Source organism: Pseudomonas sp. TH31 (genome assembly GCF_016650815.1).
Classification (GTDB): Bacteria; Pseudomonadota; Gammaproteobacteria; order Pseudomonadales; family Pseudomonadaceae; genus Aquipseudomonas.
This window is the reverse complement of record NZ_JAEKEZ010000003.1, coordinates 1-44,290: the sequence shown is the minus strand read 5'-3', so window position 1 is coordinate 44,290 and position 44,290 is coordinate 1. Positions and strand designations below refer to the sequence as shown.

The 44,290-nt window shown below is 56.3% G+C and carries 37 protein-coding genes and 7 pseudogenes; 24 read left to right on the top strand and 20 right to left on the bottom strand.

Translation table 11 applies throughout. The annotated features are described in order from the left end of the window. Window positions 1-507: 507 nt before the first annotated feature. A complete protein-coding gene (locus JFV26_RS01690; RefSeq protein ID WP_201189171.1) occupies window positions 508-1,422 on the bottom strand; it encodes a LysR family transcriptional regulator in 915 nt (304 codons plus the stop codon). Between the two features lie 130 nt (window positions 1,423-1,552). Between JFV26_RS01690 and aroE the strand changes: the two are divergent. The 4 genes and pseudogenes from aroE to JFV26_RS01670 all read left to right on the top strand — a co-directional run bounded on the left by aroE (window position 1,553) and on the right by JFV26_RS01670 (window position 4,518). Next, window positions 1,553-2,373 (top strand): annotated as a pseudogene (gene aroE, locus JFV26_RS01685) (shikimate dehydrogenase). A 53-nt stretch (window positions 2,374-2,426) separates the two neighbouring features. Then, a complete protein-coding gene (aroQ, locus tag JFV26_RS01680) occupies window positions 2,427-2,876 on the top strand; it encodes a type II 3-dehydroquinate dehydratase (protein WP_274610314.1) in 450 nt (149 codons plus the stop codon). Window positions 2,877-2,909: 33 nt separating this feature from the next. After that, window positions 2,910-3,698: an SDR family oxidoreductase gene (locus tag JFV26_RS01675; protein WP_201189169.1), complete on the top strand. Its 789-nt coding sequence runs from the start codon at window positions 2,910-2,912 to the stop codon at window positions 3,696-3,698. 34 nt (window positions 3,699-3,732) lie between these two features. Then, complete coding sequence (locus JFV26_RS01670) at window positions 3,733-4,518, top strand: 2-keto-4-pentenoate hydratase (RefSeq protein ID WP_201189167.1); 786 nt, start codon at window positions 3,733-3,735, stop codon at window positions 4,516-4,518. Window positions 4,519-4,785: 267 nt separating this feature from the next. Here the strand turns inward: JFV26_RS01670 and JFV26_RS01665 are convergent. The 11 genes and pseudogenes from JFV26_RS01665 to JFV26_RS01615 form a co-directional block, all read right to left on the bottom strand. Beyond that, window positions 4,786-6,784 (bottom strand): annotated as a pseudogene (locus tag JFV26_RS01665) (membrane-bound PQQ-dependent dehydrogenase, glucose/quinate/shikimate family); the annotation flags it as partial. Window positions 6,785-7,625: 841 nt separating this feature from the next. Next, a complete protein-coding gene (locus tag JFV26_RS01660; RefSeq protein WP_201189165.1) occupies window positions 7,626-9,254 on the bottom strand; it encodes a methyl-accepting chemotaxis protein in 1,629 nt (542 codons plus the stop codon). 87 nt (window positions 9,255-9,341) lie between these two features. Further along, window positions 9,342-10,850 carry a sugar phosphate isomerase/epimerase and 4-hydroxyphenylpyruvate domain-containing protein gene (locus JFV26_RS01655; RefSeq protein WP_201189163.1) on the bottom strand — a complete coding sequence of 503 codons (1,509 nt, stop codon included), beginning with the start codon at window positions 10,848-10,850 and terminating at the stop codon, window positions 9,342-9,344. Window positions 10,851-10,929: 79 nt separating this feature from the next. Further along, on the bottom strand, window positions 10,930-11,646 hold the full coding sequence (locus tag JFV26_RS01650) for a GntR family transcriptional regulator (RefSeq protein WP_242487721.1): 717 nt from the start codon (window positions 11,644-11,646) through the stop codon (window positions 10,930-10,932). Between the two features lie 122 nt (window positions 11,647-11,768). After that, a complete protein-coding gene (locus JFV26_RS01645; protein ID WP_201189161.1) occupies window positions 11,769-12,797 on the bottom strand; it encodes a catechol 2,3-dioxygenase in 1,029 nt (342 codons plus the stop codon). Between the two features lie 31 nt (window positions 12,798-12,828). Then, window positions 12,829-13,842 (bottom strand): 4-hydroxy-2-oxovalerate aldolase, encoded by a 1,014-nt coding sequence (gene dmpG / locus JFV26_RS01640; RefSeq protein ID WP_201189159.1) that lies wholly within the window; start codon window positions 13,840-13,842, stop codon window positions 12,829-12,831. A gap of 3 nt (window positions 13,843-13,845) precedes the next feature. Then, entirely contained in the window at window positions 13,846-14,787 is a 942-nt protein-coding gene (locus JFV26_RS01635) for an acetaldehyde dehydrogenase (acetylating) (RefSeq protein ID WP_201189157.1), read from the bottom strand. A 45-nt stretch (window positions 14,788-14,832) separates the two neighbouring features. Next, complete coding sequence (locus tag JFV26_RS01630) at window positions 14,833-15,036, bottom strand: 2-hydroxymuconate tautomerase family protein (protein ID WP_201189155.1); 204 nt, start codon at window positions 15,034-15,036, stop codon at window positions 14,833-14,835. A 3-nt stretch (window positions 15,037-15,039) separates the two neighbouring features. Continuing rightward, the gene (locus tag JFV26_RS01625) at window positions 15,040-15,807 is read right to left on the bottom strand and encodes a 2-keto-4-pentenoate hydratase (RefSeq protein ID WP_201189153.1); all 768 of its coding nucleotides are present in this window, start codon (window positions 15,805-15,807) and stop codon (window positions 15,040-15,042) included. Next, window positions 15,804-16,607, bottom strand: coding sequence for a 2-keto-4-pentenoate hydratase (locus tag JFV26_RS01620; protein ID WP_201189144.1), 804 nt, complete (start codon window positions 16,605-16,607; stop codon window positions 15,804-15,806). The genes JFV26_RS01625 and JFV26_RS01620 overlap by 4 nt, the downstream gene beginning before the upstream one ends. Next, window positions 16,576-17,070, bottom strand: coding sequence for a carboxymuconolactone decarboxylase family protein (locus JFV26_RS01615; protein ID WP_201189136.1), 495 nt, complete (start codon window positions 17,068-17,070; stop codon window positions 16,576-16,578). The genes JFV26_RS01620 and JFV26_RS01615 overlap by 32 nt, the downstream gene beginning before the upstream one ends. A 362-nt stretch (window positions 17,071-17,432) precedes the next feature. Here JFV26_RS01615 and JFV26_RS01610 point away from each other — a divergent pair, with 362 nt between their 5' ends. The 5 genes and pseudogenes from JFV26_RS01610 to JFV26_RS01590 all read left to right on the top strand — a co-directional run. After that, window positions 17,433-18,485 (top strand): Gfo/Idh/MocA family protein, encoded by a 1,053-nt coding sequence (locus JFV26_RS01610; RefSeq protein WP_201189134.1) that lies wholly within the window; start codon window positions 17,433-17,435, stop codon window positions 18,483-18,485. A gap of 13 nt (window positions 18,486-18,498) precedes the next feature. Continuing rightward, window positions 18,499-18,942: a type II 3-dehydroquinate dehydratase gene (gene aroQ / locus JFV26_RS01605; RefSeq protein WP_201189132.1), complete on the top strand. Its 444-nt coding sequence runs from the start codon at window positions 18,499-18,501 to the stop codon at window positions 18,940-18,942. 82 nt (window positions 18,943-19,024) lie between these two features. Next, on the top strand, window positions 19,025-20,422 hold the full coding sequence (locus JFV26_RS01600) for an MFS transporter (RefSeq protein WP_201189130.1): 1,398 nt from the start codon (window positions 19,025-19,027) through the stop codon (window positions 20,420-20,422). A 159-nt stretch (window positions 20,423-20,581) separates the two neighbouring features. After that, a complete protein-coding gene (locus tag JFV26_RS01595) occupies window positions 20,582-21,889 on the top strand; it encodes an OprD family porin (protein WP_201189128.1) in 1,308 nt (435 codons plus the stop codon). Window positions 21,890-22,014: 125 nt separating this feature from the next. Beyond that, window positions 22,015-22,250 (top strand): annotated as a pseudogene (locus tag JFV26_RS01590) (putative PEP-binding protein); the annotation flags it as partial. 42 nt (window positions 22,251-22,292) lie between these two features. Here JFV26_RS01590 and otnC read toward each other — a convergent pair. Continuing rightward, the gene (gene otnC / locus JFV26_RS01585; protein ID WP_201189126.1) at window positions 22,293-22,931 is read right to left on the bottom strand and encodes a 3-oxo-tetronate 4-phosphate decarboxylase; all 639 of its coding nucleotides are present in this window, start codon (window positions 22,929-22,931) and stop codon (window positions 22,293-22,295) included. Next, a pseudogene (otnK, locus tag JFV26_RS01580) lies at window positions 22,928-24,234 on the bottom strand (3-oxo-tetronate kinase). Before otnK ends, otnC begins: the two are co-directional and overlap by 4 nt. Before the next feature lie 298 nt (window positions 24,235-24,532). Between otnK and JFV26_RS01575 the strand changes: the two are divergent. From JFV26_RS01575 to JFV26_RS34365, 6 genes are read left to right on the top strand one after another with little or no spacing between them, the layout of a single operon-like run. Then, window positions 24,533-25,780, top strand: coding sequence for an MFS transporter (locus tag JFV26_RS01575; RefSeq protein WP_242487720.1), 1,248 nt, complete (start codon window positions 24,533-24,535; stop codon window positions 25,778-25,780). A gap of 48 nt (window positions 25,781-25,828) precedes the next feature. Further along, a complete protein-coding gene (locus JFV26_RS01570; RefSeq protein WP_201189122.1) occupies window positions 25,829-26,593 on the top strand; it encodes an HpcH/HpaI aldolase family protein in 765 nt (254 codons plus the stop codon). 42 nt (window positions 26,594-26,635) lie between these two features. After that, window positions 26,636-27,583 (top strand): SMP-30/gluconolactonase/LRE family protein, encoded by a 948-nt coding sequence (locus JFV26_RS01565; protein ID WP_201189120.1) that lies wholly within the window; start codon window positions 26,636-26,638, stop codon window positions 27,581-27,583. A gap of 27 nt (window positions 27,584-27,610) precedes the next feature. Next, on the top strand, window positions 27,611-28,300 hold the full coding sequence (locus JFV26_RS01560) for an aspartate/glutamate racemase family protein (protein ID WP_201189118.1): 690 nt from the start codon (window positions 27,611-27,613) through the stop codon (window positions 28,298-28,300). Beyond that, window positions 28,297-29,049 carry an SDR family NAD(P)-dependent oxidoreductase gene (locus JFV26_RS01555; RefSeq protein WP_201189117.1) on the top strand — a complete coding sequence of 251 codons (753 nt, stop codon included), beginning with the start codon at window positions 28,297-28,299 and terminating at the stop codon, window positions 29,047-29,049. Before JFV26_RS01560 ends, JFV26_RS01555 begins: the two co-directional genes overlap by 4 nt. A 51-nt stretch (window positions 29,050-29,100) precedes the next feature. Further along, the gene (locus JFV26_RS34365) at window positions 29,101-29,952 is read left to right on the top strand and encodes an IclR family transcriptional regulator domain-containing protein (protein WP_201189115.1); all 852 of its coding nucleotides are present in this window, start codon (window positions 29,101-29,103) and stop codon (window positions 29,950-29,952) included. A 164-nt stretch (window positions 29,953-30,116) separates the two neighbouring features. On the opposite strand, the gene JFV26_RS01545 is transcribed toward JFV26_RS34365, so the two are convergent. Next, window positions 30,117-31,451: an MFS transporter gene (locus tag JFV26_RS01545; RefSeq protein WP_201189177.1), complete on the bottom strand. Its 1,335-nt coding sequence runs from the start codon at window positions 31,449-31,451 to the stop codon at window positions 30,117-30,119. A gap of 512 nt (window positions 31,452-31,963) precedes the next feature. On the opposite strand from JFV26_RS01545, the gene JFV26_RS01540 reads away from it, so the two are divergent. From JFV26_RS01540 to JFV26_RS01530, 3 genes are all read left to right on the top strand, one after another. Further along, entirely contained in the window at window positions 31,964-32,689 is a 726-nt protein-coding gene (locus tag JFV26_RS01540; RefSeq protein ID WP_342215415.1) for a GntR family transcriptional regulator, read from the top strand. A 156-nt stretch (window positions 32,690-32,845) separates the two neighbouring features. After that, window positions 32,846-33,730, top strand: coding sequence for a shikimate dehydrogenase (locus JFV26_RS01535; protein ID WP_201189113.1), 885 nt, complete (start codon window positions 32,846-32,848; stop codon window positions 33,728-33,730). A 78-nt stretch (window positions 33,731-33,808) separates the two neighbouring features. Next, window positions 33,809-35,200 carry an MFS transporter gene (locus tag JFV26_RS01530; RefSeq protein ID WP_201189111.1) on the top strand — a complete coding sequence of 464 codons (1,392 nt, stop codon included), beginning with the start codon at window positions 33,809-33,811 and terminating at the stop codon, window positions 35,198-35,200. 181 nt (window positions 35,201-35,381) lie between these two features. Here JFV26_RS01530 and JFV26_RS01525 read toward each other — a convergent pair. The 5 genes and pseudogenes from JFV26_RS01525 to JFV26_RS01510 all read right to left on the bottom strand — a co-directional run bounded on the left by JFV26_RS01525 (window position 35,382) and on the right by JFV26_RS01510 (window position 39,118). Continuing rightward, window positions 35,382-36,376: pseudogene (locus JFV26_RS01525) on the bottom strand (integrase arm-type DNA-binding domain-containing protein). A 411-nt stretch (window positions 36,377-36,787) separates the two neighbouring features. Beyond that, window positions 36,788-37,172, bottom strand: a pseudogene (locus tag JFV26_RS33235) (tyrosine-type recombinase/integrase); the annotation flags it as partial. Window positions 37,173-37,920: 748 nt separating this feature from the next. Further along, window positions 37,921-38,073, bottom strand: a complete 153-nt coding sequence (locus JFV26_RS01520; protein WP_207203824.1) for a hypothetical protein — start codon at window positions 38,071-38,073, stop codon at window positions 37,921-37,923. Between the two features lie 69 nt (window positions 38,074-38,142). After that, window positions 38,143-38,867 (bottom strand): annotated as a pseudogene (locus JFV26_RS01515) (tyrosine-type recombinase/integrase); the annotation flags it as partial. Between the two features lie 101 nt (window positions 38,868-38,968). Continuing rightward, window positions 38,969-39,118 (bottom strand): hypothetical protein, encoded by a 150-nt coding sequence (locus tag JFV26_RS01510; protein WP_201189109.1) that lies wholly within the window; start codon window positions 39,116-39,118, stop codon window positions 38,969-38,971. A gap of 2 nt (window positions 39,119-39,120) precedes the next feature. Here JFV26_RS01510 and JFV26_RS01505 point away from each other — a divergent pair, with 2 nt between their 5' ends. From JFV26_RS01505 to JFV26_RS01490, 6 genes are all read left to right on the top strand, one after another. Beyond that, on the top strand, window positions 39,121-39,390 hold the full coding sequence (locus JFV26_RS01505; protein ID WP_201189107.1) for a hypothetical protein: 270 nt from the start codon (window positions 39,121-39,123) through the stop codon (window positions 39,388-39,390). A 250-nt stretch (window positions 39,391-39,640) separates the two neighbouring features. Continuing rightward, window positions 39,641-39,784: a hypothetical protein gene (locus JFV26_RS01500; protein WP_201189105.1), complete on the top strand. Its 144-nt coding sequence runs from the start codon at window positions 39,641-39,643 to the stop codon at window positions 39,782-39,784. 286 nt (window positions 39,785-40,070) lie between these two features. Beyond that, window positions 40,071-40,742 (top strand): hypothetical protein, encoded by a 672-nt coding sequence (locus tag JFV26_RS33230; RefSeq protein ID WP_242487718.1) that lies wholly within the window; start codon window positions 40,071-40,073, stop codon window positions 40,740-40,742. Window positions 40,743-40,749: 7 nt separating this feature from the next. Beyond that, window positions 40,750-41,436: a glycosyltransferase gene (locus JFV26_RS33225; protein WP_242487717.1), complete on the top strand. Its 687-nt coding sequence runs from the start codon at window positions 40,750-40,752 to the stop codon at window positions 41,434-41,436. 10 nt (window positions 41,437-41,446) lie between these two features. Further along, a complete protein-coding gene (locus JFV26_RS33220) occupies window positions 41,447-42,724 on the top strand; it encodes a glycosyltransferase family 2 protein (RefSeq protein ID WP_242487716.1) in 1,278 nt (425 codons plus the stop codon). Continuing rightward, a complete protein-coding gene (locus JFV26_RS01490) occupies window positions 42,724-44,163 on the top strand; it encodes a radical SAM protein (protein WP_201189102.1) in 1,440 nt (479 codons plus the stop codon). Before JFV26_RS33220 ends, JFV26_RS01490 begins: the two co-directional genes overlap by 1 nt. The last annotated feature ends 127 nt before the right edge of the window (window positions 44,164-44,290 follow it).

Here is a 44,290-nt window from a genome sequence, read left to right as displayed (position 1 = left end):
GTTGTGAGATTTTTTCTCGCGACCCCTTTTTATTTTTGATCGTTTTTACCCCTACAAAACGACTGGCTCTGGTTGGAATCTTCAGCGGATACCAAGGTCGGAATTGCCCCGTGAGTTTTGCTCCGCTTTGGAACCAGGCTGTGTGAAAACGAGCATGGTTGCCAAAGAGGTCGAGGCGCAATTGCGCGACAGCCCGGACCAACAAATCTCTCTCTCCGATCCTGATGCGCGCTCAACTACGAGCGGCCGAGGCACTGGAACGGTCTGAGTATCTGGCACACCTCGCGTGCGGTAGGTGCTTTGCTTTGTCGCGTTGCCCTTGATTCCAAAATGCTTCGCTTGGGAGAAGGAATGATGCCTCTCCCGGTCATTGCTAGCATTCACAGTTCCTTGCACGCACTGTCCGCTCGGCGAGGATCGACTTTAGACATGGAGCTACGTCGCGGCCGGGCCAAGGATCAGCTGTCAGTATCAACGCGAACTGGCACGCGGAGGCCGTTGCGCCGCTCAAATCGACTGATAGAGCTGCGCGCAGATACCCCTCAGCCAGCGATTCGCGGGATCGTTGTTATAGCGGGCGTGCCAGTACTGGTTGACGCTGACGGCCGGAAGAGTGATCGGGCATTCCAGCACGCGCAGGCCGGCGGTTTGTGCAAGCGTCTCTCCAATGTGCCTGGGTAAGGTCGCAATCAGGTCCGTCGTCGAGAGGATCCCGCCCAGTCCCAGAAAGCCGGACAGCGTAAGCGCCACCTTTCGTTGACGCCTCTGGTGCCTTAGCGATTCGTCGACCTGCGCGCCTGTCCCCGAGGAAATGGCCACGTGATTTTCTCCAAGGTAATGCTTGAGCGTGAAGCGCTGGCCTATACGCGGATGGTTCGGATTGGCCAGGCACAGCCAATCCTGCGAGTACAGTGTCTGGCGGTAGAAACCGGCCTCCAGGGTCGGCAGCAGCCCGATCGCCAGGTCGCATTCTCCGGACTGCAGTGCCTGCACCATGCTTGGATTGATCGGCACTGCTTCGAGGCGCACCAGTGGCGCAAGCGACCGAACATGAGAAAACAATCGGGGCAGAATGGTGATGTGACTGGCATCCGTCATGCTGATACGAAATTCACGTTGGGAGAGGGCTGGATCAAAGCGTGGCTCGGCTGCGGAAATATGGCGCAGGCGATCCAGAATCTCGCGAACCAGCGGAATCAGATCATCGATGCGCGGGGTCGGTTGCATGCCCTCCGGCGTGCGGACGAACAGGGGATCGTCCAATTGCTTGCGTAACCGCGCCAGCAAGATACTGATCGTGGATTGTGTCTGCCCCAGTTGCTCGGCGGTGCGCGTCACGCTGCGCGTAGCGTACAGCGACTCGAGTACTTGCAAGAGGTTGGGGTTGAGCAGTCTGGTCTCGTCCACGTCTGCAGCAGCCATATTTGGCGTCCTTCTTATTATTTATAAAAAACAATACTGTCTATCGTAAACGTTGGATTTACAGCATGACGGCTCAATCCTACGATTCGTTGTGATGGATGCCAACTGGCATTCTTGACGGAGAACTTTTATGAGCGAGCGCTATGCCGTTATCGGCAATCCGATCTCACACAGCAAGTCCCCGCAAATCCAGGGCATGTTCGCCAAAGCGACGGGCCTGCAGATCGATTACACGACCATCGAAGGCGCGCTGGGGCAGTTTGTTCCGACCATCGATACGTTCCGCGCCAACGGCGGTCGTGGCCTGAACATCACCGCCCCGTTCAAACTCGACGCTTTTGCCTACGCCACTGAACTGTCCGAACGCGCGCGCCTGGCCGGTGCGGTCAATGCGATGAAGTTTGAAGGCGACCGTGTCATCGCCGAGAACTTCGACGGTGTTGGCCTGGTGCGTGACCTGGTGCACAACCTCAATCGCCCGTTGGCCGGCAAGCGTGTGCTGTTGCTGGGGGCGGGGGCGCTGCCCGTGGTGCGGTGTTGCCGTTTCTCGAGCAAAAGCCGGCGCAGTTGGTGATCTGCAATCGCACGGTATCCAAGGCGCAGGATTTGGTCGCCAAGGTCAGCGACCGCGGCAATGTTCTCGCGGTGGGTTACCAGGACCTCGCCGGGCAGCAGTTCGATGTGGTGGTTAATGCCACCTCCGCCAGCCTGCACAACGAGCTGCCACCGGTACCCGCGAGCGTCTTTGCCGAGGGTTGCCTGGCCTATGAATTGCTGTATGGCAAAGGTCTTACGCTCTTTCTGCGGTTTGCCCGCGATGCTGGTGTCAAGCAGCTGGCTGATGGCGTCGGCATGTTCGCCGAGCAGGCGGCCGAAGCCTTCACCTGGTGGAAAGGTGTAAGGCCCGACACCGCTGCCGTGATTCGCCAGCTGACGGTGCCGCTGAAGTAGTTTTCAGCCATTGCGTTACAAGGTCAAAAATCCAATTACAAGAGCAGACCGCCTTGAACATTCTCATGCTCCACGGTATTAACCACAACATGTTCGGCAAGCGCGACCCAGTCCACTACGGGACCATCACCCTCGCTGAAATCAACGCCAGCATTCAATCCCTGGCGCAACAACTCGACGTCCACGTCGACAGCTTCCAGACCAACTGCGAAGGGACGATGTGTGAGCGCATCCATCAAGCCCTGACCGACAAGGTCGACGCCGTGTTGATCAATGCCGGCGCCTGGACGCACTACAGTTATGGTATTCGCGACGCATTGGCCATTCTCACTATGCCGGTGATCGAACTGCACATGGCCAACATTCATGCGCGCGAAGCGTTTCGGCATCACTCGGTGTTCGCCGAAGTGGTGCGAGGACAGATCTGCGGTTTCGGGGTCAACAGTTATCTACTCGCCCTGCGTGCCGCCATCGCCGCGGTCCAGGACCTCAAGGCAGCCTAGGCTGCCACTCTCATTTCAATCGGGATTTATATAATGACTCAGGAATTTGCCGGAAAAGTCGTGGTGATCTCTGGTGGTAGCCGAGGCATCGGCTTTGGCATCGCCGCGGCATTCGCCGCCCGTGGAGCCCAGACGGTGTTGGCCGCCTCCAGCCAGGCGAACCTTGAAGCCGCCGCCGATACTATCGAGAAGAGTGGCGGGCTGCGTCCGGATTTCTATGCCGCCGACCTGCGTACGGGGGCTGGCTGCAGGACTGTGTTCGACGGCGTCAGTGCGCGCTTCGGGCGTTGTGACATCCTCGTGAACTCCGCCGGCGCCACCCGTGCCGGCGCCTTTCTGGAGCTTTCAGACGACGTCTGGCAAGACGGCTTCGCGCTGAAGTTTTTCGGCTGCGTGAACCTCTGCCGCTTGTTCTGGCCGCTGTTGACGACCACAGGCGGGCACGTCGTCAACATTATCGGCGGCGCGGCGCGTACCCCGGATCCAGGCTTTTTGATTGGTGGTTCGGTCAACGCCGCCATGCACAACTTTACCAAGGGCCTCTCGGGACAGGGCAAGCGCGATGGCGTCAACGTCAACGCTATCCTGCCGGGGCTGACCGGGACCGGTCGCGTCGAGCAGATCTTCAAGCAGCGTGCGGCGGGTAGCGGCAAGACCATCGACGAGGAGCGCGCGGCGCAGGTCGAGCGCGAAGGTCTCAATCGTCTGGGTACGCCCGAGGACGTCGCGGCACTGGCGGTGTTCCTGTGTTCCGAGAGTGCGCGGCATATCCAGGGTACGGCTATCGCTGTTGATGGCGGCGGTACCCCAGGGGTGTACTAAGGCCAGCGCCCGAGAGCGTTAACGAGGGAACAACATGCACGCGAAGTTCGAACAATTGGCCCAGTCACTGGCCACTGCATGGAATCAAGGAACAGCGATCACGCTGCCCGACAGCAACGTCGCGCCGGGTTCGCGAGCCGAGGCCTTTGCGATCCAGGATCGCATGGCCGAGATCCTCGGTGAGCCCTGCGTGGGTTGGAAAGTGGGCGCCGCAGTGCCGGCGGTACAGGTCATGGAGGGGCACGATGGGCCGATCCCAGGCCGGCTGTTGGCCAATCGGCACCACCGCACTCCGGCGCAACTGCCTTGGGGGCCGTTCGAAGGTTACAAGATCGAATGCGAGTTTGCCTTTCGTTTCTCCGCCAGGGTTGCCGCGCGCGAGCAGCCTTACAGCGAGGCAGAACTCAAGCCGCTACTGGTGCTGCATCCGGGGCTGGAGGTGGCGGGCCATCGATATGTCATGAACGGGCCTGGTCGCAAGGCTACCACCTACGATCTGATCGCCGACAACGGTGCCTGTGGCGCTTATATAGAGGCACCTGGGATCGAGCAATGGCAGGCACTGCATTTGGCGAATGTACCGATCGATGCGCGCATCGATGGTGGGGCCCCTATCCAGGTATTTCGCGGCGAGTATTATCGCGATCCGCTGGATATTCTGGTGGAAACCGTCAATGACCTCTCGCGGCGAGGTATCGACCTGCAGCCGGGAGACCTGATCACCACGGGCTCGTTGACCTTGCCGATGGTAATGAACAAGGGCCAGATCTTTGTCGCGCGATTTGGCGACCTGGCTACCGTGCAGTTGAGCTTCGTTTAACCTCCAACGCGTTGTCATCGCCAGCCAGTTGTGCACTGGCAGGAGCACAGCTGGCTGGCGATGACGCCTGCACACCCTCCGAGCTAGGGTCTAAATACTTGTAGGGGCGGCTTTTTGGTGCCCGTGGTTGTCGAGGTATTGATTAGCAAGTCCAGCAGTCCGGTCGCTTTCCAGCCGGCCACGGCGCATTGATGCTGCCAAGCGTGCAGGCAACCAAAAACCGCTGCCACTCTCACACGGCGGCAGCGGCTTTAAGGTGTTACTGGTTTACTTGCTATCAGGCAGCGCGTAAGCGATCACATAATCGCCGCGATCGGCCGACTGACGCGCACCACCCGCGGTGATGACAATGTACTGCTTGCCTGTTTTCGGCGACACAAACGTCATCGGGCCACCCTGGCTGCCCACGGGCAGCCGGGCTTTCCAGGCCTCTTCTCCGTTGGCGGAGTTGAAGGCGCGCAGGTAGTAGTCCTGTGTACCGGCGATGAACACCAGGCCGCCCTGGGTGGAGAGCGTACCACCCAGCGTCGGCATGCCGATCGGCAAAGGCAAATGCATCTTGATACCCATTGGGCCAGTGTCCTGAACGGTGCCAACCGGCACTTGCCACGCGACTTTCTGGGTTTTCATGTCGATCGCGGTCAGTGTGCCAAAGGGTGGTGCCTGGCAAGGGATACCGGCGACAGACAGGAAGCGGTTCTTGTTCACTGCATACGGGGTGCCTTTGAGCGGTACCGCTCCCATGCCGGTGTTCAGTGCTTCACCACCGGAAGAGGCCTTGGCATCTTTCTTCGCTGGAATCATCTGAATCCACAGGCCCAGACGCATGTCGTTGACGAAGATAAAACCGTGTACCGGGTCAGTCGAGATACTGCCCCAGTTCATCCCTCCCAGCGAACCGGGAAGCTCAGCGAGATATCGGTGCCTGGTGCGGTGTACAGCCCGTCGTAACGCATTTTCTTGAACGAGATACGGCAGAGCAGTTGATCGAACGGCGTCGCCCCCACATGTCCGACTCGGTCAGCGTCTGCGCACCGATCTCTGGCATGCCCACCGATTTCGGCTGAGTCAGCGAGTAAGGTTCGTTCGGGATATTCGACGCTTTGACCGGAACCTCTTCCACGTTGGTCAGCGGTTTACCGGTGGCGCGGTCAAGCACGAAGATCTGACCGGCTTTGGTGCCGATCACAACGGCGGGCACCTTGCTGCCGTCAGCTTTGGTGAAGTCGATCAGGCTTGGCTGCATGGGCAGGTCGAAGTCCCACAGGTCGTTGTGGACGGTTTGGTAGACCCACTTTTCTTCGCCAGTGGTTGCGTTCAGTGCAAGAACGGAAGCGCCGTACTTGTGGTTCAGTGCGGTACGTTCCACACCGTAGATGTCGGTGGACGAACTGCCCATTGGCAAGAACACGGTGTTCATCGCCGGGTCGTAGGACATCGGTGCCCAGCTGTTGGGCGTGCTGCGCACGTACGTGCTGCCGGCAGCCGGAGCCTGCTTGTCTTCGGGGTTTCCCGGGTCGAATGCCCAGCGCATCTCGCCGGTGACGACGTCGAAACCACGGATCACGCCACCTGGCATGTCGGTCTGGACGTTGTCGGCGACCCGGCCGCCTACGACCACGGTGGTCCCGGCCATCAGCGGTGCCGATGACAGCTGGTAATAGGAGTCAGGGACATTGCCCAGACCGGCTTTCAGATCAACCTGGCCATTGTTACCGAAGCCCTGGCAGAACTCCCCTGTGTCCGCGTCCACTGCGATCAGGCGCGCATCGATGGTGTTGGTCAGCAGACGGCGCTGGCAATTGGCGCCGGCCGGTACCGACACGGGCTTGACAGGTGTGCTGCCGTCGGCAAGCTGGGCGACCGCGGCGGTAGCGTCGAAGTAGGCGACACCGCGGCAACGTTGCCAAACACCTGTCTTGGCGTTTATCTCATTTTTCCACAGCTGTTTACCGGTGTCGGCATCCAGGGCGATGAGGTTGTTGTGCGGGGTGCAGATGAACACCTTGTCGCCAACCTGCAACGGAGTCATCTGATCTTCGGCGCCATTGCCGTCGCTGATCGCGATGTCCCCGGTGTGGTAGGTCCATGCCGGCACCAGCTTCGAGACGTTGCTACGGTTGATTTGGTCCAGCGCGGCGAAGCGGCCGCCACCTTCGTCGTTACCGTAGTGTTCCCAGTTTTTCTGGGCCTTGGCAGGGTCGACCTTTGTCAGGCCTGGGCCGTCACCGGTCGGCGAGACAGAGTCATGGGGTACGAACATACCGGCTCCACCTGCAACCATGGCGATTGCCAGCACACCGCTCAGAGCGTAGCCACTGCGACCGCTGGCCAGGCTATTGGCCTTGCGCAGGGGCGGGTAGACCAACGCGACCAACAGGCTCAGCACGCCCAAGGCGAACAAGCGAGAGATCAGTGGCCAGAAGTTCAGCCCGACATCGGCCAGCGCCCAAATCACGGTAAGCACCATCACCGCCGCGAACAGCCAAGCACCCTGTAGACGCTGCTTGAAGAGCAGTACGGCAGATACGATCAAACCAAAACCGGCGAGTAGGAAGTACCAGCTGCCACCAAGCGTGGCGAGGTAACCACCACCTGCCGCGAAGAGTAATCCAAATACCAGCACGCCAAAGGCGACGACCCAGATGGGCCAACGACTGACGGATGCCGAAGGTCGAGACTTAGTCATGTTGCATGATCCTACTGACGCATGAACGTTTGTGGGGAGGGTTAAGGGTAGTGAAGGCAACAGCCTTGGGAGCTGTTTCCGGGACAACAGTCGCAGGGGGGACTTTTCAAGGTCTGTGCATCGTCGCTGACAATACGGCCCAAGACGATGTACTCAGTGGAAGTCTGAAAATAGCTGTTAACTAATTAGTTAATTGCGCAACGATATCAAAAAAAACGGGCCCTGCGACAAATTGTCATTTTCCGAAAAGGAGAAACACTGTCGCGGAGATGGTAACAATCGAGAGGAAAGGCTCTAAACACTCGGGTGCGAGCTGGCGAAGCTTGCTTTCACCTTTACGGAGGTGAAAGCGAGCCTAGTCCACTCAGCGTGCCGCTGTGCGCAGGGCTGGCTTGGCTCTGCTGGTAAAGTGATCTGGCTAAAGTTTGAACCGCCCTACAATCTCATTCATCTCGACAGCTAGCCGCGATAACTCCTGGCTGGAATGCTCGGTTTTCACTGCACCTTCGCCTGAGCGGGCGGCCAGATGTCGAATGTTCAACAGATTGCGATCTACCTCGCGCGACACCTGTGCCTGTTCCTCGGTCGCGCTGGCGATGACAAGGTTTCGGTCATTGATCTCTGCGATTGCTGAAAATATGTTCTCGAGCATGCGTTCGCTTGTCTGAGTGCTTTCAAGGGTGCGCTGCGCTCGCTCGCTGTTTTTCGCAATGGACTGAACAGCCGTACTGCTACTCGTCTGAATGCTGCCCACCATTTCCTCGATTTCCAGTGTCGATTGTTGGGTTCTGTAGGCCAGCGTGCGTACTTCGTCGGCCACTACTGCAAATCCGCGTCCTGATTCACCCGCACGCGCCGCTTCGATTGCAGCGTTGAGAGCAAGCAGATTGGTTTGTTCAGAGACGGACCGAATGACGTCCAGCACCTTGCCGATGTCCCTGGTCTGGCTCGCGAGGCGCTGGATAACTTCGCCCGTGATTTGCACGTCAGTGTTCATCGAATCGATCTCGGTCCGTACTCGCCGAACCTGTTCACGGCTGTCATTGGCTAGACGATTTGATGCCGTTGCAGCCTCGGAAGTGGACACCGCATTACGTGATACCTCTTCAACCGCTGATGTCATCTCCGTGACCGCAGTGACGGCCATCTCAAGCTCTGCATGTTGTTGCTGCAAATCGCGCGAACTCTCCCGAGTGATGCCGTTGAGGTTGTGCGCAGCGTCAGAGACGAGCACTGCTGTTTTACTGAGTTGGGAAAGGGTATCGCGCTGGCTTTTTTGCATGTTTGCCAACGAGGCAAACAGTTGACCAATCTCGTTGCGACTGACCGCTGTTATCGGCTGGCTGAGGTCCCCGCGAGCCATTTCATTGAAACGCTCACCGGCTTGGCGTAAAGGCAGCAATACCCGATTGGAAATGAACACCCAACAGGCTATCGCGAGCAAAAGCGTCAGAATTAACAGAGCCCCGGTGGCCAGTTCCGCCTGATGGATGCGTTGGCGGGAATCAGCCATGGTCTGCGCGATATGAGATGTGATGAGCGCGGTAAGCGCATCACGAACTTGTCCATAACGTTGACCTAGCGTCTTGGCGCCGTCGTTCATCCTTGAGTATTCGACCAAGTCTCCTAGTCGGGTGCTGTTTATTTGTTGCTGCACGACCTTTGCGTATTCAGAGAAGACTTGTTCCAGCTCGCGCCCGGCGGCAATCAATTGCGGATCGGTCAGTGTGGGTATGATTTCGCTGATCAGCTTTTGGGCGTTGTTCAGACGCTCCTTGGCGGCGGCGACGCCTTGATCAGCCGATTCGGTACGCCCCGCAAGTCGATCAAGCAATGAGCTGTGGCTGGTAGCGCTGGCACGCGTCACCCAAATCGCAGCATTGTTGAGCTTGTCCAGCTGAATGGCCGTCAGCAGGTTAAGGTCGCGAATTTGTTCATCGCTTGTTCGAGCGCCGTAAAATCCATTGAGACTGGCAAGCAGCAAAGCAAATACAAAAGCGATCAGTACGCCGATCATGCCAGTCCGGACTTTCAAATGAGTCAACATTGTCCCGTGCTCCTGCACAGTTGTTTTAATTGTTCGGGGCGTCGCTTAAATAGACCTGCGGATGCAGATGTCAGGACTGCGGTGCATTTATTTAGACAGGCGGGCCTTCAGCGCCGCATTCACCACGTAAGCGTTGGCCATGTCCCATGACTGGGATGGATACCCTGGTCGACGCTCAACCACGTGCAGGCAAAATCCATCTGTACCGACAGGAACGAAGGCTTGTAAGAGCTCGCTATCACCTTGCCGGTCATAGGCCGCATTCAGTTTGCGCAAGCTGTTGGTTTTATCCTCGCTCAAGGCGAAGCGGGCGCGCAGGTCGTCGTAGTAATGAGCCGACAGAACCAGTGGTGGCTGACTGTCGCCGCCAATGGCCATTAGCGCTTTCTGTAGGTCCGGGACGGCAATGGTCAGGCGGGTAAAGCGGCGGTCCTTGCTGGCGTTTGCTACCAGCGTGGTATCGTGAATGGAGGTTTCCAGCTCGATGGCGCAGACATCGCTGAAGAGGGTCCGGCCACGTATCACACCCTCGGGATCGTGCTTGAGGATCGGTGTTTGGCGCTGCATGGCGAAGCGTCTGCGGTATTCGGTGCTGAAGGTTTCCAATTCACCGGCCGGAACCGCCTGCGCTACTGCCTCCGTGCTCCATGGTCCAATCAAATCCAGGACATGTTGCAACTCGTTCGCCTCAGGGAATTCGCTGATTAACGAGTAAGGAGACAATTCACGCGAAGGCTCCGGTGCTTTGAGAGTTGGCGAGGAGGGTTCACCGCGAGCCAGGCGCCGCTCTTGCACACGTTCCTCTAGCCATAGGAGAGAGGCCTTGGCGCCACGTGCAGTCGACTCTGCTGGAGCGCCGCGGTATTCGTCGCTGAATATTTCCAGCGATAAAGGACCTTGGTAGCCGGTTTGTAAAACGGTATCGGTAAAGCCGACCATGTCTAATTGACCGAGGCCGGGCAGGGTTCGCAATGGACGGGTATAGAGGGGAGGCGAACCGACTTCGAACGGGGCATCGGACAGCTGAAAGTAGAAGATCCGCTCACCGGGGATTTCACTGATGGCGCTGTAGTCATCGCGCAGTGCAAGCGTATGGTAGCTGTCCAGAATCAGTCCGAGATTGTGCTGATCGGCGCGTTGCACCGCCTCCCAGGCATGGCTCCAGCGATTGCAGTGAGTGCCCCATGACAACGATTCGAAGCCGATTCGCAGTTGCCGCCGAGCTGCACGTTGTGCAAGTTCAGCCAACTGGTCAGCGATCAATTGGCGATCACCCAGTGCATCGGCTTGCGCGTTTGAGCAGACCCCCATCAAGTCGATGCCGAGTTCTTGCATGACGTCGAATTTGTATTCCGCTCGATCGAGGTTGCGTGCCAGCTGCGCGGCCGATACGCCTTCGAAATCACGCAGGGGCTGATAGATGTCCAGCCTCAGGTTCAATTGCGACGCATGTTCGCGTATTTCGGCAAGGCTGAGGTCGCATTGAATCAGGTCGTTTTCGAATAACTCAATGGCGTCGAAACCGGCATGGGCTGCGGCTTTCATTTTTTCTGGCAGGCTACCGGACAGAACCATTGTTGCGATTGAATGGCGCATAGAGTCTCCGTACGACGGCCATGACGGCGTCGTATTATTTATTGTGTTTGAATCTACCGCTGGGTCGTTCTGGAGCGAATCAACCAGGTGTCTGGAGATTTTGAGCGACCAGACTCCGGCAGATGTTCTGCGTGGTGCGCTGGATATGCTGGGCCAAAAGGGCGCATGCCAGGTCGGCGTTACGTTCCTTGGTGGCAGCAACGATGGCCGCATGTTCGCCGTTCACATCCCGGTCAAAAGGGTTCTTGGCAAGGAACATGCGACGGTAACGATCGTTCAGGTCGTGCAGCGTGTTGCAATGATTGAGCAGTAGCGGCATGTCGCAGCCTTCAAGCAACTTCAGATGAAAGTCACGATGAGCATTTTCCCAGGCTTCCTGGCGACCGGCGACGGCCTGGTCGCTGCGCTTGATTTCGCGAAGGGCGGCTTCGGCCTGGCATACACCGTCGAGCCAGGCTTGATCGCCCTTACTAATCGCTTCGCGTAACGCCAGGCTTTCGGAGTGCACCCGCAGCTTCGCAATCTCCTGGAGGTTTGCTTCCGAAACCGGGATAACCCGATAGCCGCGGTTGTCCTCGATGAGGACAAGGCCTTCAGCACCCAGCCGGGAAAGGGCCTCGCGCAGTGGGCTGCGACTGATGGTCAAACCCAGCTTTTCGCGCAGTGCATCCAGGCGCAGCTTGCTACCCGGGGCCAACTCACCGGTCATGATCGCCATACGCAGACGCTTGACCAGGGAGGTGGCATGGGTAGTTGCGCTGTCTTCCTGCGCGTGCAGGTTCTCTTCCATCAACATCTCGTTCACTGCAAAGGCCTCTGACCCAATCACTCGAGAGACGGCAAACATTGCCGTCTCGATACGCCCTATCATCCGCGATGTCTGGCGGCCTGTCAGCTATTCGCCGACAGGCTCAGACATCACTCGCTCAACGCAGCCATCGCAGCAGCCTTGGCAGCGGGGGTTGCCTCTGGCACCTGCACATCGGGTGTCGCGTACTTGTGGAAACTCTCCGGTACGCCAAGGCCCCACGCGGTGGAGCGGCCTTTGACTTCGGTGCCCCACTTCACAGGTTCCCAATCGGGAGTGAAGATGTGAATGCCGCCGGAGAAGACTTCAATGCGGTTGCCGCCCGGTTCGTACACGTACAGAAAGAAACCTTGGGTACGCGAATGCTTGGCCGGGCCGAACTCGATGTGGACGTCGTTCTCCATGAAGATATCTGCAGCGCGCAATACGTCTTCACGATTTTCAACGGCATAGGCCAAGTGATGGAGTCGACCGCTGGCAGTCGGGCTTGGCTCCTTGGTGATGGCCAAGTCATGGGCCTTGTTCATCAGGCTCATCCAGGCACCGACTTCTTCGCCTTGGCCGCCCGGGATCAAATGCTCGCGCAATTTGAAGCCCATGGTCTGGTCGGCGAATTCGCGCGTCTTGACCACATCCTGAGTCAGAATGTTGATGTGATCGATGCGTGCAGCCGCCACGCCGCGGCCGCTGAATTTTTGCGGCTGGTTGGGCAGGTACGGCTTCTTGTCCGCGGTCGGCACATACTTTTCGGCCTCGTAATAGACCTCCATACGGTGCCCGCTCGGTGCGATAAAGCTGTAGGCAGCGCCATGACCGACGTCGCCATCAATCCATTTTCCTTCAACACCGTAGGCTTTCAGTGCCGCGACACGACGCTCCAGTGCCTGCGGGCTCATGACGCGCCAGCCAATGTGCGCGGCGCCTGCTTGTCGAGCCTGGGTCAGTTTCAGCGAGGTGAGATCGTGGTCGCCCCACGCTCGCAGGTAAGCCGAGTCGCCCTGGGTAGTGACCAGATCCAGGCCGTAAACTTCAGTGAAGAAGCGCACGCTGGCGGCCAGGTCAGGCGTATTGAGCTCGACATGACCGAGGTTCGAGACGTCATAAAGAGGTTCAGGATGAAACTTGCTGGTTTTGTTCATGGATTCAACTCACCTTTTTTATTGTTCAAGTTCAACGACGAAGCAGGTCCAGAGCCACGTCGACGATCATGTCTTCCTGCCCCCCAACCATGCGGCGCTTGCCCAGTTCAACGAGGATATCGACAGTCTTGAGGCCGTATTTGGCGGCTGCGACTTCAGCGTGTCGCAGGAAGCTTGAATAGACCCCGGCATATCCCAGCGCCAGGCTTTCGCGATCAACCCGTACCGGGCGATCCTGCAAGGGACGGACGATGTCATCGGCGGCGTCCATCAGGGTGTAGAGGTCCGTACCGTGGTTCCATCCGAGGCGCTCGGCTGCAGCGATAAAGACTTCCAGTGGGGCGTTGCCCGCACCGGCACCCATACCGGCAAGGCTGGCATCAATGCGGTCACAACCTTCTTCCACCGCAGTGATCGAGTTGGCGACACCCAGCGACAGGTTGTGGTGCGCGTGCATGCCGGTTTCAGTTTCAGCCTTAAGCACAGCCTTGAACGCGCGGAAGCGCTCGCGAATGTCCTGCATGTTCATCGCGCCGCCAGAGTCGGCCATGTACACGCAGGTGGCGCCATAGCTCTCCATCAGCTTCGCCTGTTTAGCCAGTTCTTCCGGTGCGAGCATATGGCTCATCATCAGGAAGCCGACGGTATCCATGCCCAGTTCGCGAGCGTACTCGATATGCTGGCGGGACACGTCTGCTTCCGTGCAGTGAGTGGCGACTCGAACGACGCGGGCGCCAGCGTTGTAGGCCGCCTTGAGGTCGTGAACCGTACCGATACCGGGCAACAGCAGCGTGGTGATTTTGGCGTGGCTTATGACGTCCGCAACGGCTTCGATGTATTCCAGATCCGAGTGCGCTGAAAAACCATAGTTGAAGCTCGAACCTTGCAAACCGTCGCCGTGTGCGACTTCGATGGCGTCGACTTTTGCCTTGTCCAGTGCGCGAGCAATGTCCTGAACATTCTTGATCGAATACTGGTGGCGGATGGCATGGCTGCCGTCGCGCAGGGTGACGTCGGAAATGTAGAGCTTTTTCTTGATGTCCATGCGTCAGGCCTCGACTGCGTTCAGGCGGGTGGCGGCAATGCGTTCGGCACACGCCATGGCGGCCGACGTCATGATGTCCAGGTTGCCGGCGTAGGCGGGCAGGTAATGCGCTGCGCCTTCCACTTCAAGGAACACCGAGGTTTTCAGGCCGCTCAGGTAGCCCAGACCCGGGACATTGACCGGCGCTTCAGGCGGGATCACTTCGAACTGCACGCTTTGTTTGAGGCGATAACCCGGCACGTAGCTCTGCACGCTCGACACCATGTCGAGAATCGAGCGTTCGATTTCATCCTGATCAGCCAATTCGGACAGCACAAATACAGTGTCGCGCATGATTAGCGGCGGCTCGGCCGGGTTAAGTACAATGATCGCCTTGCCGCGGGTGGCACCACCGAGTTTCTCGATGGCGGCGGTGGTGGTTTCGGTGAACTCGTCGATATTGGCTCGAGTCCCCGGACCTGCCGACTTGCTGGAGATCGAGGCAACGATTTCTCCATAGTGAACCTTGGCTACGCGCGATATCGCAGCGACGATCGGAATCGTGGCTTGACCGCCGCAGGTGACCATATTCAGGTTGCTGGCATCGAGCTCCGAATCCAGGTTGATCGCTGGAATCACGTAGGGGCCGATGGCTGCGGGCGTCAGGTCGATGACCTTGATGCCGTGGGGTTGAAGCAAGGCATTGTGGTGGGCATGGGCGCCGGCGGAAGTGGCGTCGAACACGATTCTGATGTCCTTGAAGCCTTCCATCGCCAGCAAGCCTTCAATGCCCCCCGCGGTAGTTGCGACGCCCATGCGCTCGGCGCGGGCCAAGCCATCGGAGGCCGGGTCGATACCCACCATGGCACCCATTTCCAGGTGCTTGCCATGACGCAGGATTTTGATCATCAAATCGGTGCCGATGTTGCCGGAACCAATGATGGCGACTTTTACAGGCTTGCTCATCTTATTGTCCTTCTTGTGCTGTGCGTTGCCGCGTCGGGATCGTAGCTATTGGCTCGCCTTGCTGCGTCGCTCGCGGATAGTTTCGCCACCGGCGGCCCACAGGTTGTCCGGGTATTCCTGAACCAGGACGCGAACGCTTTCCAGCGGAGCATCCAGGCTTTGCGCGATGGCTTGGGAGACGCTGGCGATCAACGCCTGCTTCTTCTCGTCGCTGCGGCCTTCGATGATGTTGATGATGGCGATAGGCATGACTTACTCCTGAACGTGGAAACCGATAGAACCCAAGTTCTGCATTTCCAGGCGAACGTAGGTGCCCGGTAGCAGCCACTCGGCCGCGGTAGCGGCGCCGGCCATGACGATGGAGCCAGCCTGCAGCGGGATGCCTGCTTCAGCGGCCAAGCGTGCAGCCGCCACCAGTGCGCGCACCGGATTGCCAAGAATCGCCGCACTGGAGCCAACGTGTTGAACCTTGCCGTCGAAACTCATGACCATGCCCAGGTTGCTCAGATCAGTGTCAGGAGCATGCCAGTTGCCGATCACGAATCCTGACGACGAGGCGTTGTCGGCAATCACGTCAGGCAGTGAGAACTTGAAGTCTTTGTAACGCGAATCAATGATCTCCAGAGCGGGGGCCACCGCCTCGACCGCTGCCAGCGCTTCGCTGGCACTCACGTCGCCAGCCAAGGGGGCCTTGAGCAGGAAAGCAATTTCAGGCTCGACCCGCGGGTGGACGTAATCGGACAGTTTCAGCGTTGTACCTTCCTCGACCCGCATATCACTGGTCAGGCGGCCCCAGATCACGTCGTCGATACCCATCTGAATCATCTTGGCGCGGCTGGTAAAACCCATCTTCACGCCGACCAGTTTCTCCCCGCGTTCGACGCGATGAGCAATGTTGGCTTCCTGGATTTGGTAGGCCTGTTCCAGGCTCATCACCGACTCGGGATCGATCTGTTGGGTGGCTGTTGCGGTGCGAGCGGCCTCGTCGAGGCGCGCGGCGAATTCTGCGATGTTGCTCATGCTGATACCTCTTGTGCAGTGCCAAACACGGCGGTGACCGAGCCCAGACCGTTGATGCGTGCCTCGACGATATCGCCTGGTTTTACTTCGACCATCGGCCCAAGGGCGCCAGACAGCACCAAATCACCCGCGCGCAACGGCTGGCCCACTTCGACCATTTTTCGTGCCAGCCATACCACTGCGTTTAACGGGTTACCAAGGCAGGCTTTACCGACCCCGGTGGAGACCGGCTCGCCACGACGTTCCATGACCATGCCGCACAGGTCGAGGTTGATGTCCTTGACGCTCCGGGGAGTGGCGCCCAACACGTAGGCACCCGAAGAGGCGTTGTCGGCGACGGTGTCGACAATGCGGATGTTCCACTTGTCGATGCGGCTGCCGACTATTTCAATCGCGGGCAAGGCGTAGTCGATGGCATTGAACACATCGACCAAGCCAGGGTTTGGCATGTCCAGATTGCTTTTGAGGACAAAGGCGATTTCTGCTTCAACCTTGGGTTGATGCAAAGAGCCCCAGGCAATCACTTCACCACTGCCATAACCCATGTCATCGAACAGGGCGCCGAAATCAGGCTGATCCACGCCCAGTTGCTTCTGTACCACTTTCGACGTCAGGCCGATTTTTCGGCCGACGATGCGTCGCCCTTTGGCCAACTGACGATCAGTGTTGATCTGTTGAATCGCATAAGCATCTTCGATGCTAAATGCGGGTTGGATATCACGCAGAGGCGTTATCCATTCACCGCTTTGAGCTGCCTGGTCAAGCAAGTCAGCCGCAGCCTGCACATTCGAATTGTTCATGGCTACGCTCCTCAGGTTGGGTAGACAACTGGCTCTTCACGAGCAGCGACACGGACCAGAAGGTCGGCGCCACGGTTTGCCGCTGGCAGCCCCGGAACAGGAAACAGAGGCTGATAGTGGCTTGCAATTCTTCCCAGCTGGCGCCGCAACGGCGAGCGGCCAGGCAATGGGTTTCGGCCGCATCGTTGCCATCCATCAGCAGCATCCCGAACAGAATGATCTGGACCATTTTCGGATCCAGATGCGGCGTATCCATTGCGTGACTGCGCATGGCTTCTTGCAGCTTGACCAGTTCGGGGTCGAGCACACCTGTTGTACCGAAACGCGCCTGAATGCGTGGCGGAACGTAACCCAGCAGATCGCTGTAGGCCGGTCCGAAGGTTTCCAATGAGTGTTTCTGAAGCGCGGGATCCAGGCCTGCCGACCGGGTAATCGCGCTGAGATCGACGGGAGCTTTCGACATGTTAAGCGTTCCTGTTTGGTTTCTTGTTTGTTTTGCATGCAAATTGATTGATCAAACCCTAAGCTTTCTCTTCGATAGCGTCAAGAAAATGCATGCAAAATTTCATAAGAAAAAATAATCGGATCCATATTTCGAGTTTATTGCTGATTTAATTGGGATTTTTCGAGATTTTTGATTCAGTCTATTATTTTTTGCATGCAAAAATCGAAATGTTCGTTGACAGGTCTATTGGTCCTGCTTACCTTTCATCTCGCGGCGCTGTATGCAAAGCAGCGATTGAATGAATCCCGACAAATACAATTAACTACGGGTAGCGCTATGAACATCCTTCCTTGGGCCCTCTGCATCGAGTGCTCGCCATCATGATCAAGACTCGAATTGCGGTAGCCGGCGCTGGCTACATCGGTCAGGCGCATATGGCGGCATTGCTGCAAAGCCCTACATGCCAACTCGCCGCTGTCATCGACCCGTCACCCGCAGCCCAGGTGCTTGCCGCGCAGGCTGGTGTTGCGCTGTACGCCTCACTGGAAGAGATGATTGAAAAAGATCGTCCTGACGCAGTGGTACTCGCTACACCTAATCAACTGCACGTCGCTCATGCTGAGCTGTGCATGAGCGCCGGCTTGGACATGCTTCTGGAGAAGCCGATTGCTCCGACGGTAGAAGAAGGGCGTGCGCTGGTGCAGATGGCTGATGAGAAGGGCGCTCGAATTCTCATCGGTCATCACCGTGCACATAGTCCGATCATGGCCAAAGCACGCGAGGTGATTAAAAGCGGTGTGCTGGGGCGGCTTGTTTCAGTGATGGGCAGTGCGCTATTCGTCAAACCTGATCACTACTACGTGGATGCACCTTGGCGTCGAGAAGTTGGGGCAGGGCCCATCCTCCTCAACATGATTCACGAGGTGCATAACCTGCGGATGCTTTGTGGGGAAATCGTCGCCGTTCAGGCTTTCGCTTCCCATGCAGTTCGAGAGTTCCCGGTCGAAGACACCGTTGCGATCAACCTGCGATTCGCGAATGGGGCGTTGGGCACATTCATGTTGTCCGACACCGCCGCCTCACCGCGTAGCTGGGAGCAAACCTCCCAGGAAAACACGGCCTATCCCACCCACGAAGATGAGGACTGCTACGTGGTCTCCGGGACCGACGGCAGTCTTTCAATTCCAACCATGCGTTTGAAAACCTATCCGCGGTCTGAGGAACGCTCTTGGTGGAAGCCATTTGAAGTCGGCGTTGTCGGCATGATCCGGCAAGACCCGATCATGCATCAGATGGAGCATTTCGGCGCCGTAGTCAGGGGCGAGGCTCAGCCATTGGTCAGCGCCCGCGATGGACTGCTTAACCTGGAAATCACCGACGCCATTGTCCGGGCTGCAAAGACCGGGCGCGTCATCGAAGTCAATCTGAGTTGATTGAGGAACAAGCATGAAAGTCTTGATGCTCCACGGTGTAAATCACAACATGTTCGGCAAGCGTGATCCGAAGCAATACGGAACAATCACCTTGAACGAAATTGACGCCAGCTTGCGCTCGCTGGGTGAAGAGTTGGGCGTCACGGTTGAAAGTTTTCAGACCAATAGTGAGGGTGAAATGTGCGAGCGCATTCACCAGGGCTATTTCGATGGTGTGGATGCAGTACTTATCAACGCAGGTGCCTGGACTCATTACAGTTACGGCATCCGTGACGCATTGGCGATCCTTACGGTGCCAGTGGTCGAGATCCATATGTCCAATATCCATGCCCGCGAGGAGTTCCGTCATCACTCGGTATTTGGCCAGATCGTGACAGGGCAAATCTGTGGCTTTGGTGCAGACAGCTATTTGCTCGGTTTACGAGCAGGTGTAAGCGCAGCAAAAGCCAAGGCTTGAAATCAACGAAATAGCTTATTGGCGACTGCTTTGAAGGGTCGCTAGTACTCTGTATCCGATAACAATAATAACGGTGATTACAATGAGTAATTCCACGGTCCAAGAGCCCAATAGCACAACGCAATCGAAGAAAGCGGCCGCCAGCGGCTGGATTGGTTCTGCATTGGAGTACTACGATTTTTTCATCTATGCCCAAGCGGCAGCGTTGATTTTTCCTCAGTTGTTTTTCCCCTCGACCGATCCTAAGGTTGCCATTGCGCTCTCGCTGGCGACGTACGGTGTCGGTTATCTGGCGCGACCAGTCGGTGCATTTTTCCTTGGTCACTGGGGCGATACCCGCGGTCGAAAAACCGTGCTGTTGCTGTGTATGTTCCTGATGGGCATCGCGACCATGGGTGTTGGCTTGTTGCCCACCTACAATCAGGTCGGGATTTGGGCTCCGATCGCTCTGGTGTTGCTCCGTCTGGTGCAGGGCTTCGCAGTGGCGGGGGAGATCTCGGGTGCCAGTTCGATGATTCTCGAGCATGCGCCATTCGGGCGACGAGGGTACTTTGCAAGTTTCACCTTGCAAGGCGTCCAATTCGGGCAAGTACTTGCCGCCGCAGTCTTCCTGCCTCTGGCCTATTTCATGTCTGCTGAGGACTTCAACTCATGGGGCTGGCGTATACCGTTCCTGATGAGTGCCGGTGTGCTGATCGCCGGGTATTTCATCCGCCGTGGCGTGAGTGAGACCCCGGTGTTTATTGATGTCGAGGCACAAAACAAGATCACCCGTTCGCCTATCTCTGAGGCCTTCCGTTACAGCTGGAAAAGTATGCTGATCGTCGTCGGTATAGCACTGATGAACGTTATTCCAGTTGTCACTACGGTGTTCGGTGCGGTCTATGCGGTGCAGCCGGTCTACGGTGTCGGGTTTGATAAAAGCGTTTACTTGTGGATTCCGGTTTTCGGCAACATCGTCGCGGTCTTGATTATTCCTTTCGTGGGTAATCTGTCCGACAAAATTGGCCGGCGACCGATGATTATCGGTGGTGCTTTGGGGTCCGGGTTGCTCTCGTTTGGTTACCTGTATGCGATCAGCATTCATAATCTGCCGATGGCGTTTCTCATGTCCATGCTGATGTGGGGCATCGTCTACCAAGGCTACAACGCCATCTTCCCAAGCTTCTATCCGGAACAGTTCCCATCCCGTTATCGGTGTTCGGCCATGGCGATCGCGCAAAACGTCGGTACCTTGTTTACCGCCATGCTGCCCGCTGTTTTCACACTGGCGGCCCCGCCAGGCACTGAGAATATCCCTCTGGTCATCGGTTCAATCACTTTGGGTGTGACGTGTATCTCAGCTTTCGCCGCCTACTGTGCACCGGAAACTTATCGGGTCCCGATGCAGGACTTGGGGGCTGTCGATGCTCGGCCAGTATCCAAGCAGAGCTATGAAGAGGCTCGCTCAAGAGCGTTGAGTGGGGTTGAAACCGCCTGATATCCGTGAGTGCTTAGTGTGGTCATTGATGGCCACGCTAAGTGGGATGGAAATTAGCGTCGCGCATTAGAAATCTTGAAGAACACAACGTGGGGACCTTTATACAAGTCTTCGCGACACTACCTTTTTGTCGATTGATCTTCCTTGGGAGCAATAATAATGAACCTCAAGCTGACCCGGGTGACTCGCAATACGTTGGCCATTGCCATTGGCGCCGCAAGTTTGGCGCCCTTTGTCCAGGCGGAGGGCTTCGTCGACGATGCCAAGGTCACCCTTAACTTACGCAATTTCTACATGAACCGTAATTTTGTCGATAACGGCCCCTCCAAAGCTGTTCCTGGGCCAACAAAGCGTGGCGAAGCAGCGGAGTGGACGCAGAGCTTCATCCTTGATGCGAAGTCTGGCTTCACCACTGGCGTGGTCGGTTTTGGGGTCGACGCATTGGGTATGCTCTCCGTCAAGCTGGATGGGGGAAGAGGTACCTACGGTACGCAGCTGCTGCCGACGCATGACGGCAATCGGCCGGCGGATGACTTTGGGCGACTGGCGGTAGCCGGGAAAATGAAGTTCTCGAAGACCGAGCTGAAAGTCGGTGAGTGGATGCCGGTACTGCCTATTTTACGCGCCGATGATGGTCGTTCATTGCCTCAAACTCTGGAGGGCGCGCAAATCACCTCCAAGGAATTGACCAATGTCACTCTGTATGGCGGCCAGTTCCGTGGGAACAGCCAGCGCAACGATGCAAGCATGGAGAAACTCTCGCAAAACGGAGTCGGTACCGTGGTGCATGGCAAAAACACGATCGAATCTGATCATTTCAATTTTGCCGGTGGCGAGTACAGCTTCAATAACAATCGAACAATGGTTGGGGCTTGGTACGCTCAACTCGAAGATGTGTACCAGCAGAAATATTTCCAGCTTTTGCACTCGCAACCGATCAACGACAACCTCACCCTGGGCGCGAACATTGGCTACTTCATTGGGGAGGAGGATGGTTCAGCGCTGGCCGGTGACCAGGACAACCGCACGCTCTCAGGCCTGTTTTCGCTCAAGACTGGCGGTAGTACTTTCTACGTAGGTTTGCAGCGCCTCACGGGTGACACCGGCTGGCAGCGCGTTGCAGGAACAAGCGGTGGGACCTTGGCTAACGACAGTTATGGCTGGAGCTATGACGGTGCCAAGGAACGTTCCTGGCAGGTGCGCCACGACTACAATTTCGCGGCCATGGGCGTTCCGGGATTGACCTTGATGAACCGGTTTATCAAAGGCACCAATGTCCATTCCGGAGCCGTCACTGATGGTGAGGACCGTGGTCGTGAGACCGAGGTGGCTTATGTCCTTCAGAGCGGTGCATTGAAAAACCTCAGCGTGCGCTGGCGTAACTCGACCCTGCGTCGAAATTACGGCAATACCAACAGCTTCGATGAGAACCGTCTGATCATTCAATATCCGCTTTCCATTCTGTAAGTGCTCCTCCAGCAAATTTTTGCCTGCTTCGGCAGGCCTTTTTTTACCTGATGTTTTTCAAAGGAAACGATTACATGAGGCGCGTTGCGTCCCCCCTATACACGTCTGCGACTAGGGTTTGTTGGGACTCCGGGATCATCGCTCACCTGTTCGACGAGCGTAATCCTGCGGTCAAGAAGCTGCTGGCTAACGCCATTGCCGCGTGCAACAAGGCCGGCAAGTACATCGGCATTTGCGGTCAGGTCCCTTCGGAACCCCTGATTTGGCCAAATGGCTGATGGAGCAGGGCATCGAAAGCGTTTCGTTGAACCCCGATTCCGTAATGGAAACCTGGATTTTTCTCGCTGAGCAGCCGTCGTAAAAGCAAGCCGACCCAGGGCGGGTATCGGCTAAAGCAGGATGATCACCACCGCGCGCCGAATACCTCATAAAGCTCGGTCAATGCTTCTTGGTCGAGAGGCAGAGGGCGGGGAGTGGTCATCAGCCACAGTCGGGCTGTTTCCTCCAACTCTTCCAAGGCGTAACAGGCCTTGGACACCGAGCTTTCCCAGACCACCGGGCCGAGGCGTTCGAGCATTGCCCCGCGAACGCTGTTGGCCAACCGGGCGACCTGTTCGGCGACCTTCGGCGAACCGGGTCGCTCATAGTTAATCAGCGGGATCTTCCCGACTTTCATCACCTGATAGGGCGTGATCGGCGGCAAGATGGTGTCCTTCTCCCAGATGTCGGCCAAGGTCAGTGCCACCAGATGTGTCGAATGGGTATGTACCACGCCGCCCACCTCTGGATTGCGGTCGTACACTTGGCGATGCAGGGCCAGGGTCTTGGACGGCTTACCGCCGGATACCCATTCGCCGTCGAAATTGACCTTGGCGATCGCCGTCGGCTCTAGGCGCCCCAGGCAAGCATCAGTAGGTGTGATTAGCCAGCCATCGTCTAACCGCGCGCTGATGTTACCGGCACTGCCCACCGTGTAGCCACGGCCATGCAGCGAGCGGCCGACATCGCAGATCTCTTCGCGCAGACAGTTTTCATTGCTCATTGCATGGCTCCTGTCGGTACACCGTTGGCCAACTGACGCAAGGCCTTGTCGAAAAAGTCCGGGCCACCGAAGTTGCCCGATTTGAGCGCCAGTGCCAGGCACTGTTCGCCGCTGCTGATCGTTGCCGGAACGCCTGGATCAATTTGCGCGCCGATGCGCAATAGGCGCACACCCAATGCCTGGACCACCGCACCTGACGTTTCTCCGCCGGCTACAACGAAGCGCCGCACGCCGGACTCGACCAGTCCCGGGCGATATCACCCAGCGCTCTTTCAACCAGGCTACCTGCGCGCTCCACACCCAGCTCAAGTTGCACTTGCTGGACGATTTCCGGCGTACTGGTGGCATAGATCAGTACGGTCTGCGTGTTGTCGCGCGCGAACACGAGAGCTTGTTCGACCACTGGCTCGCCAGCCGCGAGCGCCAGAGGGTCGATGCGCAGGGAGGGGCGACCGGCAGCCAGCCAAGTAGCTACCTGTGCATTGGTTGCCAGGGATGCACTACCGGCCAGTACCACCTCGCCACCCTCGACATTCGGGACCTCGGCCGCATTCAAGTCGCGCAGCTTGCCAGCACGCCGGAAATTCGCTGGTAGACCGAGGGCGAGACCCGAGCCGCCAGTGAGTAACGGTAGGTCGGCGCACGCCTCGCCGAGCACAACCAGGTCTGCATCGGACAACGCATCGGCAATTGCGAGGCTGACGCCTTCGGCACGCAATTCAGTGATGCGTGCACGAATGCAGTCGACGCCGCTGGCAATCGTGTCATACCGCAATAAGCCAACGGCGGCCTGGCTCTGGGATTGCAGCACGCGCACCAGATTGGCGTCGGTCATTGGTGTCAGTGGGTGGTGCCGCATGCCTGATTCACTGAGCAACTGATCCTGAACGAATAAGTGGCCGCGAAATACCGTCCGTCCATTTTCCGGAAAGGCCGGGCAGGCAAGGGTGAAATCGCTGTCCAGCGCGGCCAGTAACGCCTCGCTGACCGGGCCGATATTGCCGGCTGAGGTGGAATCGAATGTCGAGCAGTACTTGAAGAAAATCTGTTCACAGCCGCGTTCACGCAGCCAGGCCAGCGCACGCAAGGACTCCTCCACTGCTTCGGCTGCGGGCACGGTGCGGGACTTGAGTGCTATGACAATGGCATCCGCATCGAGTTGCTCGAGTACCTCGGCGTCAGGAATGCCGATGCTCTGCTGTGTGCGCATACCTCCTCGCACCAGCATGTTGGCCAGATCCGTGGCGCCCGTGAAGTCATCGGCAATACAGCCCAGCAAGGGGCGGCCGGGGAGGGTAGTCATGAGCAGTTCCTCATTGTTGTTTTGGGTTCGTGGTTCCGATCGGGTCATACACATGTTGACACCTTGGGAGTGGCGGTCAATACTTTTGTTCAGAATAGAAACAAATGTTCGCATTCCGATCAAATTAAAAATTGAGTTGTAGGAATGACGAGTGGATAACAACAAGAAGAGGACCGACACTGTGCAGGATTTCTCAAATACGCCCGACGCGGGCCTGGCGGCAAGCCACAGGAATACCGTTAGCACCAGCACCAACGTCTCCGCATCGGCGGGGATCGTCACTACCAACGACAGCGACATGCGCAAAGTCGCGTTCGCCAGTTGCCTCGGCAACATGGTCGAGTACTACGACTTCGGCCTCTACGCCGTGGCGACAGCGCTTGTCTTCAACACCATCTTCTTTCCCAGCACTGACCCGTTGGTGGGTTCGCTGGCGGCGTTTGTGACGTTCTTCGTCGGCTACTGCGCCCGACCGATCGGCGGGATTATCTTTGGCCACTTCGGTGACAAGTTCGGACGCAAGAAAGCCTTGCTGATCACCATGTCGATCATGGGCTTGGGCACCTTCGCCATCGGCCTCGTACCGTCCTACAACTCGATTGGCATTTTTGCTCCGATTCTGCTGGTAGCCTTGCGCTTGGCCCAAGGCATTGGCATCGGTGGTGAATACGGTGGTGGCATGGTCATGGTCATCGAGCATGCCCGGCCTGAAAAACGCGGCTTCTATAGCGCACTGGTGCATGCCGGCGTGCCGGCTGGCATAGTGCTGCCGATTGTGTTGCTGGCCGGTATTTCCAGCGTGATGAGCGAGGCGGACTTCCTTTCCTGGGGCTGGCGCATTCCTTTCCTGATCAGCATCGTCCTGGTCGGGATCGGCCTGTTCATTCGATTCCAGCTCGCTGAAACCCCGGCGTTCCGTAGCCTTCAGGCTGAAGGCAAGACCGCCGAAGCTCCAGTGGTCGAAGCGGTGCGCAAGCACTACAGCAGCATTCTGCTGGGCATCGGTTCAAAGATCGCCGAGAGCGGACTGTTCAACATCTATGCGGTGTTCGCGATCACTTATTGCATGACCAAACTGGGCATGCCACGCCAGGTGATCCTCAATGGCGTGCTGATCGGCGCGGCACTGGAATGCGTGATGCTGCCGCTGTTCGGTGCCTTGTCCGACCGCATCGGCCGACGCAAGGTGTATATCGGTGGCCTGTTGTTCCAGGCAGTGCTCGCCTATCCGTTCTTCATGATGCTCAACACGGGCGATGTCACTTGGATCTGCGCGGCGCTGGCGATGGGTTTGGCCTTGGGCCACGGTTCGGTGTACGGCGCCCAGGGCGCCTATTTCTCCGAACTCTTTCCGGCACGCATTCGCTACAGCGGGTTGTCGCTGGTCCAGCAGATCGGCCCGGTCCTCGGTGGCGGGATATCACCGATCATCGCCACCATGCTGCTGACCCAGTACGGCAGCTACGGCTATGTGGTGGCCTACATGATTGCCATCGCTGTTCTTTCCAGTGGCTGCGCCTTCCTTCTGAAAGCTAAACGCATCTAACTCCGTTATTCATATCCCGCGGGTTGTACTCGCGGTTGAGGACATTTCATGAAGACCCGAACCAATCACTTCAGACAGGCATTGTCGCAACAACAGCAACTCGGCATGTTTTCCACCCTGGGCAGCAACACCTTGGTGGAATTGCTGGCAGGCTGCGGCTTTGACTGGATCATGCTGGACACCGAGCATTCGCCCAACGACATGGGGGAGATCATTGCTCAACTGCAAGCCATGGCCGCCCATGGCACAAGCGCGATCGTACGTCCGGCATGGTCGGAGATGATCCTGATCAAACGCATTCTCGACGCTGGCGCGCAGACCCTGTTGTTACCGTGCATCCAGTCCGCCGATGAAGCCCGCGAGGCAGTCAGTTACACCCGCTATCCTCCATTCGGTGTGCGCGGCGTGTCGGGTAGCTCGCGCGCGGCCGACTATGGCCTGAACACCGATTATCTGCGTACCGCAGCAGATGAAATCTGCATTCTGGCGCAAATCGAAACCGTCGAAGGGCTGGCCAACCTGGAAGAGATTGCCGCTGTCGAGGGTATTGATGCCATCTTCATTGGCCCCGCGGATCTCGCCGCTTCACTTGGCCATTTGGGTGACACCCAGCACCCCGAAGTGCAAGCCGCGGTGGACGATGCGTTTCGCCGCTTGCGTGCGCTTGGTAAACCAGCCGGTTACCTGACGCTCAATGAGGCTGAGGCCGAGCGACGCATCGCCGAGGGTATCGCGGTGGTCGGCGTGGCGACTGACACCTCAATCGTGATGCGTGGCGCCAGGTCTATGCTTCAGCGTCTGAGCCAACGCTGAGCATTTGCCCGCCAGCCAACAAAAAGCCGTGGAGAACGTTGTATGTGGGAGCCGACCAGCTCATATCCGGATGCCGCCGTACAGAGCCTGCATCCTAGTTTCGACAAGTACCGTATCGTGCTGGCTGGCGTCGAACGCCTGGCCACCGGCATGCGTTTCACCGAAGGCCCGGTGTGGTTCGGTGACGGCCGCCACTTGCTCTGGAGTGACATTCCCAACAATCGCATCATGAAATGGGAAGAGGAAACCGGTGCTGTCAGCGTCTTTCGCAAGCCGTCGAACTTTACGAATGGCAGTACCCGCGATCGTCAGGGGCGGCTAGTCAGTTGCGAGCACGGCACTCGCCGCGTCACCCGCACCGAATATGACGGCACCCTCACTGTGCTGGCCGATAGCTTCGATGGCAAGCGCTTGAACTCACCGAACGACGTGGTGGTGAAATCAGACGGCACGGTCTGGTTCACCGACCCACCGTTCGGCCTGAACGATTACGAAGGCTTTCGTGATACCCCGCAGCTGCCGACCAATCTTTATCGCTTTGATCCGGTGAGCAACGAGCTGATCGTTGTCAGTGGTGACATCGCCGCGCCTAACGGTCTGGCGTTTTCCCCGGATGAATCGCTGTTGTATGTGGTTCAGAGCCGTGCCGTTCCGCGCAATATCCTGGCCTTCGATGTCGTGAGCAATGGCGCCGCGCTAGCCAACAACCGTGTGCTTATCGACTGCGGTCCGGGTATTCCGGATGGCCTGCGTTGCGATGAGGACGGCAACCTCTGGTGTGGATGGGGGATGGGCAGTCCGGAATTGGACGGGGTGATGGTGTTTTCTCCGGAAGGTGAACGAATCGGCCGCATCCAATTGCCTGAGCGTTGCGCCAATCTGTGCTTCGGGGGCATTCGCGGTAATCGATTGTTCATGGCTGCGAGCCAGTCGGTGTATTCGCTATATGTGAATACCCGTGGAGCGCAATGGGCTGATCCCAAGGCATAACCTCATTTTCGAAACGAGCATCCCCTCATGAGAATCGGCTTCATTCATACCGTCGGCTTCCTGGTCGAAAACTTTCGAGAGCAGATGCGTCAGGCTTACCCCCACGCGGACTGTTTCCATATCCTCAACGAAAGCTTGTTGCAGGACTTGCTGCGCAGAGCGCCTCAGGCGTTGGTCTATCGCCGAGTCGTCGAGCAGATCCTGCTGGCCGATCAGGCCGATGCCGACCTGATTGTTGTAACGTGCTCCTCCACTTCTCCATCGGTCGATATTGCTCGGACCCTGACCAATAAAACGATCCTGAAGATCGATGATCCGATGGCCGCGCTAGCGGTGCGCAATGGTCCGCGCATTGGTCTGCTGTGCACCTCGACCAGTACCGTGGAACCGAGCAGTGCGTTGTTGTGTGCCCACGCCGCGCAGCAGGGTGTCGACATAGACATTCAAGTGCTAGCGGTGCCTGAAGCCTATCAAGCGTTGTTGGCTGGCGACCGGGCCATTCACGATCAGCTAATTGAGTCAGCTGTTACTCAATTGCTCGGCAAGATCGATGTGCTGATGCTTGCTCAGGCGTCTCTCGCACATCTGCGTGAGCGGCTGGCCGGGCTGTTGCCGGTACAGGTGCTGGCCAGCCCTTCGTTGTTGATGGAAGACATCGGCCGGCATATCACCGAGTACGAGCAGCGCACTCATTCGATCGAAGGGAGTCAGTCATGAACGAACATTTTTCCGGACGTATCGCCGTGGTCACGGGCGGCGGTGCAGGAATCGGCAAGGCGATCAGTGAAGCCTTGTTGGCGCGAGGCGCGGTAGTCGCCGTTCTCGACAAGCAACTCGCTGATGCGCCAGTCGGCGCCAATGGATATCAGGTTGATGTGAGCAGCGACCTTGAAGTGGCTGAGGCATTGGCGCATTTTGGCGGCTTGCACGGCCACATAGATTTGCTGGTCAATAATGCCGGAGTGAGTTTTCCCGCCACTGTCGAAGATGGCAGCATGGATGACTGGCATCGTATCTTCGATATCAACGTGCTCGGTTATGTGCGCGCTACACGAGCCGCGTTGCCGTTCCTACGTCAATCCCGCGATGCATCGATCATCAATATGTCGTCATGCACTGCCATCACCGGTCTGCGTCGGCGGGCTCTGTATTCAGCGACCAAGGGCGCAATCGAGGCGATGACCAGAGCCATGGCCGCAGACCTGATACATGAGGGCATTCGCGTCAATTGCATCAGTCCTGGCACGGTCGATACACCACTCATCCAGAAATTGATCGCCGAGGCGCCGGATCCTGCGGTGCAGCGCCAGGTCTACAACGATCGACAGCCCACCGGCTATATGGTCCAGGCTGAAGAGGTTGCGCATGCTGTTCTTTATCTGGCCAGTCCCGTAGCGCGCTCAACGGTCGGTTCGGTGTTGACCGTCGATGGCGGCATGGCAGCGCTGCGGCTGTTTTCTTCCTGATGGTCATGAGATATAAAACCGCCTGTGAATAGCCTCTCCAAGGAATCAACGGTGGACGACAGCAAGACCAAGGGACAACAGCCGAAAGGCGAAGCAGCGATCACCGGTGAAAACCCGAAGAATGTCGTCAATTCGGTGGCCAAGGCTTTCAGCGTGCTGCACGCCTTCAGCGCCGAAGAACCCGCGATGACCATCAGCGAAGTCGCGGTTGCCGCAGACTTGGACCGGGGCACCGCCTACCGACTCATCCATACGCTGGTCGCTCTCGGCTATTTGCGTGCGGTGCCGAATAAACGATTCCGTCTCGCGCTTAAATGCCTGGAACTGGGCTTCCTGGTGCTCTCGACCCAGGATGTCGCCCAGCATGCGAGTCCCTTGCTTCAAGAGTGTGTGCCACGAATTTCCGACGCTGCCTCGGTTGGGATTCTCGATGGCGCGGACGTCGTGTTCATGCAGCGGGTTGAGCAGGGCCTTGCTCGGCACGTCGATCGACGCCCGGGCAAACGTATCCCGGCGTATGCATCGGCGCTAGGTCAGGCAATGCTTGCGTTCCTGCCTCGGGAGCAACAGATTGCCATTCTCGATAGTTCACCACGGGTAAAACTCTCCGAGCGAACGCTCACAGACCTCGATGACTTGCTTGATCGTTTGGTGTTGGTTCGGGAGCAAGGATATGCGGTGTCTGAAGGCGAGAATGCCTATGGGCTCTGCACGGTAGCCGTACCGGTGCTCAATAGTGCGGGCGAACCTGTAGCAGGGGTCAGTCTGACGGTGAACGCTGAACGGATGTCGGCCGCCGAACTGGTGAGTAGCGCGTTGCCCAGTGCGCGCGAAATTGCCCAAGAACTCGCCAGTACTCTGCATTTTTCCGCGGGTGCCCTTAAGTTGCCGACAGCCAACTAAGGCGCGGTTCGCATCCTCTGGCATGTCGAAATCGCCTGCCGCCTCTTCACTCTTCAGATGCGCAGATTGGCATTGCTATCCTGAACACAGTATCGGATAGCAACGCCAATTTGATCATGGTCATCTCACCTGCTTTAGGCGTCGAGAATGGTCACGAAACTGACTCAGCTATTGAACTCGATACGCCGCACGTCGCCGACAATGAAGGCGTAGGCAATCACGCCAAGGAAGGCGGCTGCACCGACGTAAAACAGTGCATAAAAGAACGACCCCGTGGATGCAATAATGAAGCCGATTATCAGCGGGGTACTGATGCCCGACAGGTTGGAGCAAAAGTTAAACAGTCCGCCGGTCAACCCCATGAGTTTTTTCGGCGCAACGTCGGAGATCAATGTCCATCCGAGGCCTACCATGCCTTGGCCAAAAAAGGCGAAAGACAGAATTGAGATGACCAGTACGTCAGTCTCAACATAGTTCGCCCCTATGATCGTGCTGGCCATCATTAACCCACTAATGATCGGCAGTTTACGGGCGATGTTGGCCGATCCGGTACGTTTCAAAAGCTGATCAGAGAGCCAGCCACCGAACATCACCCCGGCTGCAGCTGCAAGGAACGGCATGATTGAAAAGAAACCGACCTTTATCCAACCCATGTGACGCTCAGTTGCCAAGTATGTTGGGAACCATGTCAGGAAGAACACCAGAACTGTGTTGCCAGCGAACTGGCCGATGGATGCACCGATGATTTGGCGGTAGGACAGCAATTTACGAACGTTGGACCAGGAGAACGGGGTCGCTTGCTCGTCAGCTTTTACCAGGCCACCGCCCGCCGCAATGTAATCCAGTTCTGCCTGATTGACGCTGGTGGACTCGTGGGGTTCGCGATAAAGGCGCCACCAAACGACGCCAAAGACGATACCGACCAAGCCAACCAGAATGAAAATCGCACGCCAGCCGTAGGCGCCCATGATCCAGAACAAGGCGGGCGCGAAGCATGCCAATCCCAAGTACTCACCCACGGTATAGATCGCCGTGGCGCGAGCACGCTCCTGTTGTGGAAACCAAATTCCGACCACCCGGCTGTTGGTTGGAAAGCAAGGTGCTTCGCTGATCCCAAGTCCGAAGCGGCATAGCAACAGGGTCTTGATGCCAATGGCAAAGCCCTGAAGCAAAGTGAACCCGGACCAGAGGGCGATCGCCAGAAAGTAAGTGACCTTGCTACCGAATCGATCGAGGAACAATCCGCCAGGTATCTGCGCCAAGGCATAAGTCCAGGCAAACGCCGAGAACACAAAGCCCATTGTGACAGCGGAGATCCCCAGATCTTTAGTGAGCTCAGGAGCAGCGATCCCGAGGACTGTTCGATCCAGATAATTGATCATGGTGCCAATCGCGAGCAATGCAAGAATGACAAAGCGGGCGCGGCTGCGCTTGGCGCTTGTAGCTGGGGCGTAGGCCAGCGAAGTTGCTGATGCAACCCCTCCAGATTTTTCAGTCATATCTTGTAGACCCATTTTGTTGTTATCGGGATTTTGATGAAAACTGTGCATTAGCAATTTTGCATACGGCATTTAGATGCTTAGGCTAGGTAGAACTTGATTGCGATGTCAACCGTCAATCTTGATTCTGCATGCAAAATCACGATTTTTACGCCTTAAATGTCTTTTATTCATTGTTATTCCTAATTATTTTCGACAGATTTATCTTATTTACTCATCGGGCTTTTGGGGTTTTGTCCTTGACTTAACTTTCGAGGAAGATTACTTTTTTGCTGTGCATTCTGTTTTAGCATGCAAAATTAGATTTTTCGGTGAGGGTCAGCTTCGGTGATCTCCTCCTGCTAGCGATATTGACTAGCGTGAGACAGGGAGTAGCGGTTGATCTAATAGCGCAAGGCGTTGTTCAGCGCGTTAACAGCAGCTGACGGAGCGCGGACATCACAGATAATGTTGTCGATACCAAGTGACAGCGCATGTCGCCAATCGAGTTTTTTGGGTGGGAGGTTTGTGCAGTGAACCATTTGCTGATGGATGAAAGTTTGTCTGCGCAGGAAGACAGCGCCACGACTCACGCAACTTCTTTGGTGAAGCGACTGCGTTTGGCGATCATGACCGGTGAATTAGCCCCGGGCAGCAAGCTGCGTCTGGATGCATTGCGTGAAAAGCTGGGTCTCACCATCAGTCGAAGTCCTCTCAGGGAGGCGCTTTCACGACTGGGCGCAGAAGGCTTGGTTTTGATCGAGGACAAACGGGGATACCGGGTTATTCCTGTGTCTGAGAAAAACCTTCAGGAGATCGCAAAGCTGCGGGTGCATTTCGAAGGTCTCGCATTGCGAGAGTCGATCACCAAAGGCGATCAGGCTTGGGCGGATTCGGTCCGGGCGGCGGAAGACAAGCTGCATAACATCAAGCGTACCGATTGCATGTCCTCTGCTCAGCAGGAGCAGTGGGAGCTGGCGCACCGCGATTTTCATCTCAAGTTGCTCGAGGCCTGCGCCATGCCGTTACTGATTAATTACTGCAACACCTTGCATGATCTCAACGATCGCTACCGTCGACTGTTTCTGGCGAAAAATCCTTTTGACCGGGACGTTAATTCCGAACACGGAGCTATTGTCGCAGCCACCCTGGAGCGTAATGCCGATCTGGCGTGTGCGCTGCTTGCTCAGCATATTCAACGCACCACGCAAAATATTTGTATCACCCTTCATCGCCAGGAAGCCGGGCTAGAAGCGTGATCAAACGCTGGCGTCTCGACCGTTTGCGGTTACGGCGTCCTTAAAACAAAAAACAATAGTCCCCCTGCAGCGGTTAGCGGGCGCAGTGCTCGGCTGCTTGCAAAAGAAGCAACACATGTACCTGTCCGTCACCACTGATACCCAAGGATAATAACAATGACCACCTCCTCATCAGCCCAGCATCCAGTAGCGCCGAACGTGTTGATCGGTTTAATCGGTGCGGCACTTCAGTCGTCCATGAGCCCGACCTTGCATATGCGCGAAGGCGCTGCGCAGAACCTGGTCTACTTATACAAATTGATTGATCTGGACCAATTGGGTCTGGATGCCAGCGCACTGCCGGCGCTGATGGATTCTGCCAAGCGCATGGGGTTCAACGGACTTAATATTACGTTCCCGTGCAAACAGACAGTACTGCCGCTGCTCGATGAGTTGTCCGACGAAGCACGCAGTATTGGCGCAGTGAACACGGTAGTCATCAAGGATGGAAAAACCATCGGTTACAACACCGATTGTTTAGGCTTCGCCGAAGGTTTCAAGCGGGGATTGGAAGGGGTCAAGCGTGAGCGCGTCGTGCAAATGGGCGCGGGTGGTGCGGGTTCGGCAGTGGCTTACGGATTGCTGCAACAGGGCGTTCAGCAGTTGAGCATTTTTGATATTGAGGAAGAGCGGGGCATGGCGCTGGTCAATAATCTTAATACGAGCTTCGGCGATGGCCGTGCCGTGTTTGGTCTCGATCTTGAAGGATCCCTGAGCCGCACCGACGGCCTTGTTAACACCACACCTATCGGTATGGTAAAACTTCCGGGTATGCCTGTGCCAATCGAGTTCCTGCGCGCGGATTTGTGGGTTGCCGACGTGGTGTACTTTCCCATTGAAACCGAACTGTTGAGAACCGCCCGGGCCTTGGGTTGCCGTACGCTGGGTGGCGGCGCAATGAACGTGTTCCAGTCGGTGAAGTGTTTTGAACTGTTTACTGGCATAACGCCTGACGCTGCGCGCATGGAAAAGAATTTCCTCGACACTGTGGGTCAACTTTAACTTTCATGGCATAGCGCGATTTACCCACTCGTCGACTGTAAAGTGTCGAGCAATGTCGTAGCTGAACAGGGATGACCGATGTCTCAACGCCGCTCAACATTGATTGCTCTGTTGGTAGCCGTCACGTTCTTCATGGAGAACCTTGACGCTACGGTGATCGCTACCGCGTTGCCTGACATGGCCAGGACGTTTGGCGTCGCGGCGGTGGATGTGAACATTGGCATGAGCGCCTACATGCTCGCCGTGGCGGTGTTCATCCCGATCAGCGGCTGGTTGGCTGATCGTTTTGGTTCACGCCTGGTATTCAGTTCGGCGATCGTGCTGTTCAGCCTGTCTTCGTTGATATGCGGGTTGAGTGACAGCCTGCAAACCTTTGTCGCCGCGCGTGTGCTGCAAGGTATCAGCGGGGCGATGATGGTACCGGTGGGGCGTCTGGCGGTGCTGCGCACCACCGAGAAGAAAGACCTGGTGCAGGCGATATCCTTCATCACCTGGCCCGGTCTGGTTGCACCGGTACTTGGGCCTCCCGTGGGTGGTTTCATCGTCACCCATGCTTCCTGGCCATGGATTTTCTACCTCAATCTACTGTTGGGCATGCTGGCCTTGATTGCCGCGCTGGTCTTGATTCCGAAACAGGACGACGTCAGTTCCCGGACATTCGATTTGAGTGGCTTTCTGCTGGTTGGCGTTGCCAACGCTGCACTGTTGTACGGCGTAGAAATGCTGGGGCAAAGTCGCGAAAATTTATTGCAGGGGCTGTTACTCAGCGGTGCCGGTGTGATTCTCGGTGTATTTGCCTGGCGACATATGCGTCGGCATGCGCAACCATTGTTGGCGCTGGGTGTGACAGGTATTCGTACCTTCAGTGTCTGCCTGTGTGGTGGGTCGATTTTTCGGATCGCCATCAGCACCTTGCCATTTCTCTTGCCGCTGATGTTTCAACTGGCTTTCGGTCTTTCTGCATTCGATGCGGGGCTGCTGGTGCTGGCGGTATTTGCCGGCAATCTGGCCATGAAACCCTTCACCACCTGGGTGATGCAGCGTTGGGGATTTCGCCCGGTGCTGATGGTCAACGGCATCCTCGGCGTACTTGCGATTGCGGCGTGTGCGTTGCTGGATGAGCGAATGAGCTGGGCGCTGATTCTGTTCATTCTGTTCGTTGGTGGTTTGTCACGATCCATGCAGTTCACCGTGTTCAACACACTGGGGTTTGCCGATATACCCAAGGCGCAGATGAGCGACGCTTCAACCTTGTTCAGTATGTTCTTCCAATTGAGCATGGCGATGGGGGTTGCCATAGGCGCGTTGCTGCTACGTCTTGCTATGAACATCCATGGCAATACAGAGCACGCCGAGACCGTCGACTTTCAGCTGACGTTCCTTTGTGTGGCAGTGATTGCGGGAATTGCATTGCTGGACAACCTGAGACTGCCGCTACAGGCGGGTGAGTCGGTGTTGCAGCGTAAGTGAGTCGAAGTTCGGAAACGCCTTCGGGGACGTGCGGTGCTCAGCTTGTCAATCAATCAGAAAGGAGGGGCTAGGTCCGCTATTGGCCGATTGCTGCGGGTCATGTTGGGTCGGAGTCGACCCGAACCAAGCGCTCGGAGATATATACAAAGCTACAAGGAGTTTAGCACTATAAGAATTCGACTTATGACGACGGCAGGGATCCTGCGGCGGCGTAGTCCGGAAAAGACATCATCGACTCGGTCGGTGGATGCTCGTAGGTTGAGGACAACACGGCACTGAGCCGATCTCCCAAGAGGCTCCAGGCGCGTTTCTTCTCTTCGGCATAATCGTGATGCAGGTAGTGTCGCCTCACCCGGGAGCCGGCCAGTACATGATTTTGGCAGTGATCGATGACGTCTAGGCTGACCCCCAAGGCCTGCATCATGGTCGCGCCGGTACGGCGCAGGTCATGCGGCGTCCAGTCACCGTTCTGGCCGTCGGCAAGGACCAAGGTATCGTCGTGACGCCGTCTGGAAAGGGCCTTGCGGTTTTTGAACCGGGCTTGGCGATCGCCGACCTGTTTGCTCACGACCTTGACGTCAACATGCTGGTCATCCTGCTTGTTGGGAAAACACCATTGTGAATCTGGGTGAGGTCGGCGAAAAAGCTGATGGCTTGCCGGTGAGCGCCGCAGTTGATCAGCGCCCGAATATCGTGTTCGGACACACTGCTCACCGCTGTCTTACCAAGTGCCGGGAATAGGTCCTTGTTAAAACGGCGCTGCAACTCGGCATTGCCGTCTTTTCGTGCAACACCATCCAACAGCCAAGCCTTGGCCAGATCCTGGACAGCCAGCGTTTGCACCTTCGTCGTTTTTACTTGTTCGGCTTTTGCGTTCGTTGCTGCATGCACCTGTGCCTTGGCGGTTTTCTTGTGCTCGTTGGGATTGATCTGCTCATCGATGAGCGCACGGGCCTGGTTGCGGGCCTTGCGGATGTCGGTCAGGGATTTGCGCGGCCAGGGCCCGCAGGAGTACTCTTTGTTCTGGTCGCCCCACCGATACCGATAGAAAAAGCTAACCGACACGCCGTCCTTGCGCACTGGGATTCGACCGGCGAGATTACCATCCTCCCGGAGGATTCGGCCGGCATCATTGGCGGTCAACGACTCGAGTTCTTTGATGGTATTTTTGGCCATGAAATGGGTTTCCCCTACTTTTCCCCCACAAAAACGTCGGCTCTTGATGGGCGTTGCTGGACTCTCGTAGAGCAGAGCACCGCTGGAGCTCAAGTAAATACTAGCTCAGAAAAATCCAGAGTAAAATTTTCGAAGCTATCAAGAAGTATGAAAAAGAAGATGGGGTGCTAGGGGTCGAGTGTTCGAATCATTCCGTCGCGACCATATTTTTCAATGACTTAGCCGCTTTCGAGCGGCTTTGTTGTTTCTGCCATAGTGACTTTTCGAGTGGCCCTGGCCTTTTTCTTCATGCTTTCCTCCTTTTCAGGATCGTCAGCGCTAGTGCGCGCGAGTCGGTTGCTGATACCTTGTTCGCCGCCGCAATAAGCTGATCCAGTTCCGCTGCCAAGTAGTGACTGGTGATGCTTCCGTTCTTGTGTTCGTCTTCTCGTCCAGCAGAGAGATCATCGGCACAACATCGAGTAACGGCCGGCGCTCTTCATCCCGCCACTTGCGTGCGCAGAGATTCAAAACCCGGATAACCCGCTGAAGCGCGATATTCACCGTCCGGTTCGTGACCGCCTTCCCCTCAGTCGGGTGAAGCTTCGACTGGATGTACGGGGCGAGCGCGTCGTCATCTATGTGAGTCAGCGGCATTTCCCCAATAAATGGGTCAAACATGCGCCATGTAAGTGGCCGAGATAGGAATGGAGGCTTGATCCTTCATCTCCAGAAGGAAGCGAGTCGCCACTTCCCTCCACGTCCTGACGCGCCGCACTCCATACACCTTTTGCTGACGAAGCTGTGAGCGCTGATGTCTTCCAACGGCTCCTCAATTAGCGATTTCACTGGCGCAGTGGTCATTTTTGTCTCCTTGTTTCGACTGATGGATCATCCGTCAGGGTAAATGGGTAAGTTTTTTTTACGACTGACGTGTCTAGATCAATGGTTCCGAGGCTAAGGAGGATTGTCAGCTGCAGTTTTTCCGACTACCCTTGGAAATGTTCGAATTGTTACGAATAATTTCGGTTGTGATCGTTTTCGGGTCACGCTACTTCAGGACGAGGGACGAAAAATGTTTTCACACGAAGGTCACGCAATAGAGCTATTGCTGTTCGTTTTTGGCATGACTGGTCTACTTTTGGTGGTCTGGTTCATTCACCATCTATACGAAAGAAAAATCCGGAAAGGCGTTATAAAACAACAAAATCGTAGCTCGGGGCGCTCAACATGATATTTTCACTCATCCGCGCGAACTGCTCACGGCTGCCTTTGAGCAACCAGGCGCTGTAGTGGTGAAGCGCCTCCGCACTTATATGCTTGCGGTGAAGTAGCCCACGACCAGTCGCTCTACTAACGACTCGGCATGCACTGTTGAGTCAGGGTGATCCAGGTCGAGTAGGGCGGTGGTTATCTCAACGTGGGGCTTTACAGATCGGCATCCATTTCGTCTTCCCGCGCTTAGATTTTAGATGCGACCGCGTCGGCCACGTACTGCCTGAGCATGTCCAGTGCGATCTTTTCAACGGGCTCTACGCCGAGATAGTCTGCGACAGTGCGCGCACTCATGCCATCTCCTTGCGCCGCTGACAGATGTCGCGCAGCCGCTTGCAGTAGTGGTTGAACTCGTCGGTAGTGATCGCGCCGTCGGTGAAGAGGCATGTGATCAGTGCTTGGACCAGCAGGCTGGTGTCCTCCGCGCCGAATGGCGTCGACACACCATCAAGGGCTTGGTCGATCAGAATGGGACCCTTTCGCCTTTGTGCCCTGACATCCTCTATGCCATTTCAATCTTGTTCAGGAACTTCCGTTTTGCTTCGTTTCGGTTCTTCGGGTGAAGGCAGTAGCGAGGTAGTGCGGCTATTGAGCAGGGAGCCCGCTTGAAAGTAGTCCATGACGATGGTGACGCTGCGGTGTTCGGTCATCGCCATCACTTCGCCGAGCGGCACGCCCTGGCGTCCGGCCTCGGTGACAAATCCCGATCTCAAGCTGTGCGCGGCCCAATCGCCCTCCAGGCCGGCCAGTTTCGCCCGGCGCTGTACGGTGCGCGCCACTTGGTCCGCCGACAATCCCGTGCGTCCCACCGTGTTGCCTTTATACAGGCGTCGAAACAGCGGGCCGGATTCGGCCGGGGCCGCCGTCAGTCAGGCGGCCAGCGCTGCGGCTGCCGGCCCGCGCAGCGGCTTCTCACGGCGTACGCCGCCGGTGTCGGTCTTGGTGACGCCGAGAGCATACAGCCAGGTGTCGGCATCCAGCTGGCGCACATCGCCGATTTGTAATCCGACCACTTCCGAGCGGCGGCGACCGCCACCACTGCAGGCCAGCAGGAGCAGGGCGCGGTCACGAATGCCACGCAGGCCGTCGTCGCAGGTAGCGAGCAGCGCCTGCAACGGCTCGAGCACGATCGCGGTTTTCTTGCGCACGTTCACCCCTGGCGCAACTGCGCATTACGTGCCTCGCGCAGCAGAGTTTTCAGCGCCGACGCTTCCGTCGGACTGTCCCACCCCTTGACCACCCATAACCGCTCGTTTTACATATTCTTATCCACTATTGTTGGGGCAAAAAACAGCAATCCGTCCAGGGTCAATTTGCAATCGGCAGGTCAGTTTTCAATCAGCGCCAACACAAGTGCGGCTGCGCCGTACCGAACACCGCCACGACCCGCTCCAGCGGGTGGTCGAAGCGGACCTGGCCGACCGGTTCTTTTCCTCCGATGAGGTGCGTTACTTGTACGGCTGCCGAGCGCCGAGCAGGCGTCGGCATTCATGAGCTTCTGGACCTTCAAAGAAGCCTATATCAAGGCGGGTGGTCAAGGCCTGTCGATCCCGACGGACATTTTTTTCCTTTGGCTTGTCAACGCCGGGGCAGATCGTTTTTTCGTCTGCGGTGTTGGAGTCGTGCGAGGCGAGGCACTGGAGTTTCTGGCAATGGGAAAATGCGCCGTTTGTGTTGTCCTTGGGGGGCTGCCCGCAGTCACAACACCTGCACCGGGTGACCGTGCGGCTATACGAGACAGTGCCCGGGCTAAGCCATAGGCCAAGGGCGGCACACATAGGACGAACGTCCGGCACAGTAGGGTGAGCGACTGACAGTTACCGTTTGCCTGCTGCGCAGATGGCCATTGCGTTCTGGATGTCGGAAATATTGCCATTGGCAGGGCCGTGAATAAACAAATTTAAAACTTGTCTGAAGATCTGTTGATTTAACTCGTACAGACGAGTATTTTAATTACGGAATATTACCTTTGCAACTCTCCAGAAATAAACTATCGAGAGCATAGAAAGCATGAGCCACGATTATCAGACGATCGCCACCGAGTGGCTGTACAACCTCGGGGGCTGCAACAATCTTGAACAGCTCACACTGGCTGACAGTGTAGCGCTGAACCGAATCAATCAGGTATTAACGCGAGCGGCCAAGACGGGCTAACTGTCTGCTCGCGACCTGCTTCGGCACGTAAATTTTATGCGTGATGGCGTATTTACGCTAATCAACATCGTCGAAGTCAAAATATGCAATGAGCCTCGCTGCTCGCATCATCTCTATTAAGGGTGATGCGCGGAGCAGTCGGCCGTACTTGAAAAGATTATTTTCCGCGAAGTGGTTAAAGTTTAGATGACGTCGACTCAGTATTCGACGTCTGGGCGTAATTTAAAGTTAGTGATTTTGAACACGTTATAATCAATGACTTCCTATTGGTTTGAGGGGTATCAGTATGCCTGCTGGAGCGATATTCATATCATTTGACGCGGTCGCGGTGTCTGGTATTACGGTTGAAGCTGTAAAGGTGGCTAAAAGTCTGCTGCAGAACCAGGTCAAGTCTTACCTTGATTTGGGTTATGACATCAAGGTTGACAAGGGTAACTTCAACAAGTCATACGACTACGAAAGGGGTATTTATAACGAAATATTTACCCTTGTCCGTATCGAAGATATTGATGCTGTGCCGAATTACAACGTAGATTTCATCGAGCACTCGCACAATGTTCTGATCAGTAGTAAGACATCCGTTTCCCCCGAAGATAAGCAACGGCTTTTAGTCGCCGTTCGCGAGTTGTCACAGGCGCTGGCTCGTCGAATTGTGCAGTTATGGGAGAAACTGAATATCCGTTATGTGATTGTCGAAAACGGCACGCTTCCGGAAAATATCATTTATACCCAAGCGTTGTACCTGGCCATCGAAGCCTACGGAAAAAGACATGGCATGGGGCATTTCGTTATCTGGCGTGATCATGACCTGATGTGGAACAGTGAGAAGACCGTAATGAAATACGGTCCGGAGCCTTACCCCCACGCCGTCAAGCCTGTTCCGTCCCGTTACATCACATATGTTACCCTAAACAACCACCTGAAAAAAACTCGAGGAATGGTGCAATCACGAAGTTGAAGTCAAGGTGAGGAAAAACACTTATGACTTCAGCGGGCAAGGTACCTACACCAACATCAAGGAAAGCCTGGACATCCGCGACAGCGATATTTTGATTGCCCGCACGACCCGTATTATTCCGCAAAAACGCCAGGACAGGGATATACATCTGATCCATAAGTTGAACACACTTTTTGCCCAGAACGGTAGCGGCCGAAAAGTGTACCTCGCGGTCGCTGGCGATCCTGATGAACACCCCGCCTACTTTGAAGTATTAAATCGGTTGGCGAGGGAGCTTCAGGTTGAGCCCTTTATAAAATTCATCGGGTCACTGTCCCACGACTATATGCCGTCGAAGGAGAAGTCGATGACCATTGAAGATTTGTATTACTCCTGCGACCTGGTTTCCTTTCTCACTTCCTGGGGGTATGACAGCTATGGCAATCCCGTGGGAGAAGCGATCAGCAGCCAGCGCTGCTACATCACCACACGCTATGAATATTATCTGGAGGTGTACGGCCAGTACGGGTTTGAAGCGCCAATTATGCAGATCTCACCAGAGCAGGACGGTCTGCCTGATGATGCTTTTATTGATGACGTCTACCAGCTGTTAAACAACAAGACGCTGATGGGTGAAGTGGCACATAGAAACTTTTCCATTGGTCAGCGGGTGCTCTCTAATAACGTAATGAGTATGTTGGACTTGAGTTCTTAAAGGAGGAATTATGCGTGAGGCTGTCTTTGTATCGGTTGTACTACCGCTTTATGACGAAAGTGACCGTATTGATAGTGTGCTGGATTCGCTGTTCAACCAAAAAACACACGGAGGTTTGATCACCCATTCCACGTATGAGTTGATTTTTGTAGATAACAACTCAACGGATGACTCGATAGAAAAGATCAATGAATTCAAGGTTGCTAATCCATCGATGGATATTCACGTTATCCAGGAGACCATTCAGGGCGTTTCTTCTGCCAGAAAACGCGGCATGGATTATGCCTCTTTGCGCTCAAAGAAACGCGACATCCGTTTGGGCATCGAAAACAAACACTACATTGTTTCCGCTGATGCGGACTGCACCGTGGATGCTTACTGGCTGCACACGCTGATTGAAAAAATGGTCGAGGAAAACGGCGACCTGGGCACGTGTAATTACTATTACAACGAAGCGTCCTTTCGCAAACGCCCGAACCTGTTCAACGAGATCCAGAAGACCCTGCGCTGTCGCGACATGTCGTTTTCACTGTTTGGTGGCTTTCCGGACGGCAAGGGTTTTGCCGTTGAGCGAGGCATCTACGACAAAGTGGGCGGCATCGAGATCTTCTACCAACTGAACAACGGCCGTTTTGTGGAACACCTCTCCGACGACTGGGACTTCGGGATTCGGGTTATCGCATGGGGCGGCAAGCCGGTTTACGCCCGTGATTCGCGCATTGAGATCAACAGTCGTCGGGTGGATACCATCCTCGATGAGGTGATCACCGGTAACGCCTACGGGCAGGACGGAATCATTACCATGAAAGACGTGCGCCCGGACGTGAATGAGCAAACCTCGACGTTGTGTGACACCACGCCAGGGCAATCGCAGCAAGCCTGGGATTACTCGATCAAAGACTTCGTACCCAAGAACATCGTGTTGCCAGCGCTGCTCAATCCGCAGATGTTGCTCGAAAACCCGGTGGTGCGACAGTTCTTCACCGGGCCGGTGGCTGATCGTTTGTATCAGCGCATCCATGAAATCAAACATGGGGCGCGGGTTATCGACTTCAAACCGATTCACACCTACAAGACCCCGGCCTATCGCCTCTATTTTGAGTTCCGCGAGGAAATCTTCAGCGCTTTGCGGCGTGCTGTTGGCGAGGATATTGGATTCGCCCCGCCATTGCCGGGATGCTTTGATGTGGTCAAACCGGAAGATTTCCAACGCTTTGTCTACTACTTTGCCGAAGATCGCGAGTCCGGTGAAGCACATAACTACTTTGCGAACGGAGGGGTATTCTGATGAACAACGAAGCTCTGGGCTCACTAAACGATATCGACCCCAACTATCCAACGCCGCAGGTATACGATTTTCTCGCCCGGTCGGATAACAGCGCCTTTCTGGAGTATGTGTTCAACGACCCCTTCGGTTGCCATGTTTTTCCCGGTGATGTTCCTGACTATCCGCTGCCCTCGTTTTTTGAGGACATGGACCGCGAAATCAAACAGGCCAAACAGATCCACCTGTGGGCCTATATTCCGACCTGCCGCTACCGCTGCCATTTCTGCCAGTACCCAACGGTAATTCTGAACCCGAAGGCCGCCTCGTCACAAGTGGTGTTCCGGGACCTAGTGGACTACAACATCAAAGAGGCCACCCTGTGGCTTCAGAAAGTCCCCAGTCTTGCCCAAGCCGAAGTCGGCGAATTCAACATCTTCGGCGGTACACCGTCGCTGCTGCCGGAACCGGAACTGCGCCGCCTGATGGGTTTTTACCTGAACCATTTCAACTTCTCGGCTGCCACCATGCGCTTCGAGGGTGAGCCGGGTTCACTGACCAAATCCTACCTGCTACTGTTGAAGGAACTTGGCTTTACAAAGATCAGCTTCGGTGCCCAGTCGTTCGATGATCGCATTATCTCGGCCTGCGGGCGTATGCACTCTGCCCAGGAGTGCGTGGATACCATCCGCCACACGCGTGAAATCGGCCTCGACTGGGTCAGCGTCGACCTCATCTACGGCATGCTCGGCCAGAGCGTGGATGATGTGAAATTCGACATGGAAAAGAGCCTTGAACTTGAGCTTTCTCACGTGGTCATCGCCAAGCTGCACATGGAAGAGTTCATGAAGTCGCGTACCGGCGTTTCCGGGGAGAGGCAAAGCCATTGGCAGAGAAAAGGGCTGATCAACATCAACAACATGACCTTCCCGGGTCTTGGCAAGCAGTACCAGATGCGCGAGCTGATTGAGCAGTACCTATCACCCGGTTATCGCGAACACCCGACTATGTACTTCCACCAGAACCATCTGGAGTCGGAGAAATGGAAAGGGCTGATCACCGATCTCGAGAAACAGTACCCGGAAGTTGCGATCGGCCTGGGTGGCAGCTCCAAATGCACCCGCGCCGAAGCCATCAACATCACTGACTACAACGCATACAAGCAAGCGCTTGATGAAGACCGCCTGCCCATCGAAGGAAGCCGAGGCATATCGCCGCTCCAGCGCGAAGTCAACGCGTTCAAAATGGCCCTTTCCACGCTGGTTCCGGTGAATGACACCGTATTCAAACAGCGTTTTGAAGGCAGAAGCTTTTACGACAACCCGATTATCAGCCACACACTCAAGACGCTGGTTGAAAAAGCGCTGGTTACCGTCGATGGAGACTTGGTCAGCCTGACGCCGAACGGTGTGACGCTGGTCGAAGCCGTCATCAACACCCAGTTCGTCACGCCGCAAGCCTGAGGGGGGCATCAGATGGAACAACAAAAGAATTCATCGGTGCCGGTCTTCAGCCTGTACTACATCGCTATCGACACTGAAACCGGTGTGAGGCCAGAACAGTTTGAAACCTTTGTTCGTCAGAAAGGCG

Bases quoted from the DNA above. Each gene is read 5' to 3' on its own strand.
- JFV26_RS01690 (WP_201189171.1), bottom strand. From the start codon at position 1,422: ATGGCTGCTGCAGACGTGGACGAGACCAGACTGCTCAACCCCAACCTC.
- JFV26_RS01675 (WP_201189169.1), top strand. From the start codon at position 2,910: ATGACTCAGGAATTTGCCGGAAAAGTCGTGGTGATCTCTGGTGGTAGC.
- JFV26_RS01670 (WP_201189167.1), top strand. From the start codon at position 3,733: ATGCACGCGAAGTTCGAACAATTGGCCCAGTCACTGGCCACTGCATGG.
- JFV26_RS01660 (WP_201189165.1), bottom strand. From the start codon at position 9,254: ATGTTGACTCATTTGAAAGTCCGGACTGGCATGATCGGCGTACTGATC.
- JFV26_RS01655 (WP_201189163.1), bottom strand. From the start codon at position 10,850: ATGCGCCATTCAATCGCAACAATGGTTCTGTCCGGTAGCCTGCCAGAA.
- JFV26_RS01650 (WP_242487721.1), bottom strand. From the start codon at position 11,646: ATGTTGATGGAAGAGAACCTGCACGCGCAGGAAGACAGCGCAACTACC.
- JFV26_RS01645 (WP_201189161.1), bottom strand. From the start codon at position 12,797: ATGAACAAAACCAGCAAGTTTCATCCTGAACCTCTTTATGACGTCTCG.
- dmpG (WP_201189159.1), bottom strand. From the start codon at position 13,842: ATGGACATCAAGAAAAAGCTCTACATTTCCGACGTCACCCTGCGCGAC.
- JFV26_RS01635 (WP_201189157.1), bottom strand. From the start codon at position 14,787: ATGAGCAAGCCTGTAAAAGTCGCCATCATTGGTTCCGGCAACATCGGC.
- JFV26_RS01630 (WP_201189155.1), bottom strand. From the start codon at position 15,036: ATGCCTATCGCCATCATCAACATCATCGAAGGCCGCAGCGACGAGAAG.
- JFV26_RS01625 (WP_201189153.1), bottom strand. From the start codon at position 15,807: ATGAGCAACATCGCAGAATTCGCCGCGCGCCTCGACGAGGCCGCTCGC.
- JFV26_RS01620 (WP_201189144.1), bottom strand. From the start codon at position 16,607: ATGAACAATTCGAATGTGCAGGCTGCGGCTGACTTGCTTGACCAGGCA.
- JFV26_RS01615 (WP_201189136.1), bottom strand. From the start codon at position 17,070: ATGTCGAAAGCTCCCGTCGATCTCAGCGCGATTACCCGGTCGGCAGGC.
- JFV26_RS01610 (WP_201189134.1), top strand. From the start codon at position 17,433: ATGATCAAGACTCGAATTGCGGTAGCCGGCGCTGGCTACATCGGTCAG.
- aroQ (WP_201189132.1), top strand. From the start codon at position 18,499: ATGAAAGTCTTGATGCTCCACGGTGTAAATCACAACATGTTCGGCAAG.
- JFV26_RS01600 (WP_201189130.1), top strand. From the start codon at position 19,025: ATGAGTAATTCCACGGTCCAAGAGCCCAATAGCACAACGCAATCGAAG.
- JFV26_RS01595 (WP_201189128.1), top strand. From the start codon at position 20,582: ATGAACCTCAAGCTGACCCGGGTGACTCGCAATACGTTGGCCATTGCC.
- otnC (WP_201189126.1), bottom strand. From the start codon at position 22,931: ATGAGCAATGAAAACTGTCTGCGCGAAGAGATCTGCGATGTCGGCCGC.
- JFV26_RS01575 (WP_242487720.1), top strand. From the start codon at position 24,533: ATGCGCAAAGTCGCGTTCGCCAGTTGCCTCGGCAACATGGTCGAGTAC.
- JFV26_RS01570 (WP_201189122.1), top strand. From the start codon at position 25,829: ATGAAGACCCGAACCAATCACTTCAGACAGGCATTGTCGCAACAACAG.
- JFV26_RS01565 (WP_201189120.1), top strand. From the start codon at position 26,636: ATGTGGGAGCCGACCAGCTCATATCCGGATGCCGCCGTACAGAGCCTG.
- JFV26_RS01560 (WP_201189118.1), top strand. From the start codon at position 27,611: ATGAGAATCGGCTTCATTCATACCGTCGGCTTCCTGGTCGAAAACTTT.
- JFV26_RS01555 (WP_201189117.1), top strand. From the start codon at position 28,297: ATGAACGAACATTTTTCCGGACGTATCGCCGTGGTCACGGGCGGCGGT.
- JFV26_RS01545 (WP_201189177.1), bottom strand. From the start codon at position 31,451: ATGACTGAAAAATCTGGAGGGGTTGCATCAGCAACTTCGCTGGCCTAC.
- JFV26_RS01535 (WP_201189113.1), top strand. From the start codon at position 32,846: ATGACCACCTCCTCATCAGCCCAGCATCCAGTAGCGCCGAACGTGTTG.
- JFV26_RS01530 (WP_201189111.1), top strand. From the start codon at position 33,809: ATGTCTCAACGCCGCTCAACATTGATTGCTCTGTTGGTAGCCGTCACG.
- JFV26_RS01510 (WP_201189109.1), bottom strand. From the start codon at position 39,118: ATGCCGACGCCTGCTCGGCGCTCGGCAGCCGTACAAGTAACGCACCTC.
- JFV26_RS01505 (WP_201189107.1), top strand. From the start codon at position 39,121: ATGAGCTTCTGGACCTTCAAAGAAGCCTATATCAAGGCGGGTGGTCAA.
- JFV26_RS01500 (WP_201189105.1), top strand. From the start codon at position 39,641: ATGAGCCACGATTATCAGACGATCGCCACCGAGTGGCTGTACAACCTC.
- JFV26_RS33230 (WP_242487718.1), top strand. From the start codon at position 40,071: ATGCCTGCTGGAGCGATATTCATATCATTTGACGCGGTCGCGGTGTCT.
- JFV26_RS33220 (WP_242487716.1), top strand. From the start codon at position 41,447: ATGCGTGAGGCTGTCTTTGTATCGGTTGTACTACCGCTTTATGACGAA.
- JFV26_RS01490 (WP_201189102.1), top strand. From the start codon at position 42,724: ATGAACAACGAAGCTCTGGGCTCACTAAACGATATCGACCCCAACTAT.